Raw genomic sequence first — 56,439 nt, forward strand, 5'->3', positions numbered from 1 at the left:
TGCCGGCAGAAAAGACCGAGGCGATCTACCAGCTCATCGACAAGATCGCGCACAGTCAGAAGACCCGCGATGATCCGCGCAGCATGGATGAGATCCGCGCTGACGTGCTGGCCGACCGGGACCTCGCCGCTCGGCCACACGTACGTCACTCCTTGATCGCGCCGGAGAGCATGCCTTCGATGAATCGCCGTTGCAAAGCGATGTAGACGATCACTACCGGGAGCGCCACCAGGACCGCGGCGGCGGCGAGCAGCGCGAACTCCGAGGTGTGCTGGCCCTGGAAGAAAACCAGGCCGAGTGGCACGGTGCGGAGGCTGTCGGAGGTCACCATGACCAGCGCCAGCAGGAATTCGTTCCACGTCCACATGAAGGTGATGACCAGCATCGTGGTGATCGCCGGCCAGCCCGTCGGCACCAGCACGCGCCACAGCGTCGTCCAACTGTTCGCGCCGTCGATCCTGGCCGCCTCGACGAGAGAGCCGTGCGCGCCGCTACGGAAAAACGCGCGCATCCAAAACGTGCCGAAGGCGATCGACTGCGCGGTCTGCGGCAGGATCAGAGCCCAGTAGGTGTCGGTCAGGCCAAAGCCGCGCAGGTCATAGTAGAGCGGGATGACGAGCGCTTCTTCCGGCAGCGTCAGGCCGATGAGAAACAGATAGAAAAGCACCGACGAGCCGGGAAACCGCATAGTCCCGAAGGCGTACGCGGCGAGTGTTGACAGGAGCGCTGCTGCGACGACGACCGTGACCGTGACGATGACGGACGACTGCAGATAGGTGCCGAAATGGCCGCGTGTCCAGGCATCGGCGAAGTTGTTCCAATGCAGCCCGTCCGGCAGCGCGAAGCCGGTGCGCAGACTTTTCGGGTTGGAAAACGCGGTCGACAGCACCCCGAGCACCGGCACCAACGCGATGACACAGAAAACCACCAGGATCGCGTACGTCATCGCTCGCTCGAGCCGGCTGGTCACGACCGCCTCCCCTCGATCGCACGAGAAACCGCCACGGTGAGCACGAAAATCAGCACGGCGAGACTGACACCGACGGCGGCGGCGGAGCCGACCTGACCGGTTTCGAAGGCGCGGTGATAGACCTCATAGGCCGGCACAGCGGTCGCGTTGCCAGGTCCGCCGCCAGTCGTGATGTAGACGAGGTCGAAGTTGCGCAGGCCGGCGACGATCGTCAGCGTCGCCGCCACCGCGATCTCCGGCCGAAGCGCCGGCAACGTGACCGCGAGAAACTCGCGGAGCGGACCGGCGCCGTCCAGCCGCGCGGCTTCGTAGAGCTCACGCGGAATTTTCTGGCAGCCGGCCAGGAACAGCACCATGCACAGGCCAAACTCGACCCACGTGCCCACCAGGCCAACGGCGGGCAGCGCCAGGTTGAAGTCGCCGAGCCACGGTTTTGCCAATGATCCCAGGCCAACCGCCTGCAGCACCGAGTTGAGCAGCCCGTCGGGTGCGTAGATCCACCGCCACGACAAGGCGACCACGACCATCGCCAGCACCTGCGGCAGAAACAGTACGGTCCGAAAGAAGGTCATGCCGTGAATCCGCACGCGCGACATCGCGGCGGCCAGCAGCAGGCCGACCAGGATTGGCAGCAGCGCGTAGAAAATCAGCAACACCAGCGCATGCAGGAACGGACCGCGCAGGCTCGGATCGGTGAACAGCGCGACATAGTTCCCCAGACCCGTCCACGTCGCGACGCTCAGGCCGTCCCAGTCATAGAGCGAATACCAGATCCCCTGGACGAACGGCACGAGAATGAGCAAGCCGAACAACACCAACGCCGGTGCCACGTAAAGATATCCGATCGCGCGCGGCTCGCCAGGAGCTCGCCGCGCGTATCGCCCGCGCACAGCCGTCATCCGGACTGGTGGAACTTGCCGTAGTCGGCCTGCAAAGTCTGCGCGAACTGCTGCGGCGTCGTCTGACCGCCGATAAGGCTTTGCAGCGCAGCGGTCAATGTGTCATAGAAGGTCGGCGTCGAATAGTCGAGGTACGGCGCGAGGCCGTCGGCCGCGCTGATCTGCTTCCAACCGGCGACCATCTGACCTTCCGCGCTGGCCGGAGGCAGTGCGGCGGCGGCCGGCCCCAGCACCGCCGGCAGGTTTCCGGTCTGTGTCATGACATCCGCGGCGTGCTGGTTGGTGAGGAAGTTCAGGTAGGCGGCGGCAACGTCCGGATGCTTGGACTTGCTGGTGATCGACCAGGCCAGGCTCTCACCGCCGGTGGTGGCGATCGAGCCGCCAGTGGTCGCCGGCGGTGGCGGCACCAGGCCGAGTTTGGCCCCCATCGGACCCTTCAGGTCGGCTGCGACCCACGTGCCGGTCATCAGGTAGACACCTTTGCCGGCGGCGAACTGCTTGGTGGCGTCGTCATAGCCGAGACCGTTGGCGCCAGGACTGAGAAAACCGCTCTTGGCCCAGGTCTGCAGGGTCGTCGCGGCCTGCACCGCGCGCGGATCGATCCAGGATGCCTTGCCGGTGCCGAAAACCAGGTCACGGGTGAACTGTTTGCCGGCCAGCTGGTCGAGAATCACACCGTACGTGTGAATAGCCGGATATTTGTCCAGGTTGCCGAACTGGATCGGCAGCTGTCCCTTGGCCTTGATGGTGGCCAGCTGACTGGTGAACTCCGACCAGGTGCTCGGCGGCTTGAGCCCGAGTGCCGCCAGCGACGCCTTGTTGTAGTAAAGGCCGATGAACTCACCCATCTGCGAGATGCCATAGAGCTTGCCGGTGCCGAAATGCTTCGCGTCGGCGCTGACCCGGTTGAGGTCCAGCAGCGTCTTTGGATAGCGCTTGTCCCAGCCGTACACGCCGGCATAGCTGTCGATCGGCGTCAGCATGCCGGCCTTGACGAAGGTGACCATGTCCGGATAACCCTGGTTGGCCTCGACGACATCCGGCGGGTTGCTGCCGGACAACGCCAGCCGCAGCGTCGTTTTCAGGTCCTGGAAGGACTTCGACGTGCGGACGATCTTCACGTTGGGATACTTTGCCTGGAATTCCTTGTTGAGCTGGGTGACCTGCGCGTTCTGGCCGCCGCGCACCTCCTGGTCCCAGACGTTCAGGGTCACCTGGCCGGCCTTGGCCGGATCGGTCGAGATGCTGCCGGCCGGTCGTTCCGAGGATCCGCCACCGGCCCCTCCGGAGCCGGGCGGTGCGCAGGCGGCGACCAGCACCGCGGCAGCTGCGAACAGTGTTCCCAGGCGGAGGCTCCGGCTCGACATCAGGTTTTCTCCCGGAAGTTAGGGGACTTGGGCCACGTCCGCATAGCGAGCGATGGTGGCGGCCGCCCGGCGGACCGCGCCGACCGGCACCGTCGGCACCAGCTCGTCGAGGAATCCATAGCGCCGCACCAAAGAAGCGTGATAGGCGTCGCGGTTGGCCTGGTCGCGTACGCCGTGCCACCAGTCGGCGATATCACCCCAGCCAGGTGCCGCGAGCGATCCGCCGAACTGCTGGACGGCGAGCGAGGCGCACGCCGACGCGAATGCCAGCCGGTGCTGCAACGGCCAGCCGGCCAGCGTGCCGAGCACCATGCTGGCACAGAAAACGTCGCCGGCACCGGTCGGGTCGAGTGCGGTCACCCGCGGCGCCGGCACATGCGCTTCCTCGCCGGTGGTGGAGTCGATCGCCATCGCGCCTTCGGCGCCGTTGGTGACGACGGCGAGCGGCACCAGGTCGGCGATCGCGTAGAGCGCGTCCTGCGGTGTCTGCGTACGCGTATATGCCATCGCTTCGCCGGCATTCGGCAGAAAAGCGTCGCAATAGCGCAGTTGTTCCAGCATTTCGCCGGACCAGGTCTCGGTCGGATCCCAGCCCACGTCCGCGAAAACCAGCGCCCCGTCCTTACGGGCCAGGTTGGCCCAGGACGTTTCCTCGGCCTCGCCGAGTGCGTTGGGACCGGGCAGGTCCACGACGACTGCGCGCGTGCGCGGCGGCTTGCCGATCATGTCACTGGCCGGCAGCGGCGAGTCGTGGCCGTGCGTCAACATGCTCCGGTCGCCGGCGCACGCCATCGAGACGGTGACCGGCGAATGCCAATGTTCGAACCGCCGCGACCGCGACAGGTCGACACTTTCCTGCTCTGCCAGCGTACGCCAGCAAAAGTCGGCATAGTCGTCGTCGCCGAACGCGGCGGCGAGCGACGTGCGCAAACCGAGCCGGCTGGTCGCGATCGCCAGGTTGGCGATGCCACCGGGACACGACCCCATGCCTTCGGCCCACACTTCGGTGCCAGCGCTCGGCATTTTCGGCAGGCCGGTGAACACGATGTCCAGGAACACCGTGCCGGAAAGAAAAACGTCGATCTCTGGACCCACCGGATCCCGGAGGGTGCGCAGCGGATCGTATGCACCTTCGGACATCAGGTGGCAACTCCCCATTCAGCTAGATGCGCGCAACACTAACTGCAACCGCGCAGCCTCACAACCTATTGCTGAGCGTACGTGCGCGAACGCGGCTGGTTGTGCGCGTTTCTGACTGGTATCGTCCGCTGCATGCTGCAGCACGAACGGCACGCCGAGATCGTCCGGCGGCTGCGCACCGAAGGCGCCACCGGCGTGCGGGAGCTGGCCACATCGTTGCGGGTCAGCCCGTCGACGATTCGCCGTGACCTGGCCAGGCTCGGCCGCGACGGCACGCTCACGCGCGTACACGGTGGCGCGCACGTGCCGGAGGACCTCGATGAGCGAATGCCGTTCGCGGCGGTGGCTGCCGTCGACACCGCTGACAAACAGGCCGTGGCCCGCCGCGCCGTCGAGTTGGTGTCCGACGGTGACGTGGTGCTGTTGGATGTCGGGACGACCGCGATGTGCCTTGCGCAGCAACTGAAACTCCGCCGTGTCACGGTCATCACCGCCAACCTGGCCGCCTTCGACGTGCTGCGTGACGTGGAGAGCGTCGAGCTGATCCTGCTCGGCGGCCTGGTCCGCCGGCCCTACCATTCGCTGGTCGGTCTGCTGACCGAGGACGCGCTGCAACAGGTACGTGCCGACATCGCGTTTCTCAGCACCAGCGGAGTGCGGCCGGACGGCCAGATTTTGGACACTACCCTGGTCGAAGTGCCGATCAAGCGTGCGATCATCGCGGCCGCCAAGAAAACCGCGTTGCTGGCCGACCGCAACAAGTTTCCCGGCACCGGAGCGCTGCGTGTCTGCGGCGTCTCCGACATCGACGTCATCGTGACCAACGAAGGAGCCGACGATTCCACCCTGCGGACCTGTGTCACCGCCGGTGTCGAGGTGCTGACCGGATGAAGCTCGCGATTCTCGGCGGCGGCGGTTTTCGCGTGCCGCTGGTGTACGGCGCATTGCTGCGGGATCGCGGCGAACGCCGCGTCACGGACGTCTCGCTCTATGACGTAAGTGGCGACCGGCTTGCGGCGATCGGGCATGTGTTGCGGCAAATGGCCGCGGAGCAGGAAAACCCGCCAACGGTGCATACGACCACCGATCTCGACGAGTCGCTGCGCGATGCGACCTTCGTGTTTTCCGCGATTCGCGTTGGCGGGCTGGAAGGCCGCACCGCCGACGAGCGGGTCGCACTGGATCTGGGGATTCTCGGCCAGGAGACGACCGGTCCCGGCGGACTCGCGTACGGGCTGCGGACCGTGCCGGTGGCGCTGCACGTCGCGGAGCGGGTCGCAGCCGTGTGTCCGGACGCGTGGGTCATCAACTTCACCAATCCTGCCGGCATGATCACCGAGGCCATGCAACACATTCTCGGTGATCGGGTGGTCGGCATCTGCGACTCGCCGCTCGGTCTGAGCCGTCGCGCCGCGCGTGCGTTGGAGCTCGACCCGATGGCGACCACGGCCGACTATGTCGGCCTCAACCATCTCGGCTGGCTGCGCGGGCTTTCCTTCAACGGACGCGATGTGTTGCCGCGGTTGGTGACCGACCCGGCCGCGCTGGACTCGATCGAGGAAGGGCGCCTCTTTGGCGCGGACTGGATCGCCGCGCTCGGCTGCATCCCCAACGAATATCTCTTCTACTACTACTTCACCCGTGACGCGGTCGCCTCGATCAAGGGCTCGCCGGTGACTCGCGGGGAGTTTCTGTTGCGCCAACAACGAGACTTCTACGCCGCGGTGGCGAAGGATCCGCGCAGCGCGCTGTCCGAGTGGCGGCGCGTACGCCGAGAACGCGACGAGACCTACATGGCCGAGAGCCGCGCCGAGGTCGACGCGGCCGGCCGGGACAAAGAAGACGTGGAGGCCGGTGGATACGAAGGAGTGGCGCTCGCGTTGATGGCGGCGATCGCGCGTGGCGAGCGTACGGCGATGATTCTCAACGTACGCAACGGAAACGCGGTGCCTGGCCTGCCGGCGGAGGCGGTCGTCGAGGTGCCGTGCACTGTGGACGCCAACGGTCCGCATCCGCTGATCACCAGCGCGCTGGCTGGTCATCAGCTTGGCTTGATCCAGCAGGTGAAGTCGGCCGAGCAGCTCACCATCCAGGCCGCGCGCACCGGCTCGCCGTCGGCGGCATTGGCCGCTTTCGCCGTGCATCCGCTGGTGGATTCGGTCTCCACGGCCAAAACCCTGCTGGCCGGCTATCGTTCGCGGATCCCCGGGGTCGCCGCGGTCCTCAGCCGAGCATGAGACGCTGTCCCAGCCGCTGAGTGTGGCCGATTCACGGAGTACGCGTGCAACGGCAGTCCGATGCTAGTCAGGCTTTGTGTTCGTTGTATTGGTTGCGCCTCACCGGCATTGTCGGCCACAGTAATCACACCAGCACCAACCCGGCAGCCGCTGAATGTTCGCAAGGCCCCCATGCGTGCGTCAGACGTACGTAAGGAGGCCTTGCTACCAAACGGCAAACCGGCAAGCTAGACATTTAGCGCTACAGACGCTGTGATGGCGTCCAGCCCGCCGGGTTGCTTCCCATACGAGCAAGCCTGGAGAACCCAGCCCCGCCCGCAAACCGCCACCCGCACCTCCATGCACACCGATTGGCATCCACGCGCCCCTCCCTTGAGGTCGCCCTCCGCGCAGGAGCCCCGCCGCGCAGGCGAAAAACCACCACCCACCCAACGCAACAAACGTGGAGACCCAACCACCCCCGACGCAACAAACATGAAGACCCAACCCAACAAGCATGAAGAAGCAACTACTTCCCCATGCAACTACCCAAAACCCAACCGCCGGAACATCGGGCGCCAAATCACTCCGCCACGGCAGGACACCAGGGTCACCTCACCGGCTGAGCAACCGCAGATCCGTTGGTACGAGCGTGGTCGAGGTCACCAGCTCGACCAGCAGGTCGTGCACGGACGCACCGGTGACCGCACGATCGCGTACGTCTCCGACAATGCGCGAAATCCGGTCGACTCCCCATGATTCGGCTGGTCGCAGGCTGGCGAGCTGCGACGCGACCTGCGACCAGCTCAGCGGATGCGGTGTCGCCTCGTGCCGCAGATAGCGCTGGCCGAGGCAGCTCAGGACCAGCCGTTCGTCGGCCGACAGGGCCCGCGGAAGCGCGACTCTCGCTGGTTCCGGGCCGGCGACGAGCACTTCGACGAGGTGTTGTTGGTGCGGCGAGATGACGAACAGAGGCGTGTACGCCGTCGGCAGCAGCTCTCGCTGGCCGGTCGGCAGCATTCGCGAGCCAGGCAGCCGAATCGCCGACCGGCCGATGTTGCGCAGGCCCCAACGCGCGCCGGTGAAGCTGATCTCGCCGTGCCGGCGGCTCACGTGCGGGTCGTCGTCGCCGACGCAGACGTGCACTTCTGGCTCGTTACGGCCAAAAAGCAGGCTGAAACCGGCGGTGGGGGGCGCGCTGACCCCACCGTAGGGACCGAGCACGAACAGCGTGCCGGGAGCGGCCGCCGGCACGCCTCGTGCGAGGCCACCGTCGGCCGGCGGCAGGACCGCCAAGCCGTCGGCGGGCCTCGAAGTGGACAAACCCACGCCACCCTCCTGTTCGCACTCGCCGCCGTACGCTAACCAGGAATCCGGGGACCGGTCCCTCGCGTGACAGACTCGGCGGGAGGCACTCACCGACCAGAAAGGCCCACCGTGACGGCTGCCGCCGACTCCGAGTTCACGTTTCTCACCGCAAGCCAGGCCGAGCGTCTGCGCACCGAGGCGCGGGACGCGTTTTCCCGCCACGGCGTGACAACGGTAGTTTTCGCGCCATATCTACAATCCGACACGCACGGCACGTTTCCACTGTTGTCGCTGGCGCAGAAGTGCAAGGAGGCGCCGGAGGACAAGTGGTCGCAGTTGATCGAGGAACACGTCGCGGCGCTGGTCGCCAATCCACTCGGCTCGCTGACGATGGAGCGCGACGAGCTGTTGGCGAAGGCGTATCTGCGGTTGCTGCCGGACGACTTTTCGCCCGACCCTGACCATTTCCGTTACGCCAGGCCGGTGTCGGAAGGGCTCGTGTCCGCGATCGCGGTGGATTTGCCCGACACCGTACAGATTCTGGACGACGGCGAGGTCGAGCGTGTCGGTCTCGGCGCGCTGCGCTCGACGGCGCGTGCCAACCTGGTCAACCTGCCGATCGACGACTACCAGGTCGCGACTCGGCCGGACGGCACCGACATCCACCTGGTCAACGGGTCGTCGATGTTCGTTGCCAGCAAGGCTTTGGTGCTGCCGCAGCTGATGGAGCAGGTCGCTGGCCTCCGGCCGCCGGCAGACGGCGTGCTGGTGGCGGTGCCGTGGCGACACCACCTCGCGTTCCATCCGATCCTCGACAGGACGGTGCTCACCGCGCTCAACGAGATGACGCCGTACGCCTTCGCCGCATACCAGGACAATGCTGGCGCGCTGTCGCCGCGGCTCTACTGGTGGAAGGACGGCGTGCTGACCAATCTCACGAAGATCGACCACGAGGCGAAGTCGTTCGAGCCGGCGCCGCCGGTGGAGCTGGTCGACGCTATACGGCGGCTTGTCAACGGCTGAGCCCGCATGGTGGCCATGCGGGCGTTGACGCACGGCGTACGGGCCGGTTGGCTGAGCGGATGGGCACGTTGGCACAGATGCTCGCGTCGGCCGATCCCGACGCGGTCGCGCTGGTCGAGCCGGAGCGTGCCGGCTCGGCGGTCACGTACGGCCAGCTGCGGTCGGCGGTCGAGGCGCTGGCCGTCGACCTGGCGCGGCATGGCGTACGCCGCGGGTCGATCGTCGGTGTGTGGCTGCCGACCTGCGTCGACGCGGTCGTCTGGCAGTTCGCGGTGGCGTCGCTCGGAGCGGCCGTCCTCGGCATCAACACGCGTTATGGCGTACACGAGCTGAAACACCTGCTGAGCATCGCAAAACCGGCCTGTGTCGCCATGCCGGCGGACTTCCTCGGCCGTGATTTCGCCGGCATGCTTGGCGAATCCGGCTATCCGCCGCCGGCGGTGGCCACCGTCGACGTCGCCGGACCGCCGCGGTTGCCATACTGGTCCGGCGGCTCGGTGGTGGGACTTTCGGTGGGACAGCTGGAAGATCCGGTCAACTATTTCACCACCTCCGGCTCGACCGGACTGCCGAAACTGGCCGAGCACGACCAGCGGTCGGTCGTACGCCACGCCGCGAACGCCGCCGCGGCGTTCGACATCCGGCGCGGTGACTTCGTCTTGGCGGCGCTTCCGCTGGCCGGCGTTTTCGGTTTCAACACGGTGATGGCGGCGCTGTCGGCCGGCGCGGCCTGTGTCATGCAGCAGGTTTTCTCCACCGCGGACACGATCGAGCAGTTGCAGGCGTACGAGATCAGCCACGTGTTGGCCGGCGACGACCTGCTCGGCCGGCTGCTGGATGCCTGGCAGCAACATCCGGTCGGATTTCCCGCCTGGCGATGCGCCGGTGTCGCCGACTTCGCTGGCCGGAGCGCGGAAATCGCGGAGTGGGTGGAGACGTTGGGCGCGCGGTTCACCGGTTTGTACGGTGCTTCCGAGGTTTTCGCGCTGTTGGCGCGATGGCCGTCCGACCGGCCGCTGGAGATCCGGCGTAAGGCGGGTGGCGTGCCGATCTCGCCTGACATCCAGTTCCGGATCGCCGACGGCGAGTTGCAGTTTCGCGGATATCCGGTGTTGACCCGCTATCTCGGCAATCCGGTGGCGACCGCCGACGCCTTCACCGACGACGGCTGGTATCGCTCCGGCGATCTCGGCGAGCCGTTGGACGACGGGTTCGCCTATCTGTGCCGGATGGGGGATGCGTTGCGGCTGCGGGGTTTTCTGATCCAACCGGCCGAGATCGAGTCGTTTCTGGTCACCCATCCGGCGGTCGACCAGGCCAAAGTCGTCGGCGCAGGTGGCGAGGCGGTGGCATTCGTACGGCTCAACACTTCGGTCGCCGAGGATGCCTTGGTCGCCTTCTGCCGGCGAAACCTCGCCGCGTTCAAGGTGCCGCGCCGGATCGTCGCGTTGAGCGAGTTTCCGACCACGTCGGGTACGAACGGCACCAAAGTCCGTGCGGCCGAGCTTCGCCGGATCGCCGCCGAGCTGCTAGAGATGCAGACATGACCAACCCACTGCGCCAGCTGACCCTCGACCAGCTCCGCCGGCGTACGACGGAGAAATGGCGTGCCTATCCGGCCGACGTGCTGCCGCTTTTCGTCGCGGAGATGGACGTGCCGCTCGCCGAGCCGATCGTACGCGCGGTCTCGAACGCCTTGGAGCTCGGCGACTCCGGCTATCCGGCCGGCACCGGTTACGCCGACGCGCTGGCCGATTTCGCGCGCAAACGTTGGGGATGGGACGGCGTCGTCGCGGAGCGTACGCGCGTCGTGCCGGACGTGATGTTCGGCCTCGCCGAAGCGCTGCGGCTGGTCGGCCGCGATGGCGATCCGGTGGTGGTCAACAGTCCGGTCTATCCGCCTTTCTATGACCTGATCAGGCATCTCGGCCGCCAGGTGGTGGAGTCACCGCTCGGAGCCGACGGCCGTCTTGATCTCGAGGGTCTCGCGACGACTTTCGAGCAGCACGAGCACGCCGCGTATCTGTTGTGCAATCCGCAAAATCCGACCGGCACGGTGCACACGCGTGAGGAGTTGGAGGCGGTCGCGACGATCGCCGGCGAGCACGGCGTACGCGTCGTGGTCGATGAGATCCACGCGCCGCTCGTGCTGCCAGGCGCCGATTTCGTGCCGTATCTGAGCATCTCCGGCACCGCTGACGCGTTTTCCGCGATCTCCGCGTCGAAAGGCTGGAATCTCGCCGGCCTGAAGGCCGCGTTGTTGTCAGGTGGCAACGACACCGTGGCCGAGCTGGCGAGTTTGCCGCTGCTGGTCACCGATGGCGCGAGCCACATCGGCATTCACGCGCACGTCGCGGCTCTTCGCGACGGCGGCGACTGGCTGGACGCGCTGGTCGCCGGCCTCGACGACAACCGGCGACTGCTCGGGACACTGCTGGCCGAGTCGCTGCCGTCCGTACGTTATCGCCCGCCGGCGGCGACCTACCTGGCCTGGCTGGACTGCCGCGAGTTGGACCTCGGCGACGATCCGGCGGCGGTTTTCCTTGACCGCGGCCGGGTCGCGCTCAACTCCGGTCCGGATTTCGGCACCGGCGGCGCCGGGCACGTACGCCTCAACCTCGCGACCTCGCCGGAGATCGTCACCGAAGCCGTCCGGCGGATCGCGGTCAGCCTTGGCTGACCAACGCACCGACCCGCTCGCGGAGCTCGCGTTTGAGCACCTTGCCGACCGGATTTCGGGGCAGCGCCTGGACGAGCTGCAACCGCTCCGGCAGTTTGTAGGACGCCACGCGCTTTTCCCGGAGGAAGTCGACCAGCTCGGCGAGCGTCGGCGGTCCAGACTTGGCGACGACGACGGCGCACACGCGCTCGCCGAGCACGTCGTCCGGCACGCCGATGACCGACACCTCGGCGACCGCCGGATGAGCCGCCAGCAGGCCTTCGATCTCGGCCGGTGAGATGTTCACGCCGCCGCGGATGATCAGATCCCTGGCACGGTCGACGTAGCGCAGGAACCTCTCGCCCGCGATCTCGAACACGTCACCGGTGCGGAAATAGCCGTCGTCATCGAATGCCGACCGGTCCAGCGGTGCGTCCGGAGCGGTGAAATAGCCGCCGAAGACCGTCGGTCCGGCCAGTCGCAGCTCGCCGGCACGGCCGGCGGTGGTGATGACCGCGTCCGTGCGCGCATCCACCAGCCGTACGGAAACTCGTGACGCGATCGGACTGCGCCACTGTGTTTCCGAGCCGTAATGAGGAAAATAGCTGGCTCGATGATCCGGATCCGGCACGTCGGACGGATCTGACATCAACGCGATGCCTTCGTTGGAGCCGAAGAAGTTGACCACGTCGATGCCGTGCCGCTCCGACCACGTCCGCACCAGCCATGGCGTCAGTGGCGCCGATCCGGAACCGATCAGCCGCAACGAGCCAATGTCCACTGTGGACAGGATGTCCTCGCGGCGCAGGAGCATGGTGAGCAGGGCCGGCGGCGCGACCGTGTACGTGGCGCGTTCTTCGGTGACCTGGCGCAGAAAAGTCGGCAGGTCGAACGGATGGTGCGGCAGGAACAGGCCGCCGACCATCAGCCACGGCAGGAACATGCCGGCGATGCCACCCATGTTGGTCATCGGAAACGGCGACAACAGCACATCCCGCGGTCCCAACTGTGCCGACCAACGACAGCCTTCGGCCATGATGAGCCAGTCGCCGTGACAACGCGGCACGGCTTTCGGCGCGGCCTCCGTGCCGGAGGTCCAGCAAATGGTGACGCAGTCGTTGACATCCGCGACGCGTACGGGCACCGATTCGCTTGGCAGCTCGGCGAACACGTCGATGACAGTGGCAACCGAGGAGACCTCGTCGCGTACGCGTGTGGCCTGCTCGAGCAGCGATCGATCGCCGGAACGCTCGGCGGTCAGAAACGCGACGGCCCGCGTCTGCCGGCACATCGGCACGAGCTCATGCTCGCGAAAGGCGGTCGGAAACGGGGTGGCGATCGCGCCGATTCGTACGATCGCCAGCAACGACCGCACGAGCTGTGCGCAGTTTGGCAGCTGTACGGCCACGATGTCGCCGGCGCGTACGCCTGACGACAGCAGATGCGCGGCGAGCGAGTCGACCTGCGCGTCCAGGTCGTGCCAGCTCCAGCGCCGCGGCGAATGTCCGGTCAGCGCGGCCAGGTTCGGCGGATCGGCCACCGCCGGTTGGCCGCCGGACTCGGCGACCCTGGCGCGCAGCAGGCCGTCGATCGTGTCGCCGCTCCACCAGCCTCGCGCGACGAAATCCGCGGCTTCCTCGGCCGGATGGCACTTCATGCTGAGAAACTCCGCAGTTGGTCGGCGCGTATCCAGGTGGCGTGGAAGCCGAGCGGCACACGCTGCGGCAACAACACGCGGGCGACCGGTCCGGCGGTCACGTCGGCGGCATCGAAGATGTCCAGCTCCGAGCGGTTTTCCCGTTCGTCCTGGACAAACGTCACCAGATAGCCGTCGTCGTCGGAAGTGGAGCCGTCGCGCGGCGCGAACGGCGCCTCGCTTCCCCAGCGCCCCTGCCCAAACGACCACTGCGTCTTGGCGCCGGTGCTGATGTCGTATTTCACCAGGCCGTCGAAAAGCAGCGTCGACTCCGGCGAGATGTGCACGTTGTACGCGAAGCGGCCGCGCTGGCCGACCGTCCTCGCGTCCACACTCGGAAACTCGGTGTTGTCGTCGTCCAGCGCGGTCTCGGCGGTCGCGCCGGTCGCGAGATTGAAGCGATAGCGGTGAAGTTGCGCGTCCAGCCGCAGATACGAGAGCATTTTCGCCAGTGGAGTCACCGCGTCGGCGCGCGGCTGCGGCCGCTTCACCCGGCACACGTCCATCACCACCTCGTCGCCGTCCTCCCAGGCGTTGACGACGTGGTAGATGTAGCACGAGCTGGCCTCGAACCAGCGTACGTCGCTGCCATATCGCGGCAGCACCCCGAAACGCGCCGGTAGCGACCGGTCAAAGACGATCTTGTGCCGACCCTGCCGGGCCGCCGCAAGGTCCTGCACCAGTGGCAGATCCATGAGTACGGCGTAATGTTCGGTGATGGCCATGTCGTGCGGCAGCCGCGGACCGGGAAGGTCCACATTGGTCAGGTGCGTGACGCGGCCGTCCGCGCTGATGACGCCGTAACGCATGAAGGGCGGCGTCGGTCCGTAGTCAAACCAGAAAAGCTCCCCGGTGCGCTCGTCGACCTTCGGATGCGCCATCATGTCGCCGGCCAGCGTGCCGAGAAAGTCCTCCGCGCCAAGGGTTTCCAGTGACAGCGGGTCGATCGCGTACGGACTGCCGCACAGATACCAGGTGGCCAACACCTTGCCACGGTGGAAAATCACGTCGGTGTTGGCGTTGTCCTTCAGCGGCAGGCCGCGCGCGTTGCCAAACGGGTTGCCCTTCGGGTTTTCCATCACGCCGGTCCACAGCGCCTTGCCGGCGGCCGACTCGGCCTCGAAGGCTTTGGTGCGGATCCAACGATTCCGGTAACGTGCCTTTCCATTTTCCAGCTGTACGGCGTGCACCATGCCGTCGCCGTCGAACCAGTGATAGCGGCCGTCCGGCCGATAGCGCGGATTGGGTCCGTTGCGCAGGTAGACGCCGTTGAGATCGGCCGGAATCTGGCCGATGACCTGCAGATTGTCCGCGTCGATCTCGGTGTCGACCGGCGCGTACACGCCGAGCAGGTAGGGGTTGGGCTCGGCGCCGGCGACCTGTGCGACGGCAACAGGCTGGCTCGTCATCACCCCAGCCTGGCCCGGATAGCCGGACCCGTCAATAGGCTTCGCTTGTTGTAGCCAGTTAGAATGCGCGGGTGACCGCGCCATTGTTGCGTACCCTGGACCTTCTCGGCGACCAGTGGATTTTGCTGATCCTGCAGAGCATTTTCCTGCGCGTCCGGCGATATGACGACATCCAGCGCCGGCTCGGGATTTCGCCGACCGCGCTGTCCGGCCGGCTGTCCGACGCGGTCGAGGCCGGCGTACTGGTCAGGGTGCCCTACCAGAGCAGCAACCGGACGCGGCACGAATACCGGCTGACCAGCCGCGGTTTGGATCTGTGGCAGCTGTTGACGGCGATCTGGACCTGGGAACGCGACTGGATGAGTCCGCGCGGCCTGCCGGATCTGCTGCACCGGCCGTGCGGCGAGGTCACCTCCGCGCCGCTCGGCTGCGCGGACTGTGGTCAGCCGGTGCGGCTCACCGAAGTCGCTTTTCAACAGCGTCAGCCGCTGATGCTGACCGGCCAGGCACAACGGCGGTTTCGACGTACGGACAGCAGCCGCTTCGCCGCCGATCCACTGCTGTTTTTCCCCACCACGATGGAAATGCTTGGTGACCGGTGGTCGGTCGGCCTGCTGAGTGTCGCGTTTTTCGGCGGCCGGCATTTCTCCGAGTTCGAGCGCGCGCTGGGAATTGCTCCGAGCGTGTTGTCCGGTCGGCTGGCGCGGCTCGTGGAGCTCGGCATCATGCGTACGACCATCGGCACCACGCGCACTGACGCGCGGGCGTATCACCTGACGGCGAAAGGTCGCGCGTTTTTTCCCACGCTGGTGTTCATCGCCGACTGGACGCTCACGCAGCATCCGGCGATCGAGCCGACCGTGCTGATCACCCACACACCGTGCGGCAGCACTCTGGCGCCTTGCCTGCTGTGCTCGTCGTGCGGCCACGTGCTCACGAGGACGACGGTCCGGATCCAACCGCGAGATTGACCGAGGAGACGGTCCAGGACGGTCCGGAGCGTGACAACGCCGTGCGGCTGAGCGGTGAGACGTCGATCCGCCAGAAGGACCGCGGCGGCGCGGCGAGCGCGTGGACGAGCGCGGCGCGGACGACCGCGGCGTGCGTGACGGCGACCGTACGCCCCTCGACGGTCTCCAGCCACGCGCCGACCCGCGCGATCAGCGACTCGACGGACTCGCCGCCGTGCGGAGTCGCGGCCGGGTCGGTCAGCCATAATGCCAGGTCAGCCTGGTCGACCTCGGTGAGCGTACGGCCGCGCCACGCGGCCACGTCGAGGTCGGCCAGAGGCGGCTCGACGGTCGCCGCGAAGCCGAGGCCTTCGGCCGTACGCCGGCATCGACGCTCCGGGCCGGTCAGGAACGTGCCGGCGCGCAGGCCGATGGGCGGCACCGGCGCGAGCAGATCGTCGTCGTCGATCGCGAAGCTGGCCGCGCGTGTCGCGGCCGTCGGCGCGTGGCTGATGAGCGTAAGCCGCGACGTGAGCATGCTCTCCTCGATTGACACCACCTTGGCCGGCAGCCTAGCGTTCACTCGTTCGACGGCAATGAGGAAGCCGGTGAGAGTCCGGCACGGTCGCGCCGCTGTGAGCGAGCCTCAGCTCGCGAGTCAGACCCTCCGTCGTCGTCCGCACCGCCGCAAGGGTCGCGTCAACCCAGGAGGAGAAGCTGTGAGCGCCATCTCGACACCCCAGGCCAGGCCGGAGCCGATTCGCATTCCGGTCAGGGAAATCCTGCCGTGGGCCATTTTCGTCGCGGCACTGGCCGTCGTGCTGCTCTACTTCGTCGGTGCGGAGGAGGGCGCAACCTCGCTGATCTCCGGCCATTACGTGCACGAATACGTGCACGACGCGCGTCACCTGCTCGGCTTTCCCTGCCATTAAGCCACGATCATGAGGATGCTGCTGATCCGCGGCATGCTGGCCGGCCTTGCCGCCGGCGTGCTCGCGTTGGTTTTCGGGCGGATTTTCGGTGAGCCATCGGTGAACAGCGCGATCTCGTTCGAGTCGGCGATGGCCGCCGCGACCGGCGAGCACGAGGAACCTGAGCTGGTCAGCCGCGCGGTGCAGAGCACCCTCGGACTGGCGACGGGTGTGCTCGTCTACGCGCTGGTCTTCGGTGGACTTTTCGCGCTGGCGTTTGCCATCGCGTACGGCCGGATCGGTCGGATGAGTCCGCGGGTGACCTCGGTCGTCATCGCGCTGGTCGGATTTCTGGTCACCTTCGTGGTGCCCTTCCTGAAGTATCCCGGAAATCCGCCGGCGGTTGGCAATCCCGACACGATCGGCCAGCGTACGGTCACGTATTTCACCATGGTCGTGCTGTCGATCGCGTTGGCGGTGGCCGCCGCGTACGTCGGCCGCCGGTTGGTGCCACGTCTCGGAGCGTGGAACGCGACACTGGTCGGTGCGGCGGTTTTCGTTGTCGCCGCGACGATCGTGGCGATCCTGCTGCCGGCGGTCGACGAGGTGCCGCCGGGTTTTCCGGCCGCGGTGCTGTGGAACTTCCGGCTCGCCTCGATCGGCACGCAGCTGGTGATGTGGACGACCATCGGCCTGGTGTTCGGCGCGCTGGTCCAGCGGCCGCTGACCGAAGGAGCGGTCGCGACGGCGGAATAGCGGCGTACGCCCGGCGGTTGTTCATGTCGTGAACGAACCGATCAAAATCGACATCTGGTCCGATATCGCCTGTCCGTGGTGCTACATCGGCAAGCGACGGCTGGAGGCCGGCCTGGCCGAGACCGGTGTGCCGGTCGAGATCGAATACCACAGCTTCGAGCTGGTGCCGGACATGCCGGTCGACTACGACGGGTCGCACGCCGACTTCCTCTCCGGCCATCTCGGCGTCACGGCCGAGCAGGTCAAGGAGATGAACGCGCGAGTCGGCGGCATCGCGGAGTCGGTGGGGTTGCACTACGACTTCGAGCACATGCATCCGGCCAACACCGTGAAGGCGCACCAGGTGCTGCACCTGGCCAAGGCCAACGGTGTGCAGGAGGCGATGAAGGAGCGGCTGCTCGCGGCGTACTTCCTGGAAGGACGCAACCTCGCCGACCACGCCGCGCTCGCCAACCTGGCTGCCGAGGTCGGCCTGGACCGCGACGAAGTGCTGCGGGTGCTGGAAAACGACGAGCTGGTCGACGCCGTACGCGCGGACCAGCGGCTGGCCGCCCGTTATGGCATCCGCGGCGTGCCTTTCTATGTGTTCGCCGGAAAGTACGGCGTGTCAGGGGCGCAGGAGTCCGAGGTTTTCGCGCAGGTGTTGCGAAAGGTGGCTGAGGATGGCTGAGGACGACATCGAGCTGGTGCCGCTGGGCGATGACACCGCCGACGTTTGCGTCGACGGCTATTGTGAGATCCCTGACGAGGAGACTACATCGAAGGAATGACGTGCGGTTCGATTTCTGAGCCGATGTCCGGCGGCGCCGTGGCTGCCACGCTGGAGGCGTGAAAAGATTCGGCTGGCTGCTGGTCGCGGCGATCTTTGTGGTGTGCGTTGTCATTTTGCCGTCGACCGGCCACGGTGTGGTGAGCTCGTCGGCGGACAGCGGCGTCGGTGGTCGTCCACTGTGGATGCTGCTGGTGCCGGTGTTGGCCGGCACCGCGGTGGCTCTGGTGATTCCGTTGCGTACGCCTGCCGTCGCCGAACCGCGTTCGGTGGCGCGCACGTGGTTGCTCGTCGGGCTCGCCGTGCTTTTTCCTTTGTTGGTCGGGATCGGCTCGCTTGGCGACAGCATTCTCTATCTGGCGCTGAAAGTGCTGATGTTCGTCGTCGTACCGGTGGTGGCGTTCCGGTTCATCCGCGACGACGTCCGGCAGCCGCGGATCGTCCCGCGTACGCGCTGGCAGTGGCTCGCCCCGGTGCCGGCGATCGCGGTCTGGGCCAGCCTGGCGTACGCGACGCCGTTGGCGCCGGCGGTGCCGACGCTCAAGGACTACCCGGATCCGGCGTACGTCGCCGTCGCCGCGGTGTCGACCTTCCTCACCGCGAGCGTCGGCGAGGAGATCTTCTATCGCTATTTCCTGCAGACTCACCTGGAGGCGGTGGCCGGCCGGTCGACCGGGATCGCCGTCGCGGCGCTGCTTTTCGCGCTGATGCACGTGCCGACGCATGGCAGTGGTCCGGCCTGGGTCATCGTGGCGACGGCGGTCGCGCTGCAGGGGGTCACAGGTGTGTTTCTGGGCGTGTTGTGGTCGCGTTATCGCAACCTGTGGGCCAACATCGTCGTCCACGCGATGCTGAACGGGGTCGGCGTGGTGCTGTACTTCGTCTCGCTCGGCTGATGTGGGACGGATCATGGAATCGGCGTCACGCATCACCGCGAGCCTGATCGTGTGGCACGCTCACAGGCGATGCCGAGACGACTGGACAGCGCCCAGCGGCCGTACGCGAGCAGGGTCGCGCGGCGGCGCGCGCAACGCCGTAGGCGCCGCGCCATCGCGTTGTCGCTGCTGTCGGTCGCCGGCGTCCTGACGGCAATCGGGACATTCCGGCCGTCGCCGGATGCGTCGGAGCAGGTCACGGCCGCGAGTGCGGCGCCGTCGTCGAGCGTACGGCAGCGGCGGAACGCGTCTCGTGGTGGCGCCGCACCGCGTCCAACGGTCGCGTATCCGGTGCAGGGGCCGAGCACGTTCACCGTCGCGCCCGGCAACAGCGACGTACTCGGCACGGCCGGCACGCGGCTGCGGTTTCGGGTGGCGGTCGAAAACGGCATATCGGGCCTGGAACCGGCCGCTTTCGCCAACGACGTGACGACGGTGCTTGGCTCGGCCGGCAGCTGGATCGGCACGCGCAAGTGGCGTCTCCAGCGTGTCGGTCCGGGGGCGGCGTACGACTTCACCATCTATCTGGTGACGCCGGCGACGCGCGACAAACTGTGCCAGGACGGATATGACCGCTTCACCTCGTGCCGGATGGGGGACAAGGTGGTCATCAACGTCGCGCGCTGGGTCCACGGCGTGCCCAATTATGGCGCTCCGTTGCGGACGTACCGGTTTTACGCGGTCAACCACGAGGTCGGCCACCGGCTCGGCCACAACCACGAGCTCTGTCCCGGCGCTGGCCGGCCAGCGCCGGTCATGCAGCAGCAGTCGCTCGGCCTGCATGGCTGCGTCGCCAACCCGTGGCCGCTGGTCGATGGCGAGGCGTATCACGGGCCGCTGGGTGCGTACCAGGATCCGATCCCGTCCGGCTGAGTCTCACGGCTCGCGCGGCGGTGGGCCGGGCAGATCAGTGCGGCGTGGTGTTTCTTGCCTTCGGCGGTGGTGCCGGGGACGGTAACGGTCTGCGCATCGGTGTTGGGTTGTGCTGAGGGTAAGTGGCGGCGCAGGTTCCTGGCCGATCGATTGGAGGGCTTGGTCGATGAGCCGCGCCCGAGAGGTCCTCGCAGGATTACCGACGAGCAGATCGAGCAGGTCGTAGTCGCCACTTTGGAACGCGCGCCGGCCGACGCCACGCACTGGTCACGCGCCTGGATGGCTGCTGAGTCGGGGCTGTCGCGCTCGACGGTGGGCAGGATTTGGAAGACCTTCGGCACGGCATCACCACCTTGTTCGCCGCATGGGACGTGACCACCGGCGAGGTGATCGGCTCGATTCATCGTCGCCACCGCTCGGTGGAGTTCAAGAAATTCCTCACCAAGTTGGACAAAGAAATCCCGGGCGACCTCGACGTGCACCTGGTTTGTGACAACTACACCACCCACAAAAGCCCGACCATCGACAAAAGGCTGGCGGCACACCCCCGCTTCCAGATGCACTTCACCCCGACCTACTCCTCCTGGCTCAACCAAGTGGAGCGATGGTTCGGGCCGCTCACCGACAAACGCCCACGCCGCAGCGCACACAAATCCCTGCGCGCACTGGAAAACGACATCCGTGACTGGCTCGCCACCTGGAACAACAACCCCAAGCCTTTCATCTGGACCAAAACCGCAGACGAGATCTTCGAACGCCTCGCCTCATATCTTCAGCGAATTCCTGGCGCAGGACACTAGGCTTCCAGCGGCGGACGCCAGCGGGCGCGGGCCGTCGATGGCGTTGTCGGCCTGGTTGGACGAGCACGGGTGTTGTGTTGGTTGGTGGTCCACCTGTTCGGTTCAGTTGAACAGGTGGTAGGTATTTCGTAGCGGCTTTTGCTCGAAGTCCACGTACTGCGGTGGAATGAATTCCGGCACGCCGTCGACGATGCGGACTTGCCAGTCGCCGTGGTGGATCTGCCGGTGGTGAAATTCGCACAGCAGCACGCAATTGTCGATGGAGGTCTCACCTCCGTCGGCCCAGTGCCGCACGTGGTGAGCCCGCGTCCAGCGTACGGGCCGGGTGCAGCCGATCATCGCGCAGCCACGGTCACGCGCGATCAACGCTTTGCGCAACTCATCGGTCACCAGCCGTTCGGTGCGGCCGACGTCCAATGCTTCGCTTTGGGTGCCGAGCACCAGGGGAGTGATGTCGCAGTCGCACGCTAGCCGGCGGGCGGCTTCGGGGCTGAGGACGGTGTTTTCGTACGCGCGGACCTGCCCGAGCTTGTCTCTGAGCATGTCCCAGGACAAGGTGATCGTCAGGTGCGGGCGCTCGCGGCCCTGGATCGGCAGCTTCTCACTGTCCGCGATCAGGTTCAGCGCATCGGCCAACGCGTCGCCGTTGCGTTCGGCGGTTGAGCGGCGGTCTTTGGTTTTGCCTTTGTCGTCGGTGCGTGGCTTGGCCAGCGGGGACAGGATTTCCTGCATCAGGCTGCCGGTCTCGGCATCGAAGCTGCCGCGGAAGGCGAGCCGACCATCGGTCCCGGTGCGCAAATACAGCTCGCGGCGTGGCGTGGCGTTTTCTTCTTCCGAGGGCTGCGTTCCGTCGGGGTCGAGGTGGCCGTGGACGCGGTTGCCGAGCTGGTGCAACTCACGCGCACGCAACTGCGACGCCGCGTCGACCAACGTTTTCTCGGCGAACCGCCGCTCCTGGATACCGATCCGACGCGGCAACTTGCTGATAATCGTCCGGATCGCATCCAACTGCGAATCGGCAAGCTCGCCACGGCGCATCGCTTCGCCGGCGTATTCCAACTGCGGCGCCAGCTTCTCACCGGTGGCCAACGCGCGGCTGCCGCAGAATGTCCGTGCGCGCTGCACGCATCGGCTGGCCTCGGTGGGGGAGAACTTCAGGAAATCCTCCAGGAACGCGGCCGTGTCGGCGTGCCCGAACTTCGTCGCGATCGTCTGGTCATCGGCGGCTTTCACCACCGCCAGAAGCGCGGCTTTGGCCGTACGCACCGCCTGCTCCGCATACCGCAACGCGGCCGCGAACTCCTCCTTGCCGGACAGCAACGACGGATCACCCGCCAGCTGAAACGAAGGAGTGGTCATGCCACCAATAATACCAAACCGACCGACAAAACCAGACTGCCAGGGTCACGAGTTTTCTGCTGCTCGTCAACGCAAAATCGCAGCGCGCTGGTTGGCCTGCAATAGCGACCCACAAGCGTCCTAGGGTTGTCGATGAGATGGCTGCGGGCGGGCCGACTTGCCCCTTTGCTGGCCGCTGCTCAAGCAGATCGTGGAGGTCCACAAGGACCCGCGAGAGACGGGGAAGCACTGGCGAACGCGATCTTCGGATCGATGGAATGGCAATAGCCACTACGGCGCGCTCATGAGGGATCGGCGGAGGATCAGGGCCCAAAGGACTCCCCAGACCAGAAAGTACGGCGTCCACAGCGCGAAATCCCACCGCAACAACGACATCTCAAGCGGATCCGCGACCAAGCCGAAATGTGCGACGTCCGAAACCGCGCCAAGGATTCCGCGCAACAAAAGGATCGAGGTCGCGACGGAGGCGCAGCCGGCGAGCATCCAACGTGGCAGGTGATGGATCGCCGGATAGCTGACCGCCACGATCACGGCGATCCCGACGAGCGCGAGCAGGACGGTGGCCCAGAAACCGAAAAGCGCGAATCCAGGCTGATGTTCCAGCGCCATCTGACGCAGCTCACCGGTCAACGGCGCCTGCGCGAGCAGGAAGTCGCCACCAAGAGCCCACGACAGCTTCAGCCCGCCATAACCGACTGTCCACGCAATCGCGATCCAACCGACTAACGGCCATCGGACGCCGTCGTAAAACACCGCGGTAGCAGCAAAACTTGTGCCGAGGCCAACTACGACCACGATATCGAGGACACTGAGGATGGTGACCGGGCGACCGGCGAGCTGCATGCCGACCGCGACGATGCCGAGGCAGAACATGACGGCGGTAAGCCAGCAGGCCGGCGCGAGGAGCCATCGAGGAATGCGGCGGCCCCAGCCGCTGACGGTGGCGACCGCGAGTGTGGCGGCCAGCAGTCCGAGCGATGCGTTTCCCAGCTGTGGCAACGCGACCTGTCCATACATCGGCGGACCACCAGGTATGCCGAGCCTGCCGTCGATGGCAAACCACACTTTGTACGCCACGTAAACCAAAGCCAATGCGGCTGCCGCGTATGCGGCAAACCGCCGCAGTCCGGTGATCTCCATGCCTTGAGGCTGCCGGTCAGCTCAGTCGATCACCTCTGTCGTACGGCCACACTGCCTCCGTCTTTTGGCTGAGTCAGGCTGAGCTCGGATGGATCGCGTACGACCGAGGAGACCAGGCCGACACGCGGCAGCCGGACGGTTTCGTTGTCCTGCCACACCAGGTCGAGCGGGCCGGGGTTGCTTTCGCGATATTGCCAGGCAAGCGCGGCCGAGAAGCCGGAACCCGCAGGCGAAGGCGGCACAAATGCGGACGGATCGACAGCGGCGCGGCCGGCCGTCGCGGCATTGCGCATCCAGATCGGCAACTCACCGAACTGTCTGGCGAGCAACGGATGCGAGCATCGCAGACCCGGCCAGTATGCCGTGTTGTCGCGCAATTCGTCCGTCCAAGCGGCGACATAGTCGACGTACGTGCCGCGAATATCCAGATATATCACCGAAGTCGACGCGAGTCCGGCAGCGCGTGCGAGCCGCGCGGCGGCCAGTGCGTCGGCGGCGCCGTTGGAGGTCTCGCCACGATAGAGCGGTGCGAGACCCCAGCCGAGCTCGCGCAGGGCAGGCGCCGCCGCGAGCCATTCGCCGGCCAGCGGCAGTGCCACGAAGCTGACCGGCGTGCAGGTGCGCAGCGACCGCAGGATGGCGAGGCCGGGAAACCGCGGTCGATCCAGTCCGAGAAACATCCGCCAACTCCTTCCAGCTGGCCACAAGTCTGCGGCCGGCCGGCAGGTGGTTGACGGAACTGGACACAACTGTACGGCCTCGCGGACCTCCGCCACGGACGGTCCGCGAGTGCCGAATCCCTATTTTTCTGGTTTGGCGCGCAGGATCTCCAGCCGCCGGCGATATTCCTCATCGTCGATCTCGCCGCGTGCGTAACGGTCGGCGAGCACCGACTCGGCCGTACGGGTCGCGGTCGCCGCACCGAACGCCCGGCCGCGGCGACGCAGCACGAGCACGATCGTGGTGATGACGGCGGCCCACACCAGCAGCCAGGTCAGCGGAAAAATCGGCCAGAAACCGCCGAATGGCGGACCCCAGGGGTGGTCGGCGAACGGAGTGACGTGAGCCGCGACGGCGGTCAGGTTGGCAAGCATCGTGATCTTCCTTTCTGTCGTTCTGCCTGCCATGAATCCTGCGCGGTCACGCCGGCGACATCGTCCGTCCAGCGACGGCACTCGATCCGCACAGCGGACGTACGCACCAGCCGGTCCACCTCGCTGAACATACGACAGCGGACGTACGCGCCGGCCGCTCCGGAGCGTACGTCCGCTGGAGGTGGATCAGGCGATCTCGCCGCCGGCCGCCGTGGTGGTCCACGTGCCGCCGCCCTGCCAGCCGACCAGCATCTTGCCGTCAGACTGGCGCGCGGTGGTGGCCAGTCCACCGGAAATCGCGGTGGCGGCGGGATCTCCGGCCACCACGGCGGCGGACACGGCACCGAGCGTGTAGGTGCCGCTGCCGGTGGTCGTCTGTGTGCCGGTGGTCAGCGCGCCATCCGGCGTACGCACCAGGAATCCGACCTTGCCGTCGGCATTCCGAGCGGCCGCCGGATCACCGGCCGCCTGTGCGCCATCGACAGAGCCGAAAAGCCATGGCCCGAGGCCCGGTTGGCTCTGCCAGCCGGTGACCAGGCCGCCGGTTCCGGTGCGGGCCAGGAAAACCAGCCGGCCGCTGCCGTCCATGGCGACCGCCGGCCGCCCGGTGACCGTCGCGCCGGGGTCGAGCTGCGTGGCGTGCCACGGTCCGACGCCCGGAGTTTGTTGCCACGCATGGTAAATCGTGCCGGTGGACGTACGCGCGAAGACGGTCAGCTTGCCGCTGGGGTCCTGCGCGGTGGCCGGATCGCCGGCGATCGCGACGGTGCCGCCCTCGTCGAGAGTGCCGGCGATGATCGTGGACTGCCACGGCCCGAGGCCTGGAGTGCTTTGCCAGGCATGGAAAAGCCGGTTGTCCGTGGTACGCGCGAAAACGCAGAGCTTGCCGCTCACGTCCAGTGCGACCGCCGGGTCGCCGGCGAGCGTCACGGAGGTGGGGATGATGGTGGAGTGCCACACCGTGCTGCCAGGAGTTTCCTGCCAGGCGTGGAAAAGACCACCGGTGGTGGTGCGGGAGAAGGCGGTCAGCTTGCCGTCGATGTCCAACGCCGCCGCCGGACTGCCGGTCGGCACCACGGTGGTTGCGCCGTCGATGTCAGTGGTGAGTGGCAAATCCGCGGTGCTGAAGGCCGTGCCACCGACCGCGTCCTGCCGGCCGACGATCAGGTGGTTGGCGGTCGTACGCGCCACGAACGACAACGTGCCGGTTGGCTCGGCGGCTGTCCACGTGGTGGAAATCGGGGCCGGCGTGTCGAAAATCCGGTTGTAGCGCTTTGGCGTGAAGCCGCGCAGGCCATTGGTCCAGGTGCGCTGCTCGGCGATGTGCCCGTAGTCGTATTCCTCACGCACGATCGGCTGCGTGTGTCCGGCATCGGCCCAGGCGATGAAAAGCGCGATGTGCTGGACGCTGGAATCGTGCCGCCACAACGCGTCGCCGGGTCGCAGGTCGGCGGCCGCGATCGTGGTCATCACCGACGGCAGGGTCGCCGTCGTCATCGACGAGCTCAGGTGCCAGGCCATCGAGACATAGCCGGAGCAGTCCTGCCGATAGGAGCCGAACCGGTTGGCGTGCCACGCCGACTGGCTGTACGGGACCTTCTCGTCGATCCAGGTTTCCGACCTGGTCAGCGTTTCCTGGCGACCGATGTCGCCGTCCGGTGAGCTCGCCGCGGTCGCTGGTGCCGCCGCGGCCAGGCCGCAGGTGGCCAGCGCGAACGCCAGCACCGCGGCCAACCATCGTGCGCGTTTCCTGCCGTCTTCTGCCATGTCCGGTGAAATACCAACCCCGGCCACCGCTGTCCAGAGGAATGCGCCCAAAGCGCTAAACCGGCATCGGAATTCATGAACCAGTCGGTTTGACGATGCCGCGCTCGTACGCGTAGATCACCGCGTGCACGCGGTCGCGCAGGCCGAGCTTGTGGAACACGTTGCTGACATGCGTCTTCACCGTGTGCTCGCTGACCACCAGCCGCTCGGCGATCTGCGGGTTGGACAGGCCTTGCGCGAGCAGGGTCAGCGTGTCGAATTCGCGCGCGGTCAACACCTCCGGGGCCGCGGTCGCGTCCGGCCGGGACGCGCGACTGCCGACGAAATCGGTGAGCAGCCGCCGGGTGATCGACGGCGCCAGCAACGCCTCGCCGGCGGCCACGACGCGTACGGCCGCGACCAGGTCGTCGCGGCCGACGTCCTTCAGCAGGAAGCCGCTGGCACCGGCCAACAACGCGTCATAAACGTATTCGTCGAGATCGAACGTCGTCAGCACGAGTACGCGCGCATCCGCCTGTGCCGCGGTGATCGCTTTCGTGGCCGCGACGCCGTCCATTCGCGGCATCCTGATGTCCATCAGCACCACATCTGGTTGGTGGCGCTGCGAAAGCTCGACCGCCTCGACGCCGTCGCCGGCCTCGCCGACGATCTCGATGTCCGGCTGCGCCTCCAGGATCATCCGGAATCCGGTGCGCACCAGGGTCTGGTCGTCCACGACCAGCACACGGATCGTCATGGCCGGTCCAGCGGCACGTCGGCGCGTACGGCCCAGCCGCCGTCCGGTCGCGGACCGGCCTCCAGCCGTCCGCCGACCAGCGCGACGCGTTCTCTCATGGCCACCAGTCCGTGTCCTCCAGGTCGGGGAGCTTTCCGCGCACCGGCGCCATTGTCCGTGACGGCGACGGTCAGCGCACGGTTTTCGTAGGAAAGCGTCACGTTGACGCGGTCGGCGTTCGCGTGTCGTACGCAGTTGGTCAACGCCTCCTGGACCAACCGATAGACGGAAAGATCGACAGCCTGCGGCAAAGTCGCCGGCTCGCCGGCGGTGTCCAGGCGTACGTCCAAACCGGTCGACCGCACCCGCTCGACGAGCTCGCCGATGTCGGCGACGCCCGGCTGTGGCCGCAGCGGTGCTTTTTCGCCTTCTCTCAGCACACCGAGCAGCCGGCGCATCTCGGTCAGCGCCTGCTTTCCGGCCGCGCTGATGGCATCGAACGCCTCCGCGGCTCGGCCAGGGTCGGCCGCGACCACCACCGGACCGGCCTCGGCCTGCACGACCATCATGCTCAGATGGTGCGCGATCACGTCGTGCATGTCGCGCGCGATCCGGTTTCGCTCGGCGGCGACCGCGGCGGACGCCTCCGCCTCTCGCGTCCTCTCCAGATATTCGGTGCGTGCGGCCATCTCGGTGGCCAGCTCCTGGCGCCGCCGTACGCTGTCGCCGAGCAACCACGCGGTGGCGAACACCGGCAGCAGGAAGGTCGCGTCGCCGAAATCGGCCGCCGGATCCAGCAGAAGCGAGGTGATGATGGCGACCGCGGTGGTCACCGCCGCGATGATCGAGCCGAGCCGCCGGCTGTGCGCGGCAGCGGAATAAACCGCGACCAACACGGCATATGGCACCGGCGGATCCGGAAGCGGCGATATTCCGTAGATCATCGCGAGAACACCGCAGACGGTCAGCACGACAAGCGGGAATCGCCGGCGAAGCGCCAGCGGCAGGCTCTGCGCGACGACGAGCACGTATGACCACGTCGGCGCGATCGACGCCGGTTTTCCCCACAGTGGCTGCAAGGCGAGCACGAGGACGACCAGCACCAGCACCGGATCGGCGACCGGTGCCAGGCGCCGTAGCAGGCCGGACATGTCACGCACGGCAGCCGAATCTAGCAGTCCGTAGCCACTTCGGCCTCCCTCGAGCGACCCATTTTCGCACCGGCCGGATCCACCGCGCCGGGGATACGCTGACCCGACAGGCTCTTACGGCTGCGCGCTGATTTTCAGGACCTGGCTGGCAAACTCGGCACCGCCGCCGGTGCGCAGCTGTCCGGACGGGGTCGGCTCGACGCCGAGCAGCCGCAGATAGGCGAGCAGTGGCTGCGCGTGGCTGTGCAGGTTGGCCACCGGCCAGGCCTGCATCGCCACGCCGAGGTCCGCGAGCTGCCACGTGTGGCCCGGCCGCGTCGCCTCCGGCGAGAGATAGGCGTCCGGTCCGGACAGTGTGCCTTCCCAGATGTCCGGATACGCGGTGGTGTGCGCGTGCAGCGTCATCCGCCGCCACTCGTCCCAGGCCAGGTCGGGGTCGATCCGCGCGGCGGCCCAGATCAGCGTCATGTTGATCGACGGCCAGATGCTGCCGCGCTCGCCGGTCGGTGGCGGCCAGTTCAGCCGCGCGCCGAGCGGTGAGTCCGTCCGGCACAGCTCGTCGATGGTCGCCAGCACCGCGGTCGCCTGGGCTTGCGTTGCCGCGCCGGACAAGATGGCCCATGGCTGCACCTCCAGCCACAGCGTGTCGTCGCCGACCGGTTCGCCGTCCGGACCGTACGCGCGGCGAAACCAGCGACCGTTCCACTCCCCGGCGACCAGCTCGCGCAGCCGTTCGCCGGTTTTCCTTGCCTCCGCGGCGGTTTCGCCGTCACCGAGGCGCTCGGCGAGCCCGGCATACACCGGCAGGACCCAGGCCGCCATCGCGGAGTTGAGCACCGATTCGCCGCGCTCGATCATCGCCTCGCGGTCGGCGTCGACCTCGCGCAGCACGAGGTCGTTCCAGTCGGCGTTGCGGATGCGTACGTGGCCATGCCTGCCGGTGCCGATCACATCGACGAAATACCGGAACTGCCGGCGCAGGTTTTCCCGCAGGGTCACGTCTTGGAGCGGCTGCGCGAAGCTGGCCAGGTCGCCGGTCGCCGCCGCGTACTCGGCGGCCAGCCACAACGCCCACAGGTTTTGGTCCGATGGCTGGAAGACCTCGCGGCGCGGCTGCTTGTGGCCGTCGAGGCAGTACGGCAGGTCGCCGTCCGCATCGGCCCAGGCGCAGGTGTTTCTCAGCACTGACAGGGCGAGATCCGGCTCGAGGTGGACCAGCGGCAGCGCGTGCTGCAGCGGATCGCGTGCCGCGCCGTTGAACCCGTGCCGGAACGAATACGCCGAACCCTGGTCGAGGGTGTGGCCGCCGAGCACGCCGTCCACGCAGGCGCCGCCGGTCAACATCGCGGCGTGCCAGGGGATCTCGCGCTCGGCCTGTGGAGCCTGTCTGGCCCGTGCTGTCGGCAGCCGTCTGCGTACGCTTTCCAGGCTGTCCTGGTAAATCCGCTCCGGATCCGCGGTCATCGGCTCGTTCAGGCCGAAACGAAACCACCGCGTCTCGGTTTCGTCTGGTCGTACGGTGACCGTCGCGTCGCCGAGCGGATCGAGGACGACGTCCGGATGGATCGCCTCCTGGTCCGTACGCGGACCGAACTCCAGGTTGACACGGCGCGGCCGCACAACCCATTCCTCGGTGAGGGTCCAGGTCGCCGTGTCCGCGCCGGTGTTGGTGACGTCGACGCGGATCAGCAGCCACGGATGTTCGCCCTCCGGGCAGAGCACCGTACGGGTGATCGTGGCACCGGCGGTTTCGCCGCGTACGCGGGAAAACGTCGGACCGAAAAGCCGTTCGGTGATGGTGAGCTCCTGGCCGTCCAGACGCGTGACGCCGGTGCCGTCCGGATGCGGCTCGGTGAGCCAGTCGAGGCCGGCGTGTTCGTCCCAGAGGCCACTGCGACCGTCGCTGTCGGCGATCAGCGTGATCCGCCGGTTGCCGAGGTGGACCCAGTGCCGGTGTGTCGGTGGATCGAGAAGCCGGTCCCACTCGGTTTTGGCCGCTGTGTAACAGAATGCCGGCAGGCCCTCGGCCGTGGTCCAGTCACCGAACGCGCTCACCTGTCTCCTAACGTATGGATCTGATCCGTTGGTTGCACACCGCGCCGATCACCACGAAGACCGCGCCGGCGAGGAAAAACGCCGGATAGTTCGGCCCGCCACCGCCGATCGCCAGAAAGGCCGGCGCGACCACCGGCACGATCATCTGCGGCAGCACGCTGGCCAGGTGAAAGACGCTCAGGTCCTTGCCCGCGTCGGCCGCCGACGGCAACACCTCGGTCACCATCGCCACGTCGACCGCCACATAGCAGCCGGAGGCGATGCCGCTGACCAGCGCCGCCACGAAATAACTGGCGATGCTCGGCGAAAACGCGATGAACCCAAGTGCCAGACCCTGCACGGTCGCGGAGATGATGACGAAGATCTTACGCCGTCCGACGCGGTCGGAGATCGTACCGAAGACAATGCTGCCGACGACGACGGCGACGGCCGAGGTGGCCGCCAGGCCGAAAATCACCGGTGTCACGGTCTGCGCGGTGTAGCCAAACTGGCTCTGCAGGAAATACGTCTGATAGCCGACCAGCGTCGCTCCGCCGCAGTACATCAGAAACCGCGAGATCCAGGCCCAGGCGAAGTCCGGCGCGGTACGCGGATCGACCCAGTACGCCTGGAGAAACTCCTTGAACCGAAACGGTCTTCTGTCCGTCGGCGCGAGCCGCCGGTCTTTCAGCATGGCGACCAGGACGATCACGGTCGCGACACTCAACAGGCCGGGCATCACGATGGCGAGTGCCAGGTTGGGGAGGAAAAGTTGGATCAGCAGGATGCCGCCGACCACGCCAACTTGTTGCGTCAGGCCGATAACCGCCGACACGCGACCGCGGTGGGTGGTGGGGATCTGGTCGGGGACGATCGGGTTGAGCGCCGCCAGCACGACGTTGAAGGTGAACTGCACCAGAGCCCAGGCCAGCACCAGTGTCGGCACGTTTGGCGCCACCGCGAGGAAACCGAGGCTGGCCAGGCCCAGCACGGCGCCGGCCACCAGCCACGGCCGGCGCATGCCGAAGCGGCTGGTCGTACGGTCGGACAGCGCGCCGATGACGTTCTGGCCGACCAGCGCGACGGTCGCGCCGACGGCGAGGACGACCGAGAGCGCGGCAGCCTTTGCGCCCGGCGTGATCTGTTGTACGCGCAACGCCAGCGTCACCTGGATCGCCGGCAGCAGGACGACCCAACATCCGAGGAATGCCGCCGAAAGCGCGGCGACCATGCCGGTGTCGACGGACGTACGCGCCGGTGCCGTGGTCGTCGTCATGAGGCCGGACACTGACCGCTCAGGATCTGCATGACGGCGTTGGCGAAGACCGGTGATTTCGGCTCGTCTGCGTGCATGATGGTGGGATAGGCGGCGTGGCACCAGCCACCGTCGAAGAGGTCGATCTGCTCATCGCCGAACAGCTGCGCATACCGTATGTCTCCAGGAGTCTGGTCGCCGGCGTTGAGATTCGCGAGGAATGCGCTGGTCGGACACATCTGGCCGCCGAAGTCCAGCGGCAGCGCGCAGGCCAGGTCGGTGCCGTGCGGCCCGCTTCCGAGCGTGACGAAGTTGACCACCGTGTCCGTGCCGCCGAGGAACTTCACGTAGTAACGCGTGGAAAGTCCGCCCATGCTGTGGCTGACCAGCTCGACCTTGCTGTTGCCGTGCTGAGCCCGCGCCGTCTGGACCGCCTGCGCGATCGCGTTGGCGTTGGCGACGTTTTCCTGGCCTGGCAGGTTGATCGCGTACGTCGGATAGCCGGCGTTTCGCAGTGCGGTGACCATCGGCGCGAAATCGCTGGCGGAGCCCAGAAAACCGTGCACCAGGATCACCGGCCGCTTCTCCGCCGCATGCGCCGGAGTCGCTGGTGATGCGAAAGCCGCGGCAACGGCGAGCAGCCAAACCAGTCTTCGAGCAGGGGACATCGCGACACCTCCTGTTGGTGTCTTTGGCGAGGTTTGCGTAATTTCACCTACCGAGTGTTAGGTAAGTGAATGTGCTAGGTTTAGCACTGTGAACCAGCGCACACAACCCCCGCTCAGCCGAAAACAGCGCGCTGAGCAGCGAAAAGCCGAGATCGTGGCGGTTGCGACCGAGTTGTTCGCGCGCGGCGGCTATCGCGGCACGGCCCTCGCCGACGTCGCCGCGCGCGCCGGCATCACGCAACCCGGCCTGCTGCACCACTTCGGCAGCAAGGAGGGCCTGTTGCTGGCGGTGATCGAGCAGCGCGACGCGGACAGCGAGGCGTACGCGATGGAGGTGCTCGGTCAGGATGCCGGCCTGCGGCTGCCGAGCATCCCGGACTTTGCCCGCCGCAACCGCGGAAAACCGGGCCTCGCGAAGCTGTTCACCGTACTCGTCGCGGAAAGCCTGGAGCCGGACTCTCCCGGTCACGAGCATTTCGTCGAGCGTTATCGTGCACTGCGCGCGATCGTGGCGGCGATGATCGCGTCGGCGCAGAAGGACGGCCGCGTACGCGCCGGCATCGATCCGAAGCTGAAGGCCGCGGAGATCCTGGCGACGCTGGACGGCCTGCAGACACAGTGGCTGCTGGATCCGGACGAGGTCGACATCGCCAGGAGTGCCGAAGCGTACGCACAAATCCTGGAACGCGACCTGCGCGGCTGATCGTCACGGGGAAAACTTCGCCGTGGTAAATTATTTTCGCTGACGGACGGCCAAAAGCGATAACCTCGTACGATCGCCGGTCGGGATCGTCCCAGACATCCCAAAGCGCTCAATAATGCGGTGCATCCCCATTTCCCCCAGGTGAGGAGCCCGCACATGCGACGTCCGAAACTGTTCGGCCTCGTGACGACCGCGGTTCTGGCGTTGGTCCTCGGAGCGCTGCCGGCGCAGGCGCTGGCCAAGACCGCGCCGGGCGCCGGTTACAGTGGCACGTACGCTGGATCGGCGCAGGAAGCGGCCGCCAACAAGGCGTTCTTCGACGCGGTTTTGCGCTCGGTGAAGGCGAAACGCGCCAAGGCCGGCTCACAGCTCGCCACGGTCACGGTGGTCTACAACGCAAGCCAGGCTCCGTCGTTCTCCTCGGAGATCTCCAACAGCGCGTCGATCTGGAACAACGCCGTCCACAACGTACGCCTGGTGTCCGGCTCCAACGCCGACTTCAGCTACTACGAAGGCAACGACTCGCGCGGCTCGTACGCGAGCACCGACGGCCGCGGCCACGGCTATGTTTTCCTTGACTACCAGCAAAACGAGGAATACTACTCACTGCGCGTGGTCGCCCACGAGACCGGTCACGTGCTCGGCCTGCCGGACCACTACTCCGGTCCGTGCAGTGAGCTGATGTCCGGCGGCGGCCCCGGCCCGTCGTGCACCAACACGCAACCGAACGCGGCCGAGCGCAGCCGCGTCGACCAGATCTGGGCCAACCTGTTCGCGCCGGCGGCAGCGGCCTGACTGACCGGAAACCCTCTGGACATCCCTAACCCCGTGTCCAGAGGGTTTTCCTTCGCCGAGCCGACGGCTATTGCAGCACCAGGCCGTGCTGCAGCCACTCGCCATATTCCGGATTGCGACCGGCGCCGCCGACATATTCGGCCACCAGCGCGTCGAAAGCGTCCGACACCAGCGATGCCCACGCACTTTCCCGGTGCCAGGCGAAAAACAGGTGTACGCCGAACGGGTCGCCGATCATCCGGCGTACGGCCAGGCCGTCCTTGGGCATCGAGGTCGGCTGGCAGACCGCGATGCAGTCGCCGCGTACGATCAGCGCGCGGCTGGTCGGGATGTCGGAGATGTTGACCAGTCGCGGCGCGAAACCGGCGCTCGCGCACACCCGGCGGATGTGCGCCGCCTCGTCGTCGCCGGAGGAGTTGACCACCCAGGAGGCGTCGGCGAGGTCGGTCAGCTCCACTTTTTCCGCGCCGGCCAACGGACTGTCCGCGGAGACCGCGACGAACTGCGGCTCGCGCGCCATCACCGTACGCTGCTCGACTCCCGGCAGGACCGGAAAGGACGAGCCTTCGTTGGCGTAGAGGTAGGCGAAGTCGAGCTGGCGCTGGCCGAGCAGGCCCATCAACGTACGCGCCGAGTTGTCCACGTGCAGCACCACCTCGGCCTCGGGCGCGAGCGACCGCAGCCGCTCCAGCCAACCGGTGGTGACGTGGCTGGGCGTACAACCGACGCGCAGCTGCTGCCGCTCGCCGTCGGCGGCCAGGCCGACCGCGCTCTCCAGCAGCGACTCGAGGTCGTCCAGCAGCGGCCGCGCGCGAGCGACCAGAAACTGGCCGAGCGGCGTCGGCCGGCAGCCGTCGGCGCCGCGCAGGAACGCCGGACCGCCGAGCGCCGCCTCGATCCGCTGCAGCTGCGCGGTGAGCGCCGGCTGTGTCATCTCCAGCTGCACCGCCGCCTTGCGCAAGCTGCCGGCATCCGCGATCACGCACAGCACCCGCAGATGACGCGCTTCCAAACGCACCATGGTGAAACCCTCGCTCGAGGTTGACGAGCCGACAGGCCCCATACGACACCAAAATCGTGCTTATCGGGTGAGTCTAGTGAAAGTCAGGAGATCTTCCGTGCTGAATCGGTTTACCAGTCAAAGCCGATGCGCCATTCGCTGCGCAGGATCGCCGCGTACGTCTCGCCGGCCGCCGGTTCGCCGCCGATCGCCGCCACGATCGCGGCGCGACGCGCCTTCCTGGCGGGCAGACCGGGCCGGCGCTCCACCTCGGCGACGAACTCGAACTGGTCGTGACCGGTCTGGCGGAGTACGACAAACGACGCTGGCATCACCACTCCTCTCGGTAGACTGAAAAGGATATATCGGCGCCGGCCCGCCGGTTCTGCGGCGAATCCGACCGTCGCGGTGGTCGCGGCCGTGTATACAGATGCCGGAGAGCAACCGCCGACAAGAGATCGAGCATGGAATTCGCGGTCCTTGGAGCAGTCGAGGCACGAGCCGCCGGCCGCCGGATAGATGTCGGCCACGCGCGCCAGCAGTGCGTGCTGGCCGCGCTGTTGGTCGATGCCAACAACGCGATCCCGCCGGACACGCTGATCGAGCGCGCCTGGGACGTGGACGTACGACGTCGTGCGCACGGCACGCTCTACAGCTACATCTCGCGGCTGCGCCGTGCGCTTGGCGACACCGTCATCCGGCACACCTCGGCGGGGTACGTGTTCGCCGCCGATCCGGAAAGGATTGATTTACACCGTTTTCGGCAGCTGCTGCGCCGCGCACACACGGTCGACGACGACGATGCCGCGATCGAGCTGTTCGACCAGGCGCTCGGCCTCTGGCGTGGCGAGGCCTTCGCGAGCCTGGACACCGGCTGGCTGCAGAGCGTCCGCGACCAGCTCAACCATGAGCGGCTGGCCGCCGAGCTGGCGTACAACGACCTGCGGCTGCAAACCGGACAGCACGCCACCATGCTGGCCGAGCTGAGCAGCAAGGTGCTCAGCCATCCGCTCGACGAGCGGCTGGTCGGACAGCTGATGCTGGCGCTCTATCGGAGCGGCCGGCAGGCCGACGCGCTGGTGCATTACGAGCGGTTACGCCGCGAGCTGGCCGAAGCGCTCGGCAGCGACCCCGGCGCGCCGCTGCGACAGCTGCACCACCAGATCCTGACCGCCGACGCGGCGCTGGTCACGCCGTCGCCACGGCACGGCGCGGTCACCGTGGCGCCGCCGATTCCGCGGCAGCTGCCGACCGACGTCGCCGCCTTTACCGGCCGGCAGGCGGAGATCGACGCGCTCGACGCGCTCCTGCCGGATTTCGACGCCGGCGGTCCGATCCTGATCGCCGCGCTCGGCGGCATGGGTGGGGTCGGCAAGACGAGCCTGGCGGTGCACTGGGCTCACCGGGTCGCCGACCGGTTTCCGGACGGCCAGCTCTACGTCAACCTGCGCGGATACGGTCCGGCCGAGCCGCTGGAGCCGTCGGCGGTGCTCGCGTCGTTCCTGCGTGCGCTCGCGGTGCCGGCCAGCCGCATCCCGCACGACGTCGACGCGCGCGCGGCGCTGCTGCGTACGACCCTGACCGGCAAGCGCGTACTCATGGTGCTGGACAACGCGCGCGACTCCGACCAGGTGCGTCCGCTGCTGCCCGGCTCCGGCCCGCTGGTGCTGGTCACCAGTCGCAGCCAGCTGCGCGGCCTGGTCGCCAGAGACGGCGCGCGGCGGATCACGCTCGACCAGCTCAGCGAGGCGGATTCGTTGGCACTGCTGCGAAAGATCGCGCCACTGGCGGCCGCCTCGGCCGGCGCCGGCGAGTTGGTGCGGCTGTGCGGCTATCTGCCGCTGGCGCTGGCCATCACGGCCGAGCGCGCGACGCGTACGCCCGGCGACGACCTCACCGACCTGGTCGCCGGCCTGCGTGACGAGCGCCGGCGGCTCGACGAGCTGCACAACGACGAGGATTTCGCCAGCGACCTGCGCGTGGTGCTGTCCTGGTCGTACGGTGCGCTCGATCCAGACGCGGCGCGCGTCTTCCGGCTGCTCGCCGCGCTGCCCGGCACCGACGGCACCGCCGCGGCCGTCGCCGCGATGGCCGCGAAAACCGTGCCGGAGACCCGAAAACTGCTCGACGGCCTGGTGTCGGCGAGCCAGCTGCAGGAACGGCGGCCGGGCCACTACGAGCAGCACGACCTGATCCGGCGCTATGCGGCCGAGCTGCCGGACGCCGACCGGGCCGAGGCGAGGCCGCGGATCATCGACTGGTATGTCCGCACCGCGCTCAACGCCAGAGAACACCTGCCAGGTCAGCTGCGCGCCATTCCGGTCGCGTCCGGACATCGCATCCAACCGCTCACCTTCACCGACCGCGCGAGCGCGCTTTCCTGGCTGGACGCGGAAAGAAACAACCTGATCGCAACCGTCGGCTATGCCGCCGACGCCGGCGAACATCCGGCCGCGTGGCGGCTCGCCGCCGTGCTTCAGTGCTATTTCAACGACAATCGGCCGTGGCACGACTCCGCGCTGATGCTGCGGCGCGCGCTGGAATCCGCGCGGCGGTCCGGCGATCCGGATGCCGAAGCGGTCGTCCAGGCGAGCCTCGGGGACGCGTACCAGAATCACGGCGCGTTCCTGGAGTCCATTGCCGCCACCCGTGAAGCGCTTGAGCAATACCGAAAACTCGGCGATCGCGCGGCCGAGGCGGGGATGCTCACCAACCTCGGCATGACCCTGCAGGACGCCGGTCACCCGGAGGAGGCCATCGATCATCACCGGCAGGCGCTGGAGGTCAACGCCGCGCTCGGCCGGCCAGCGCTGGACGCGATGATCCTCGGCAACCTGGCCGCCGCGTACGTGGCGGTGGAGCGCTATCGCGAGGGCATCGAGCTGGGCCGGCAGGCGCTGGAGGTCAGCCGCACCGCCAACCGGCGGATGACCGAGGCGGACATTCTCGACGAGCTCGGCGCCGCGCACGCCGGCCTGGGGGAGTATGCGACCGCCGCCGACTACTACCAGCAGGCCATCGACATCTATCAGGAGCTGAAAAGCGCTATCCAGGTGAACTCGTTGATCCACCTCGGATACGCGCAGGCCGCGGCCGGTGACGCCGAGCGGGCCAGGTCCACCTGGCAACGTGGCCTGGCCATGACCCCGGATCCGCGGGACCTGCGCGCGGTCGAGCTGCGCGAGGCTCTGGCGACGATCAGTTGACCACGTCGTAGGTCAGGATGACGACGCCGGAGTCGAGCGTACGCGTGCCGGCCAGCGACAGCTTGGCGCCGGTGCCTTCGTGGAAAAGCAGCTCGTTTGGCGAGCCGCCGCCGAACAAAACCGGATGGATCCACAGCTCCAGCACGTCGAGCAGCCCGTGCTCGACCAACGTACGCGCCACCGGACCGTAGCCGTTCATCAGGATGTCCTGACCTGGCTGTGCCTTGATCGCGGTGATCTCCTCGACCAGGTCGCCGGAAAGAATCGTGGTGTTGTCCCAGCTGCCGGTTGTCAACGTGCTGGACGCGACGTACTTGTTGATGTTGTTGGCGCGCTCGGCCCATTTGTCGTCGCGCGTCGGCCAGACCGCGGCGTAGATCTCGTACGTCTTCCGGCCGAGCAGCAGCGCGTCGCAGCCCTGGATCCGCTCGATGGCGTAGTCGAAAGCCTGCTCGCCGTGGTCGTCGAAATGCCATTTTTCCAGCTGCTCGGTGACGCCGTCGACGGTGATGAAGGTGGAGTTGATGATGCGGCGCATGGCGGTTTCTCCCTACCGGCTCGGCGCGATGTTGTGGTTGAGGTGGAAGACGTTCTCGGGATCGTACGCGTCTTTCAGCGCGGTCAGCCTGGCGAGTTTCGGCGCGGGAAAAGCGCGTTTGATGCTTTCGTCTTCCATCGTGTTGACATGTTTCCGCTCGCGTACGGCTCCAGCGTGATGATTGTTGCGTTGGTAGGAGGGGTGCGCGGGGTCTGTTTGTGGTTGGGTTGGGTGCCGCGTGTGCGGTTGGGTGGGTGGTGTGGACCAGGAGTGTGGCTAGGTCGCCGGGAATGCCATGGCGTCCCGATGAGTGGCGTGAAGGTCCACTATGTGGGATGCGAAGGCGTGCGGAGCGCTAAATGTCTGGATTGCGAGGGTCGCGGATGGTGTGAATGTCGAGTTACTAGCGCTGGACGCAAGAAACAAGGCCTTCACGCCACAGCGATCCGCGGGGACTGTGGCGGATGTGACTACTGAGACTGGTAATGCTGTTGCGACTGCTGTTGGCGATAAATGTCCGGTTTTGATGTCAAGTACTACGCGGTCAGGTCGCCTCACCTGCATTGTCAGCCACAGCAGTCACGCCAGCATCGCCCTAGCCGCCGCTGATGTTCGCGAGCCGCCTGGGACCGTATCGACGCGCGCTTCGAGAAAGGTGCCGCGCGCACGGCGGAGACGACCGGGCCTTGGTTCACTCTCCGGACAGCGGCCGTTCACGGTCGTTTCGTCGGCGGCCCCTACGTTCACCTCGACACGTTGACGTGAGGAGCCACGAATGTCCGTCACCCGCAGAGGCGCGCTCGGCCTTCTCGGCGCGGCCGGAGCCGCCGCTCCGCTGCTCGGCCAGACTCCGGCTTTTGCCCCGAAGGTGGGAAAAGGCGCCACACCGGTGCAGGGCCTGCACCTGACCTTCGGCCGGAACCCGGCGCGCCAGATGGTCGCCTCGTGGATCACCGCCGGCGCCGTACGCCGGCCGCGCGTCCTCTACGGCACGCTTGACGGCGGTTTCGGGTCATGTGTCGACGCCGTCACGAAAACGTACGTCGACGGCACTTCTGGCCGTACGGTCTGGATCCATCACGCCGAGCTCGACCGGTTGCGGCCAGGCACCGACTATGTTTACGCCGTGCAGCACGACGGCGCGACGCCGGATGCCGGCACCTTCCGCACCGCTCCGTCCGGCCGTGCTCCGTTCACCTTCACCAGTTTCGGCGACCAGTCGGCGCCGCAGGTGACCTGGGCCGCCAACGGCACGGTCGGCCTGGACGCCAACTCCACGCCGGCCACCATGGACATCGTCACCGGCATCGAGACGGTCGCGCCGCTTTTCCATCTGCTCAACGGAGATCTGTGCTATGCCAACCTCGACGTCGATCGCGTGCGTACGTGGAACAACTTCTTCGCGAACAACACTCGCTCGGCGCGCTTTCGGCCGTGGATGCCGGCGGCCGGCAACCACGAGATCGAAAAGGCCAACGGCCCGATCGGTCTCGGCGCGTACCAGGCATACTTTTCCCTGCCGTCCACCGAAACCGACGCGGAGCTGGCCAACCTCTGGTATTCGTTCACGGCCGGCTCGGTGCATGTCGTGGTGCTGCAAAACGACGACAACTGCCTGCAGGACGGCGGCGACGTGTACGTCAATGGCTATTCCGGCGGCCGGCAACTCGCCTGGCTGGAGAAGGACCTGGCCGCGGCACGGGAAAACCGCGGCATCGACTGGATCGTGGTCGCGATGCACCAGGTGATGGTCAGCACCTCGGACGCGAACGGCGCCGATCTCGGCCTGCGCGAGAAATACGGTCCGCTTTTCGACCGCTATGGCGTGGATCTGGTGCTGTGCGGCCATGAACACGACTACGAGCGCTCGCTGGCGGTGCGCGGTGTCGTGTCGGGCAGCGAAACCTTGACCCCGCAACCCGTGTCGACGGCGACCGACGCCATCGACTCCGAGCACGGAACCGTCCACATGGTGCTCGGTGGCGGCGGTGTTTCCGGCACCACCAACGGAAAGTTCTTCACCGACGGCACCGGCAAGGTGATCACCGGCGTGACCGCGCCGAATCCGTCGACCGGCAAGCGTACGGCCATCTACACCAAGGAAAAGGCGGTGTGGAGCGCCGTACGCGACCTGGAGCATCCGTACGGCTTCGCCGCCTTCACCGTCGATCCAGGCCGCCGACCGGGCGACATCACCTCGATCGAGGTCACCTACTACAACGTGAACAAACCGCACGGAGAGCTTTCCGTCTTCGAGAGGTTCTCCCTTCGCCGCCGCCGCTCAGACCGCTAGCGCGGCCGGTGGTTCAGCGGGTTTCGGCTTCCTCGGTGTAGACGCGTGCCGCGTACTTTTCCAGCGCCTCTTCGCAAGTGCGCAGCGCCGCCTCGGTGGCTTTCCGGCCGGAGGCGCCGAAAACGTCGCGGTCGGTGACCTTGCCAAACCAGTTACGCAGCTTGGTCAGGTCCTCCTCGTTCTCCTCCAGTTCGGCGAAGGTGAAGTGGTTGGCGACGTACTCTTTCTCCAGCTGCCCGTGGAAATCCTGGCACTTGTCGACGATTTCCTGGTATTCGTCGTCACGGGCGGCCAGGAACGCCGCGCGTACGTCCTGCTCGCCGACCAGCACGTCGCACGACATGAGCACGGCGGTGCCGGACATGCCGACGATCTCGTGCTGCAGCTTGCGCAGCGCGCGCTCGGCGGCCGGGCTCGCCGGCAGTGCGGCGGCCGCGCTTTGCAGGTAGATGGCCCCCAAACCCTTCAGCCGGCGCCACACGGTGGCGCGCAACCGCGTCGGCTCCGACGGGATGCGATAGACGAGCAGCAGCCAGCCCTGGTCGGTCATGACTGGTTGTCTCGGCGACGCGCGCGCCACAGGCTCCACGGCACGACAGCGACGACGGCCACCGGCAGGACCCACCACGCCGGCAGGTGGTTGAGGCTCAGCAGCCAGGTCGCGACGATCGCCACGAGAATCGCGACCGCGACACGCCAGTCGTCGCCGACGACGAAGTCATAACAGAAGGCGCCAAAAGCGCGGATCCACCGGATCATGCCTGCCTCACTCGGACTCGGCGAAGGACGGCGACCAAGGCCAGCGCGAACGCCGCGACCGCCGGAACGATCGCGAACAGCGCCACGTCTTTGCCTGGCCACACGGCGCCGGCGCCTTCCGCGGCCCAGAAGACGCCGAATGCGGTGAGCATGATGCCGACCACGAACTTCAGCGCGTTTTCCGGCACTCGTGCGAGTGGCGCGCGTACGAGCGCGCCGGCACCGGCCACGATCACGACCGCGGCGCCGGCGGCGAGCGCGGCCAGCGGGACGTTGTGTTGGTTGCTGCCAAAAGTCAGCGCGATGAACGCGACTTCCAAGCCTTCCAACAACACGCCTTTGAAGGACAGCGTGAAGGCGTACCAGTCGGTGCCGACCTTCTTCGCGTCGGCCAGCTGCGCGCGGAAAATCTCGTCCTCGTCATGCAGGGCCTTGTGACCGCTCGCGCGCAGGATCGCTTTTCGCAGCCATTGCAGGCCGAAGACCAACAACAAAGCGCCGACCACGAGCCGCAGCAACTCGATCGGCAACAACGTGAGCGCCGGTCCGAGCGCCGCGACGATCGCGGCGAGCGTGACCAGTGCGGTCAGCGTGCCGAGGAGCGCCGAACGCCAGTTTCTGGCCGTACCGGCGGCGAGCACGATCGTCACCGCTTCCACGGCCTCGACCGCGCAGGCCAGGAAAACCGCGATGAACAACGCACCGCTGGTCATGCGCCACCTCCGACTGTTTCATGGAGAGCATAACAGTCGTTACGTCAGCGAGGTGACCGCCGAGGGACCTCCAGCTGGTGTGTGGAGACGGGGACAGCTGAAACGGTCTCGCGCACCGACCAGGCGCAGTAGTCTGCTTTCCGTCAGAACGGCGGAAAGGTCATGACGTACGCGCCTGTGCCACCAACCTGGCGGCCGGAGACTCAGTGCCGGAGCGGCGATCGGCATCGCATCCGGCGCGCTCGTGCTCGTCCTTCTCATGTGCGCCGGCGTGGCCGGCGGTGCGCTGCTCGTCGCTGGCCAGCACGCCGACGGTAAGTCGAACAGCACGTCGCAGAGTTCTCCGGAGCCCTCAGCGAGCGGAACGGCGCACGTGGTCACGTACAAGGGATCGAGTTCCGACGGCCTCATGCGATACGCGAGCTACTACACCGCGGGCGGCGGCACCTCATGGGACGGGCAGCAGCCTTCGCCGTGGACGCACACCCTGGCCGCATGGCCACCATGCTTGCACCCAACGCAAGCATGGTGGCCATGCGGACTTACGGGCGGGGGAGGGTGCAGCCGGCCTTGGTCAGGTCGATTTCGTTGCCGGCCTTCAGACAGCCGGGGATGATGTAGGTCTCCTGGCCATAGCCGATGCCGCGCCGTACGGTCACGTTGCCGGCGGCGTCCACCTCACACGGGTTGTTCAGCGTGCAGCGCTCGCCGTCCTCGTTGGTCGTGTTGTTGACGCCGACGACGTTTCCGGTCGAGGATTCCACGATCGGCGAGCCGGAGGTGCCGCCGATGACGTGGCAGGCCGACGTGTAGCGGATCGAGTCCTTGAAAATCCAGTCGGCCTCGTGCAGTTCGTACGCGAAACCGTCGATGCCGCAGGAATAGATCGTCCGCCAATAGCCGGAGACCACGTCGATGCGCGCGCCGGCGGTCGGATGCGTCGATGGCAGGTTCAGCGCGGAAATGCCGTACGTCTGTTGGATCTGCTGGTAGGTGGTGGTGAGCTGGTAGAGCGTCACGTCGGTGTTGGTCATCGTCGAGTAGATGACCTTGCGCGCTCGCAGCGTGCCGAGCCGCGACTGGCCGTCCTTGGACAGCAAGGAAAACGTACGGCTGGAGGACTGGTTGGTGATCACCTGGCCGGGCCGCGGCATGCCGGTTTCCAGGCAGTGTCCGTTGGTGAGCACCAGCGCGGGGTCGGTCGCGGCGGCGGTCGGTGGCTTCACGACCGAGCCGGAGCAGTTGGAGAGTGCGACGATGCCGTGGAAATCGGTCGCGAGTACGGCGGAGGCGGCGGTCGGAGCGGTCATCACCGTCGCGGCCGTGAGGCCACAGATCATCGCGGCGATGCCCAGGATTCTTCTCATGAATGACCTCCGGACAGGGCGTGAGCACCACGAACGGGGTGACGTGGCGCATGCTGGGGACAGCGGTGTCCCAATTCCGACAGGCCGTGGCGTTCGGAACAATAGGCATCCGTACCTATTAAATGCCGCCACCACTAAGTATTGATCGCAAACCGTCCGGTTTTCACCTCGATGACGGAGTCACCAGCCGCCCGTGGTGTCCGAATGCGGACGGCCTGGGCGAATTACCGGTGAAGCGCCGGATTCCTCTTGACGCCTGGTACGGTCGGCGAATACTGGTCCACACCTGTTGGTCGCCTCGCGTTCGGAGGTTCGATGACCCGTGTGTGCACCGTTCTCGCCGCGATCGCTGTTTTGTTGACCACGATGATATCTCCCGCTTCCGGCCAACCGACCCCGCCGCGTACGCAGCGGCCGGACGAGGTCGCGCGGATCAACGACGCGCTCAACAGCGGCACCGACCAGTGGGGTGAGCAGCTGATGAAGGCGCCGAACGGTCCGAGCCTCGCGGCCGTACGCGACCTGCTGCCGCCGGCCGCGACCGCCGGTCCGGCGCACACCAACTCCGGTTATTACTATCTGCCGTTCACCTATCCGAAACCGACCGCGTCGACCTATCTGGCGACCCGCGCGTTCGCGCTGCATGTCGCCGACGGCAGCGAGATTCTCTCCAACTGGGCCAAAAACCACGGTCCCAACCAGTCGGTGACGTTTGGCGTCGGTGCCGAGGGCAGCGAGTCCTACGGCAGTGTGCAGTCGCGGCTGGCCGATCCGACGCTGGCCGGTGGATATCTGCCGATCCTGGTCAACAGTTACACCGACGCCACCGGTACGCGCTATGACCGCGAGTCGTTCAGTACGCGCGTCGGCTCGACGACCGGGCCATTGGTCAGCTACCTGAAATACACCATCCACCCCGGCTCCGGCTCGTCACGTTTGCGCGTGACGGTCAGCAACTCCGATGTCGGCAACATCACCGCGAGCAACAACACGTTGTCCTACAACGGCCGGTCGTACGTCAAATACTCCGGCTCGGCCAGCTGGAGCTCGCCAAACCTCACGTTCTCGCCCGGCGCCACCGAAATCTACGTCGTCGTCGCGAACAACCCGGCCGACCTCAGCTCGGTCGGTGTCGATGCCGCCGGTTACGCGGCGGCTCGGCAGCAGATTGTCTCCTACTGGCAAGGAGTCCTGGCCGGTGGTGCGACCATCGACATCCCGGAGACGTACGCGGCCGACGCGATGCGCAACCTGATGCTGCAAAACCTGGTGATGGGCTATCAGCAGAGCATCGGCACCTATTACGAGTCGACAGACGACACATTCGCGTTCATTCCGGAAGTCGACAGCACGATCAGCATGATCGGTGCTTTCGGTTACAACACCGACTATCGCCAACAGCTGCAGGAGCTGCTCGGCCGCGGTCAGGGCGCGACCGTGTTTCCGAACTGGGAGAAGGGGCTCAAGCTGCAGGAGGCCGCGGAATACTACTTCCGCACCAACGATGCCTCTTTCATCAACCAAAACCTCGCGACCTACACCGACTGGCTCGACAACGGCTCGATCGGCTTCGCCGCCCAGCGCGCTCGCGACGCCAACGGCCTGCTGGAAAAGGAGCAGTACGGCTCGGACATCGTCGTCCCCGTCTACGGTGTGCACCACCAGGCCGAGGCATGGCGCGGCATGCGCGATTTCGCCGTCGCCCTGCGGAAGATCGGCAACACCTCGCTCGCGGACCAGTTCGCGGCGCAGGCCAGCGGTCTGCGTTCGGCGATACTCGCGGCGGTCAGCCGGTCGTCGGTCAAGCTGGCCGACGGGTCGTTGTTCGTGCCGATCTCGCTGCTCGACCCGGCCGCGTCCAAGCCGTACGACCCGATCACCGGCACACGGGACGGCAGCTACTGGAACCTGACGATCGGATACGTGCTCGGCACCGGCATCTTCCCACCAGGCAGCCCGGAGGCCAACGGCATCAAGAAATACGTGGAGAGGCACGGCGGACTTTTCCTCGGACTGACCAGGTTCAACCTGTACGGCATCGATCCCGGTGGCTGCGAGTCGGACGCTCCGCTCAACTTCCCCGACGCGTCCACGCCGGGCTACAAGTCCAGCGGCGTCGACCAGCAGTATGGCTACGCATGGGGAAAGTTCCTGTCCGACCAGGGTGAGGCCGACCGGCTGAACGTCCAGTTCTACGGAAAACTCGGCCAGGACCTGACGCCGAACACGTTCATCGGCGGCGAGGGCACCACGATCGCGCCGTGCCCGTCGCTCGGTGAGTACTATCGCAGCCAGTATTTTCCGCCGCTGTCGGCAAACAACGCGACGTACCTGCAAAACCTGCGTGCCTTGCTGGTGAGCGAAAACCTGCTCGGCGACGGCACGCCGGACTCGCTGGAGATCGCGCCGGCGACGCCGCGCGGCTGGCTGACGTCCGGCAAGTCCATCGCGGCCACCAACCTGCCGACCGCCTTCGGACCGGTCTCCTACCAGATAGATTCGCAGCTGTCACAGGGATCCATCACCGCCACGGTGAGCGCACCGCCGGCAGCGGCCGGCAGGTTCGCGCCATCGCACACCATCCTGCACCTGCGCGCTCCGGCCGGTTATCGACTGTCCTCGGTGACGGTCGGCGGCACGTCACATGATTTCGACGCTGCCGGCGAGACCGTCGACCTCGGCGCTTTCACCGGCGTGGCAACGATCATGGCGCATTACGACACGGTCGCGGTCACTCAGTCCGACCAGGCTCGCCCGACCGTACTGTCCGCCGGACGCGGTGTCGTGCAGCGCGGCCAGGACCTGACGGTCACCGGCACGGTCGAGGCAATCGGTGCCGGCACTGTAGGCGGCAGCGTCAAGATCGCCGCGCCGACCGGTTGGACCGTCCCGGCGGCCAGCGGATTCTCGGTGGCGAGCAACGGAAAGTTTGGCTGGCAGCCGGTCAGTTTCACGGTACGGCCGCCAACCTCGGCTGCCATCGGAAATTACACCTTGACCGTAACGACGACACCCTCCAACGGCTCGCCGGTCTCGCGCAAGCTGACCGTACAGGTGGCGACGGTCTCGGCGCTCGCGTACGCGGATCTGATCGCACAGGACCGCGCGACGGCATACTGGCGCCTTGGCGACTCCGGTACGGCCGTCGACTCGTCGCCGTACCACGCCAACGGCACTTACCAGGCCGGCTCGGTGACCGGCCAGGCCGGCGCGATCGCCGGTGACTCGGATGGCTCGGTTTGTCTGAACGGCAACGGATTCGTCGAGGTGCCCAATGCGCTGTCGGTGTCACCATCCGGACCCTTCTCAGCGGAAGCGTGGATCAACGTCGACACCTCGCAACAGCAAGCCATCGTGGAAAAATATGACGCACCGGCGTACCGCGGATTTGGCTTGCGGTTGACCACTGGCAACAAGCTGCAGGCCTTCCTGCTCAACGACGGCGCGGCGCCGCCGTTGGTCACCGGCCACACGTCCGTCCAATATGGACAGTGGCACCACGCCGCGCTGACCTACGACGGCGTGACGCTGGTCGTCTATCTGGACGGCAAAGCGGAGGCCGAGCTGGCTTTGCCGAAGCCGACGCTGGGCAGCTCCACGCTCAAGATCGGTGCGCGCGGTGACGACGCCAACACGCGTTTCCACGGCTGCGTCGACGAGGTCGCGCTGTACGACCACGCGCTCACCGGACCGCAGGTGCAGGCGCACTACCTGCGCGGACTCATGGTCTCCACCGGCGGATCGCAAAAGGCCGGACAGCGGCGATGAGTTTCGCCGGCGGCAGGTGTCCGTCTTTCGGAGAAGTGTTGTCCGACCCGGACGGAGTGCCCTATGACCCTGCCCGCCGGTGGTGTCACGCGAGGAATGGCTGGCAGCGCGTACGAAGCTGCACCGCGGCTCGACCCGGCCGCTGGCTTCGCCGACTACAACGACCGGACGTTGCCGGCGGACGCGTACGCCGGCGACTATCCGGCCGCGAATGTCTTCGTCCGCGATGGTGACGACGTTTTCCACGCATACTCGGCATATGCGCGCGGCCTCGACCACCTGGCGTTGTCGTATGCGCTCCTCGGTCAGTTGGGGTTCTGCGCGTGCGTCAACGTCCCCCAGGCGACGAACAGGTTGTTCGTGCCGGCCGGTCGGTTGCGCTCGGTCAGCGTCCGCGTGTTGGTCATGGTGTTGCCGAGCCGGAAACTCATCGCGTTGAAGCCGACCTCGGTCACCGGTCCGAGACCGCGCTTTACGGATCCCTTGCACAGCCACGAAGGCGGTGCGGCGCCGAGCTCGTACTGTGCCTGGAAGCCGAGCGCGTAACGTAAACGCGTGCCAACCTCGCCGCTGTAGAGGTCGTTTCCCTGGATCCGCGAGGTTTCCGCGACGTCGGAGATCGACGCGATGCCATAGCCGGTGTGCACGAAGTCGCGGCAGGTCTCCTGCGTCAGCCCGTCGACGAAGGTGCTCTGGCCCTGCCAGTACGCGATGATCTTGTCGCGCGTGTTGAGGCCACTTCCCGGTGTCACCTTCGGCAGCGCGCCATCGCTGGTCAGATAGACGTACGCCGGCACACGCGCCAGATACTTGGCCATCGCGGTGTCGTAGCTGGATTTGTCGTCCAGGAACACCGAAATGCCGACCGCGGCCTCCATCATGGTGAGTTCCCAGTTGCCGTTGGAATTGCTGCCTTTGATGACCACCGGCAGATAGACGTTGCGCAGCATGGTGCTGAAACGGCTCAGCTGCGGCCAGCCGCCGGTGTAGGTGTAGCGGATGATTTCCGCCGCGCGAGCCCACGACGAGCCGGCCCAGCCGGTCTGCAGCGGCGCGTTGCTGTTGGTGTGGCTGGTGATCGTGGCCGACCAGCCGTCCATCAGCCGGATCGCCGCCGCCGCATAGGCGGCATTGCGCGTGACATACCACGCCAGCGCGTCGGTGTATGCGGCGATCGCGTCCTCGCGCTCGTCCGTACATCCGTTGTTGGGGTTGGAATACGGCCCGCACTCGACCACCGAGCGCGCTTTGGGCTTGCGCGAGGTCGAGGCGTACGAGCTGGCGATCAGCTGGTCGAAGGCGGCTTTCCACGGTTGTGCGTTGGCCTGCACCCTGCCGCGGACGAAGTCCAGCTGCGCTCGGCTCACCAGCACGCCGGGATGAGTGAACGGCGCCGGCGCCGCACCTGCCACCGTTGAGGCCAGGATGACGGCGGCGAGCAGCAAAACACGTGACACAGCCATCGGTTCTCCTCGAAAAGGCGGGGTTATGGCCTCGAGTGACCCGGATCACCAGTAGTGTCAACGCAGAACCACCGATCGTCAAGAGTTCGGCGGCTGTTTTCCTGACCTGGAACAAAGGCTGATCACATCCGTGAATTCACGTTCAGCCGGCTGAAAATCCAGATCATTCGGCGGTCGGTGGCGATGCTGCCAGAATCGCGGTGAGCAGACCGGGAAAACGGCGTTCCAGGTCGGCGCGCCGGAGCCGGCTCGGCCGGGTGTTGCCGACGACTCTGCTGCTGACCAGGCCGCATTCGCGCAGCACCTGCAGATGATGCGACACCGTCGAGACCTTCACCGGCACGTCCAGCGCGGTGCAGGTGGACTCGCCGGCGAGATCGAGCGCGCGGATGATCTGCAGGCGCACCGGATCGGCCAGGGCCTGCAGGATGGTGCCGACCTCGACGGTGGCGAGGTCCGGCTGCGGCAGCCAGGTGTCCGGCATCACACTCTCTTCCGACGGCGATCGGAACGTACGATGCTCATCGTAATACACGGAGGAGGTCGCGATGAGCCGATATGCCAACGTCGCCTACACGACGTGCGTGCGCAAGGTCCAGGAGGAGCAGGGCAGCGCACGCGCCGCGACGCATGCCCTGCTCGATGACGGCCCCGATCCGCTGACCGCCGCGGAGGCCGGATTCATCTCCGAACGCGACGGTTGCTATGTCGCGTCCGTCGGCGAGACCGGCTGGCCGTACGTGCAGTTTCGCGGCGGTCCACCGGGATTCGTGCACGTGCTCGACGAACATACGCTCGCTTTCGCCGACGTGCGGGGAAATCGGCAGTACATCACCACCGGCAACCTGCGCGGTGACAACCGCGTAGCGCTGTTTTTCATGGACTACGCGAGACAACGCCGGCTGAAGGTCTTCGGCCGGGCGCGCACGGTCGAGCTCGCCGACGACCCCGAGCTGGCCGAGCGGGTGCAGTCCGTACGCACCGACGGGCGGCCGGAGCGGATCGTCGTCATCCAGGTCGAGGGACTGAACTGGAACTGCGCACAGCACATCACTCCGCGCTATTCCGAGGTGGAGCTGTCCGCCGCGCTGCAGCCGGTTCGCGATCGGATTTCCCGTCTGGAGCGGGAAAACCAGCAGCTGCGCGAGGCGCTGGCGAGGCGCTGACAGTGGCGCGGTGGCGGTGCAGGCCGAGTGCGGCCAAGGCGCCGGCCAGTGCGATCGCGGCCGCGGCGAGCATTGCCGCGACGAAGCCCTTGGTGAAACCGGCTGGGTTTGCCAACGTGCCGGTGGCCGCGAAGACAGCGCCGGCGACGGCGACTCCAAACGCGCCGCCGAGCTGCCGCATCGTGCTGAAGGTGCCGGAGGCCTTGGCGATGTCGGCCGGTGCGACCAGGCTGACGACCGCTTTGGTCACGGCCGGCATGGCCAACGCGAAACCGACGCCGCTGAGCGTCAGCGCACCGGCGAGCGGGGGATAGCCGACCGACGGCGTGGCGATCGCGGCCAGCCACCCGATTCCGATCACCTCGACGAAAAGTCCGGCGACGACGAGCCTTCGCTCACCGAACCGGTCGGCCAGCGCACCAGCGAACGGCGCGATGGCCACCGGCGCGACTCCCCATGGCAGCAGCTGAAGACCGGCCTCCAACGGATTGTTTCCCTGCACCGCCTGGAGAAACTGCGCGGTCAGGAAGATGGCACCGGTCGCCGTGGCGTTCAGAAAGAAGACCGCCGTGCTGCCGGCGGAGAAGGCGCGCGAGGCGAACAGCCGCATCGGCAACATCGGCGCGATCGTACGCCTTTCCCATGCCACGAAAGCGATGCCGAGCACGACGCCGCCACCGAGACCGGTCACCACCTCGGCGCTTCCCCAGCCGGCGGCGGTCGCGCGTACCAGGGCCCAGATCACCCCGAGCACGGCCAGTCCGCCGAGCGCCAGGCCGACCGGATCCGGCCGGGCCGGCGCGGTGCTCTCCTTGACATGCCGGAAAACCAGCGGGATCGCGAGCAGCGCGATCGGCACGTTCAGCCAGAAGATCCATGGCCACGCGATGCCCTGGGTGATCGCACCGCCGAGCGCAGGCCCAAGCAGCACCCCGATTGCCGTGACACTGCCGTAAATGCCGGTGGCCCAGCCGCGCCGCTCCGGCGGAAACGCGGCGTTGAGCAAGGTCAGCGCCATCGGCATGACGGCCGCGGCGCCGACGCCCTGGACGGCACGAAGACCGATCAGCCAGCCGACATCCGGCGCCACCGCGCAACCGGCGGACGCCAGCGCGAACAGCGCCAGGCCAGCGATGAACACGCGACGGCGGCCGATCCGGTCACCGATCGCCGAGGTTGTCAGCAGAAGTACGGCAAAACTCACCGTATAGGCATTGACCGTCCATTCCAGGCTTTCCAGTGAGGCGTGCAAGTCGCGCTGGATCGCGGTCAGCGCGGTCGCGACCACCAGCAGGTCCAACACCACCATGAAGGAACCGACGGCGGCCAGTGCCAGCGTCCACCGCTGCGTCGCCGTCGTTGTCGTTCTCTCGCTCATTTATCAGCTCCCGAGACGCATATTTGCCGGACAGCTGATATCGACACCGGCCCGTTCCCGGATTGGTCGGCCGCCGACCGACTACTTTCCGGCTTCGGCGGTGTCTGTACAGAGGTGACCAACGACCTGCTTCTACGCGCGCGGCGCGGCGACGGTGATGCGTTCGGCCAGCTGGTCGAGCCATACCGGCGCGAGTTGCACGCGCACTGCTATCGCATCCTCGGCTCGGTCCAGGACGCGGAGGACGTGCTTCAGGAGACGCTGACCGCCGCCTGGCGAGGCCTTGACCGGTTCGAGGGGCGCGCGTCCGTACGCACGTGGCTCTATCGGATCGCGACCAACCGCTGCCTGAACTTCCTTCGCGACAGCCGCCGCCGGCCGGCGACGGTGGACGAGCGGCCGCCGTTCCAGATCCCGGAGCCGAGCCGGCTGACCGAGCCGAACTGGGTCGAGCCGTATCCTTCCGACCTGCCGGACAGCAGCGCCGGCCCGGAGGCGTCCTACGAGAGCAGTGAGACGATTTCGCTGGCTTTCGTGACCGCGCTGCAAAACCTGCCACCACGGCAGCGAGCCGCGCTGGTTTTGTGCGACGTGATGGGATTTCGCGCGGCCGAGGCGGCGGACATGTTGGAGGTCACCGAAACCGCCGTCAGCAGCGCGCTCAAACGTGCCAGGTCGGCGATCCCGGAGCGGCGGGACGGCACGCCGTTGCCGGATGCGGCCGAACGCGCGATCGCCGACCGGTTCGCGGCCGCGTACGAACGCGGCGACATCGCCGAGATCGTCGAGCTGCTGACGACGGACGTACGCTTCACGATGCCGCCGTCGCCGCTGGAATATCTCGGCATGGCCGCGGTCGCCGCGTTTCTCGCCGCGGGTTTCGAGGCACGGCAGGGCCTGTCGTATCGGCTGGTGCCGACCAGGGCCAACGGACAGCCGGCTTTTGGCTGCTACGCGCAGGATCGGCACACGTCGATCGCGCGAGCGCATGGCCTGGTGGTGCTCTCGGTCGACGACCGCGGCATCGCCGAGATCACGCGTTTCGCTGACAACGCGACGATTGGCCGCTTTGGCCTGCCGCGTACGCTATGAGGCCTTGCGCATCTGGTCGATGTCCATGCCGCCGTCGGCCGACGACCACATCCGTGCCGTCACCGAGGTCGTCAGCACACAAAGCACACCGCAAATGCCGACGACGATGGCCATCCGCAGACCAAGCGAGGCGAGTGCGCCGGCGAGCAGGAATCCCAGGCCCTGTCCGGCGGTCAGGCCGGCGATGGCCACCGCCATCGCGCGGCCGCGGAAGTCGTCCCGTACGCGCTGGATGAAGATCGCGTTGAGCGGCACCATGAACGAGCCGCCGATGCCACCGACGAAATACAGCAGGATGACGACCGGATACGGCGGCTGCGCGAAGATCAGCACCAGCACCGAAGCCTGCAGCAGCGCACCGGGAATCAGCAGCCGATCGCGTGTCTCCACCCGGAAAACCCGGGTCATCAGCACCGCGCCGAGCACCATCCCCAGTGCCGGCGCGGCAAGCAGCACGCCGGCCAGCACCGGCCCGTGGCCGAGCTCTTTCGCGTACGGATAGGCGATCGCCTCCGGCGCGTTGCTGAACGCGCTGGTGACCCACACCAGCAGCAGGCAGCCGCGCAGCCACGGATCCGTGAAGACGTAACGAAAACCGTCCCACCAGTCCTGCCGGTAGGACCGGGCCAGCTGGCGTCGCGGTGCGGCACGGCTGCGTACGCCGGCCAGCACCAGCACCGCCGACAGCAGGAATGTCGCCGCATTGACCAGGATCGCGCCGGTCGGCTGGATGGCGATGACCACCGCGCCGCCGACCGCGAAGCCGGCGATCTGGCTGACCTGGTTGGTGATGTTGATCAGGCCGTTGCCGGTGACATATGCCTCGTCGTCAAGAATGTCCGGCAGGATCGCCGCGCGAGCCGCGACGAACGGCGGAGTGGCCAGGTGCGCCGCGTAAAGCAGCAGGATGATCAGCCAGACCGGCATGCCGGGCAACAGGATGACGCCGACCAGCGCGGCGCGCGCCACGTCGCAGACGACCAGCACCATCCGGCGTGGCAACCGGTCGACGAGCGGGCCGAGCAGCGGACCGCCGACCAGCGCCGGGATCCAGGCCGAGGCGTACGCGATCGCGGTCAGCAGCGGCGATCCGCTGCGGCCGAACACCAGCACCGAGATGGCCACCGCGGCGAACTGATCGCCGAGGTAGGACAGCGTGTAAGCGGCGTAAAGGAAGCGAAACTCGCGTACCTTGAACAGACCTCGGTAACCGCTCACCTAACCCCAGCCTCTGCCGCACCTGTCCACGCGACGATAGCGCACATTACTGAAATATTTCTAAAACTGGCCTCAACTGGAAGCAACCCGGTCAGACCGGCGCGAGATTCAGCGCCAGGCAGCCAAACTCCCGGTTGCCCGGCGGTCGTGGCGGATGCGGGTCGGCGCCGCCGTGCGGGTCGACCAGGACCCAACCGGGAGCCCAGCTGCTCGCGGCATCCTGGCGACTGCCGGGAAAGACGCGCGAGGCGACGATCCGCCCGTGGCCGGCCAAACCGGCCGAAACCCGCGCGGTGTAGTCGGTCGGATCGGTGGACAGCCGCGCTCCGTGCACATACCAGACGCGGTTGGCGCCGGCGAACAGCCTGTCGACGGTCTTGGGCTGGCAGGTGCCGGCCCGTTTCAGTTTCGCCAGGCCGACAACGGGGATCGCGTACTGGCGGCCATACCAGGATGCCAGCGGGGCACTGAAGTTGTAGACGAGCACGCGGTCGCCGGGCCGGAGTTTGCCGGCGATGTCCCGCAAAACGTCCCGACCGGGGTCGCGATAGCGGGGGATTTGCGTTTCCTCGTACGCACCGACCGCCGCCGGCTGCACGACCGCGGCGCCTCCGACCGACGCCAGCAGGAATGCCGCCAGCAGTCCGACACCGAGGCCGCTGGTCATCGGACGGCCGCGTTTCCACCAGATGTCCGGATCGATTGGCTGGTCGAGAGCGGCGAAGACGCGTACGGCTCCGCGTGCCGCGCCATCGACGCAAGCAGCCACCGCGATCGCTGCTGGCGCCACCAGATACAACGCGACGCGATCCTGCAGCGGCAGGCCATTGAGCGCGGCGGCGCACACAGCAGCTCCGAAAATGGCGCTGAGCAGCGCGGCCCACAACAGCTTCCCGCGCCACGCCAACGCTACTATTCCGCCGACCACCAGCAACAGTGCGAAAAACGGAAACGCCCAGGACAGCGGAGCGTCCACGAAACCATTCCACATCCGTGGCAGCCAGCCGATCAGCTCCAGCGGACCGGCGCCGGCCGGCGGCAGACCGGTGGGGAAGAAGTCGTCCTGGTTTTCCAGCCGTGGCTGCGATGCGCGCAGCAACACCACCGCCGCCGACAGGATGCCGACTGGAATCGTTGCCCCCACGAAGAAAACCAGGTCGACGAACCTCCGCCGATACGACAGGAAGCAGACGACCGCGGCAACCACGCCGACCAACACGATCAATGCGCTGTAGCTGAACATCGCGGCAACGACGCCGGCGACCATCCAGGCGCCGGCGCGCCGGGACCGGTGTACGTCCTGCCGATCGTCGGCCGCGAAACGGTCGCCGACGACGAGCAACATCAACGCGACCGCCGCCTCCGTGGTGTATTGCTTCAGCTCCCCGGCGTACGTGACCAGCATCGGCGACAGGACGACCAACGCCGCGGCCACCACCGATCCCCACCGGCCGACCGCGCGCCGAGCCGCCGTGGCGGTCAGCAACAACGCCGTCGCCGCCGCGATCATCGAAAACGTGCGCAGTCCGACCTCGCTCGGTCCGGTCAGCTGCAACAGGCCTTTCTCCACGAAAAGCCATGCCGGCGGCGCGATTTGCTTGCATTTCAACGGACCGGTGAGCTGGCCGAAGTCCAGATCGCGCAGGTTGATGGCGATGCACAGCTCGTCGTTCCAGAAACCCCGGTCGCTGAGCCAAACGCGGACGTACGACCCGACGCCGGCCAGCAGCACGACGGCCAGCACGTACGGACGCCATTTGTCGCCGACGCGGCGTACCCAGCGGCTGAGCCGTCTCATCTCCTGCGGCCACTGCGAGACCGGAGCGGTGTCCGCCTCGGCCAACGAAGGTGCGGTCATGTCTGCGAATCCTCCCATGCATCCGCAAACCTGGCAGATCACACCGTTGTGGCACGTCGCCGCATGAGTTGGTCGATCCCGCTCGGCGACAGCAGGTGCCGGGTCGCCAACAGGCGGGCACCTTCGATGCCGGCGCGCTCACCGAGCGTCGAGGTCTCGATGGACAGCGCGCGAGTGGCCAGCGGCAGCGCACGCGCGTACACGACGCCGCGGATGTCGGCGAGCAGATCTTCGTGGAGTTGTGCGATGCTTCCGCCGACCACGATGGTGGTGGGGTTGTAGAAACTGACAAGTGACGCGAGCACCTCGCCGATTCGTTGACCGGCGAGGCGAACCTGGCGGCGCGCGGTGGCGTTGCCTTCGGACACCAGCCGCACGACGTCCTGGCCGCCGGTCGCCTCCAGGCCGGATTTTCGCAGCAGCGCGGCGATCGCCGAGCCGGACGCGACCGCCTCCACACAACCTGTGTTGCCACACTGGCAAAGCACGTCGTCATGACCCGGCAACCGGATGTGACCGATGTCGCCCGCCGCGCCGGCGGTGCCGCGATGCACGACACCGCCCGAGACGATGCCGCAGCCGATTCCGGTGCCAACCTTGACAAAAAGCAGGTGGTCGACGTCGCGCCGCTGGCCGTACTCGCCGACCGCCATCATGTTGACGTCGTTGTCGACCAGCACCGGCGCGCGGAAGTGACCGGCGAAGAAGTCCGGCACGCGATAGCTGTCCCAGCCGGGCATGATCGGCGGCCGTACGACCGTGCCGGTGGCCGCCTCGACCGGGCCGGGCACGCCGATGCTGATCGCCAGCACCTGCTCGGCCTGCCTGCCGGCCTTTTCCAGCAGCTCGTGGATCAGCTCCAGCACGTCGGCGAGCACCACCTGCGGACCGTTGCCGATGTCGATGGCCACCGAGGTCTCCGCGAGCACGTCGCCGCCGAGGCCGGATATGGCCAGCTGGCAGTGCGTCGCGCCGAGGTCGACCGCGCACACCAGACCGGTTTCGGTGGCCAGGCCAAGGGCCCGTGGCGGCCGGCCGCGGGGCACCGGATCCGGTGCCGACTCGACCAGCAGCCCGTGCGAAATCAGCAGGTCAACCCGCTGCGCGACGGCGGCCCGGGACAGCCCCGTCTCGGCCGCGAGGTCCGCGCGGCGGACCGCCGTGCCGCTGGCCACCAGGTGTGCGAGCTCGCTGAGCGCGGCGAGCTGGCGCTGCGTCGACGTCGGCATCCTCGAGCTCCTTCATTTAGAACAGAAAA

The 56,439-nt window shown here is 67.0% G+C and carries 52 protein-coding genes, 2 pseudogenes and 1 riboswitch; of the genes and pseudogenes, 21 read left to right on the forward strand and 33 right to left on the reverse strand.

The features are described from left to right. Positions 1 to 145: 145 nt before the first annotated feature. From GNX95_RS25475 to GNX95_RS25490, 4 genes are read right to left on the reverse strand one after another with little or no spacing between them, the layout of a single operon-like run. Positions 146 to 970 carry a carbohydrate ABC transporter permease gene (locus GNX95_RS25475; protein WP_163509888.1) on the reverse strand — a complete coding sequence of 275 codons (825 nt, stop codon included), beginning with the start codon at positions 968 to 970 and terminating at the stop codon, positions 146 to 148. Continuing rightward, positions 967 to 1,869: a carbohydrate ABC transporter permease gene (locus GNX95_RS25480; RefSeq protein ID WP_163509889.1), complete on the reverse strand. Its 903-nt coding sequence runs from the start codon at positions 1,867 to 1,869 to the stop codon at positions 967 to 969. Before GNX95_RS25480 ends, GNX95_RS25475 begins: the two co-directional genes overlap by 4 nt. Beyond that, entirely contained in the window at positions 1,866 to 3,236 is a 1,371-nt protein-coding gene (locus GNX95_RS25485; protein WP_163509890.1) for an extracellular solute-binding protein, read from the reverse strand. Before GNX95_RS25485 ends, GNX95_RS25480 begins: the two co-directional genes overlap by 4 nt. Before the next feature lie 18 nt (positions 3,237 to 3,254). Further along, the gene (locus tag GNX95_RS25490) at positions 3,255 to 4,376 is read right to left on the reverse strand and encodes a carbohydrate kinase family protein (RefSeq protein WP_163509891.1); all 1,122 of its coding nucleotides are present in this window, start codon (positions 4,374 to 4,376) and stop codon (positions 3,255 to 3,257) included. A 132-nt stretch (positions 4,377 to 4,508) separates the two neighbouring features. On the opposite strand from GNX95_RS25490, the gene GNX95_RS25495 reads away from it, so the two are divergent. Both GNX95_RS25495 and GNX95_RS25500 read left to right on the forward strand, forming a co-directional pair. Then, entirely contained in the window at positions 4,509 to 5,267 is a 759-nt protein-coding gene (locus GNX95_RS25495) for a DeoR/GlpR family DNA-binding transcription regulator (RefSeq protein WP_163509892.1), read from the forward strand. After that, complete coding sequence (locus GNX95_RS25500; protein ID WP_163509893.1) at positions 5,264 to 6,613, forward strand: 6-phospho-beta-glucosidase; 1,350 nt, start codon at positions 5,264 to 5,266, stop codon at positions 6,611 to 6,613. Before GNX95_RS25495 ends, GNX95_RS25500 begins: the two co-directional genes overlap by 4 nt. 594 nt (positions 6,614 to 7,207) lie before the next feature. On the opposite strand, the gene GNX95_RS25505 is transcribed toward GNX95_RS25500, so the two are convergent. Then, the gene (locus GNX95_RS25505) at positions 7,208 to 7,921 is read right to left on the reverse strand and encodes an FHA domain-containing protein (protein ID WP_222853877.1); all 714 of its coding nucleotides are present in this window, start codon (positions 7,919 to 7,921) and stop codon (positions 7,208 to 7,210) included. 108 nt (positions 7,922 to 8,029) lie between these two features. Between GNX95_RS25505 and GNX95_RS25510 the strand changes: the two genes are divergently transcribed. Genes GNX95_RS25510 through GNX95_RS25520 form a run of 3 tightly spaced genes read left to right on the forward strand, consistent with a single transcriptional unit; the run spans position 8,030 to position 11,603 of the window. Continuing rightward, positions 8,030 to 8,923, forward strand: a complete 894-nt coding sequence (locus GNX95_RS25510; RefSeq protein WP_163509894.1) for a hypothetical protein — start codon at positions 8,030 to 8,032, stop codon at positions 8,921 to 8,923. A gap of 59 nt (positions 8,924 to 8,982) precedes the next feature. After that, a complete protein-coding gene (locus tag GNX95_RS25515) occupies positions 8,983 to 10,470 on the forward strand; it encodes an AMP-binding protein (RefSeq protein ID WP_163509895.1) in 1,488 nt (495 codons plus the stop codon). Then, a complete protein-coding gene (locus GNX95_RS25520; protein WP_163509896.1) occupies positions 10,467 to 11,603 on the forward strand; it encodes a MalY/PatB family protein in 1,137 nt (378 codons plus the stop codon). Before GNX95_RS25515 ends, GNX95_RS25520 begins: the two co-directional genes overlap by 4 nt. Here the strand turns inward: GNX95_RS25520 and GNX95_RS25525 are convergent. Both GNX95_RS25525 and GNX95_RS25530 read right to left on the reverse strand, forming a co-directional pair. Next, entirely contained in the window at positions 11,590 to 13,239 is a 1,650-nt protein-coding gene (locus GNX95_RS25525) for a class I adenylate-forming enzyme family protein (RefSeq protein WP_163509897.1), read from the reverse strand. The genes GNX95_RS25520 and GNX95_RS25525 overlap by 14 nt on opposite strands. Further along, entirely contained in the window at positions 13,236 to 14,687 is a 1,452-nt protein-coding gene (locus tag GNX95_RS25530) for a carotenoid oxygenase family protein (protein WP_163509898.1), read from the reverse strand. Before GNX95_RS25530 ends, GNX95_RS25525 begins: the two co-directional genes overlap by 4 nt. A gap of 71 nt (positions 14,688 to 14,758) precedes the next feature. Between GNX95_RS25530 and GNX95_RS25535 the strand changes: the two genes are divergently transcribed. Next, complete coding sequence (locus GNX95_RS25535) at positions 14,759 to 15,658, forward strand: winged helix-turn-helix transcriptional regulator (protein ID WP_163509899.1); 900 nt, start codon at positions 14,759 to 14,761, stop codon at positions 15,656 to 15,658. On the opposite strand, the gene GNX95_RS25540 is transcribed toward GNX95_RS25535, so the two are convergent. After that, a complete protein-coding gene (locus GNX95_RS25540; protein WP_163510222.1) occupies positions 15,621 to 16,175 on the reverse strand; it encodes a histidine phosphatase family protein in 555 nt (184 codons plus the stop codon). The two genes, GNX95_RS25535 and GNX95_RS25540, sit on opposite strands and share 38 nt — an antisense overlap. Positions 16,176 to 16,214: 39 nt before the next feature. Further along, positions 16,215 to 16,354: riboswitch (adenosylcobalamin (AdoCbl) riboswitch) on the forward strand. A gap of 2 nt (positions 16,355 to 16,356) precedes the next feature. Between GNX95_RS25540 and GNX95_RS25545 the strand changes: the two genes are divergently transcribed. The 7 genes and pseudogenes from GNX95_RS25545 to GNX95_RS25570 form a co-directional block, all read left to right on the forward strand. Beyond that, complete coding sequence (locus GNX95_RS25545) at positions 16,357 to 16,569, forward strand: CbtB domain-containing protein (protein WP_163509900.1); 213 nt, start codon at positions 16,357 to 16,359, stop codon at positions 16,567 to 16,569. A 9-nt stretch (positions 16,570 to 16,578) separates the two neighbouring features. Next, complete coding sequence (locus GNX95_RS25550; protein WP_343034970.1) at positions 16,579 to 17,304, forward strand: CbtA family protein; 726 nt, start codon at positions 16,579 to 16,581, stop codon at positions 17,302 to 17,304. Positions 17,305 to 17,332: 28 nt separating this feature from the next. Further along, positions 17,333 to 17,974, forward strand: a complete 642-nt coding sequence (locus tag GNX95_RS25555) for a DsbA family oxidoreductase (protein WP_163509901.1) — start codon at positions 17,333 to 17,335, stop codon at positions 17,972 to 17,974. A 158-nt stretch (positions 17,975 to 18,132) separates the two neighbouring features. Continuing rightward, on the forward strand, positions 18,133 to 18,969 hold the full coding sequence (locus GNX95_RS25560) for a CPBP family intramembrane glutamic endopeptidase (RefSeq protein ID WP_163509902.1): 837 nt from the start codon (positions 18,133 to 18,135) through the stop codon (positions 18,967 to 18,969). Between the two features lie 69 nt (positions 18,970 to 19,038). Then, a complete protein-coding gene (locus GNX95_RS25565; protein WP_163509903.1) occupies positions 19,039 to 19,881 on the forward strand; it encodes a DUF3152 domain-containing protein in 843 nt (280 codons plus the stop codon). Between the two features lie 99 nt (positions 19,882 to 19,980). Then, positions 19,981 to 20,256 carry a helix-turn-helix domain-containing protein gene (locus GNX95_RS42630; RefSeq protein ID WP_246281765.1) on the forward strand — a complete coding sequence of 92 codons (276 nt, stop codon included), beginning with the start codon at positions 19,981 to 19,983 and terminating at the stop codon, positions 20,254 to 20,256. Further along, positions 20,217 to 20,681: pseudogene (locus tag GNX95_RS25570) on the forward strand (IS630 family transposase); the annotation flags it as partial. The gene GNX95_RS42630 and the pseudogene GNX95_RS25570, both read left to right, overlap by 40 nt. A 102-nt stretch (positions 20,682 to 20,783) precedes the next feature. On the opposite strand, the gene GNX95_RS25575 reads toward GNX95_RS25570, so the two are convergent. From GNX95_RS25575 to GNX95_RS25620, 10 genes are all read right to left on the reverse strand, one after another. Continuing rightward, positions 20,784 to 22,040 carry an HNH endonuclease signature motif containing protein gene (locus tag GNX95_RS25575; protein ID WP_163509904.1) on the reverse strand — a complete coding sequence of 419 codons (1,257 nt, stop codon included), beginning with the start codon at positions 22,038 to 22,040 and terminating at the stop codon, positions 20,784 to 20,786. Positions 22,041 to 22,310: 270 nt separating this feature from the next. Then, positions 22,311 to 23,180, reverse strand: a complete 870-nt coding sequence (locus tag GNX95_RS25580; protein ID WP_163509905.1) for a DUF3995 domain-containing protein — start codon at positions 23,178 to 23,180, stop codon at positions 22,311 to 22,313. A gap of 29 nt (positions 23,181 to 23,209) precedes the next feature. After that, positions 23,210 to 23,860 (reverse strand): glycoside hydrolase domain-containing protein, encoded by a 651-nt coding sequence (locus tag GNX95_RS25585; RefSeq protein WP_163509906.1) that lies wholly within the window; start codon positions 23,858 to 23,860, stop codon positions 23,210 to 23,212. Between the two features lie 120 nt (positions 23,861 to 23,980). Next, on the reverse strand, positions 23,981 to 24,274 hold the full coding sequence (locus tag GNX95_RS25590; RefSeq protein WP_163509907.1) for an SHOCT domain-containing protein: 294 nt from the start codon (positions 24,272 to 24,274) through the stop codon (positions 23,981 to 23,983). Positions 24,275 to 24,460: 186 nt separating this feature from the next. Beyond that, on the reverse strand, positions 24,461 to 26,041 hold the full coding sequence (locus GNX95_RS25595; protein ID WP_163509908.1) for a DUF8189 domain-containing protein: 1,581 nt from the start codon (positions 26,039 to 26,041) through the stop codon (positions 24,461 to 24,463). Between the two features lie 73 nt (positions 26,042 to 26,114). Beyond that, positions 26,115 to 26,777, reverse strand: a complete 663-nt coding sequence (locus tag GNX95_RS25600; protein WP_163509909.1) for a response regulator — start codon at positions 26,775 to 26,777, stop codon at positions 26,115 to 26,117. Then, on the reverse strand, positions 26,774 to 27,907 hold the full coding sequence (locus tag GNX95_RS25605; protein ID WP_163509910.1) for a sensor histidine kinase: 1,134 nt from the start codon (positions 27,905 to 27,907) through the stop codon (positions 26,774 to 26,776). Before GNX95_RS25605 ends, GNX95_RS25600 begins: the two co-directional genes overlap by 4 nt. A gap of 114 nt (positions 27,908 to 28,021) precedes the next feature. Continuing rightward, positions 28,022 to 29,962, reverse strand: a complete 1,941-nt coding sequence (locus tag GNX95_RS25610; protein WP_163509911.1) for a GH36-type glycosyl hydrolase domain-containing protein — start codon at positions 29,960 to 29,962, stop codon at positions 28,022 to 28,024. Positions 29,963 to 29,969: 7 nt separating this feature from the next. Further along, the gene (locus tag GNX95_RS25615; protein WP_163509912.1) at positions 29,970 to 31,217 is read right to left on the reverse strand and encodes an MFS transporter; all 1,248 of its coding nucleotides are present in this window, start codon (positions 31,215 to 31,217) and stop codon (positions 29,970 to 29,972) included. Continuing rightward, the gene (locus tag GNX95_RS25620; protein WP_163509913.1) at positions 31,214 to 31,864 is read right to left on the reverse strand and encodes an esterase/lipase family protein; all 651 of its coding nucleotides are present in this window, start codon (positions 31,862 to 31,864) and stop codon (positions 31,214 to 31,216) included. The genes GNX95_RS25615 and GNX95_RS25620 overlap by 4 nt, the downstream gene beginning before the upstream one ends. An 88-nt stretch (positions 31,865 to 31,952) precedes the next feature. Here GNX95_RS25620 and GNX95_RS25625 point away from each other — a divergent pair, with 88 nt between their 5' ends. Continuing rightward, entirely contained in the window at positions 31,953 to 32,567 is a 615-nt protein-coding gene (locus tag GNX95_RS25625) for a TetR/AcrR family transcriptional regulator (protein WP_163509914.1), read from the forward strand. Between the two features lie 156 nt (positions 32,568 to 32,723). Then, positions 32,724 to 33,362, forward strand: coding sequence for a snapalysin (gene snpA, locus GNX95_RS25630; protein ID WP_163509915.1), 639 nt, complete (start codon positions 32,724 to 32,726; stop codon positions 33,360 to 33,362). Between the two features lie 67 nt (positions 33,363 to 33,429). Here the strand turns inward: snpA and GNX95_RS25635 are convergent, their stop codons facing one another. Next, positions 33,430 to 34,383: a LysR family transcriptional regulator gene (locus GNX95_RS25635; RefSeq protein WP_163509916.1), complete on the reverse strand. Its 954-nt coding sequence runs from the start codon at positions 34,381 to 34,383 to the stop codon at positions 33,430 to 33,432. 110 nt (positions 34,384 to 34,493) lie between these two features. Continuing rightward, a complete protein-coding gene (locus GNX95_RS25640) occupies positions 34,494 to 34,694 on the reverse strand; it encodes a hypothetical protein (protein WP_163509917.1) in 201 nt (66 codons plus the stop codon). A 132-nt stretch (positions 34,695 to 34,826) separates the two neighbouring features. Between GNX95_RS25640 and GNX95_RS25645 the strand changes: the two genes are divergently transcribed. Continuing rightward, a complete protein-coding gene (locus GNX95_RS25645; protein WP_163509918.1) occupies positions 34,827 to 37,568 on the forward strand; it encodes an AfsR/SARP family transcriptional regulator in 2,742 nt (913 codons plus the stop codon). Here the strand turns inward: GNX95_RS25645 and GNX95_RS25650 are convergent. Together GNX95_RS25650 and GNX95_RS25655 are read right to left on the reverse strand one after the other, a co-directional pair. Continuing rightward, positions 37,561 to 38,106, reverse strand: a complete 546-nt coding sequence (locus GNX95_RS25650) for a dihydrofolate reductase family protein (protein ID WP_163509919.1) — start codon at positions 38,104 to 38,106, stop codon at positions 37,561 to 37,563. The genes GNX95_RS25645 and GNX95_RS25650 overlap by 8 nt on opposite strands. Before the next feature lie 12 nt (positions 38,107 to 38,118). Next, complete coding sequence (locus GNX95_RS25655; protein ID WP_163509920.1) at positions 38,119 to 38,244, reverse strand: BBE domain-containing protein; 126 nt, start codon at positions 38,242 to 38,244, stop codon at positions 38,119 to 38,121. Positions 38,245 to 38,881: 637 nt separating this feature from the next. Between GNX95_RS25655 and GNX95_RS25660 the strand changes: the two genes are divergently transcribed. Further along, on the forward strand, positions 38,882 to 40,399 hold the full coding sequence (locus GNX95_RS25660; protein ID WP_163509921.1) for a purple acid phosphatase family protein: 1,518 nt from the start codon (positions 38,882 to 38,884) through the stop codon (positions 40,397 to 40,399). 13 nt (positions 40,400 to 40,412) lie between these two features. On the opposite strand, the gene GNX95_RS25665 is transcribed toward GNX95_RS25660, so the two are convergent. The 5 genes from GNX95_RS25665 to GNX95_RS25685 form a co-directional block, all read right to left on the reverse strand. After that, positions 40,413 to 40,949: a Chromate resistance protein ChrB gene (locus GNX95_RS25665; protein WP_163509922.1), complete on the reverse strand. Its 537-nt coding sequence runs from the start codon at positions 40,947 to 40,949 to the stop codon at positions 40,413 to 40,415. Further along, positions 40,946 to 41,158: a hypothetical protein gene (locus GNX95_RS25670; protein WP_163509923.1), complete on the reverse strand. Its 213-nt coding sequence runs from the start codon at positions 41,156 to 41,158 to the stop codon at positions 40,946 to 40,948. The genes GNX95_RS25665 and GNX95_RS25670 overlap by 4 nt, the downstream gene beginning before the upstream one ends. Then, positions 41,155 to 41,871, reverse strand: coding sequence for a COG4280 domain-containing protein (locus tag GNX95_RS25675; RefSeq protein WP_163509924.1), 717 nt, complete (start codon positions 41,869 to 41,871; stop codon positions 41,155 to 41,157). Before GNX95_RS25675 ends, GNX95_RS25670 begins: the two co-directional genes overlap by 4 nt. A 160-nt stretch (positions 41,872 to 42,031) precedes the next feature. Next, a complete protein-coding gene (locus tag GNX95_RS25680; protein WP_163509925.1) occupies positions 42,032 to 42,178 on the reverse strand; it encodes a hypothetical protein in 147 nt (48 codons plus the stop codon). A gap of 235 nt (positions 42,179 to 42,413) precedes the next feature. Beyond that, entirely contained in the window at positions 42,414 to 43,238 is an 825-nt protein-coding gene (locus tag GNX95_RS25685; RefSeq protein WP_163509926.1) for a trypsin-like peptidase domain-containing protein, read from the reverse strand. A 315-nt stretch (positions 43,239 to 43,553) separates the two neighbouring features. Between GNX95_RS25685 and GNX95_RS25690 the strand changes: the two genes are divergently transcribed. Beyond that, on the forward strand, positions 43,554 to 47,006 hold the full coding sequence (locus GNX95_RS25690; protein WP_163509927.1) for a LamG-like jellyroll fold domain-containing protein: 3,453 nt from the start codon (positions 43,554 to 43,556) through the stop codon (positions 47,004 to 47,006). Between the two features lie 96 nt (positions 47,007 to 47,102). Further along, a pseudogene (locus GNX95_RS43390) lies at positions 47,103 to 47,249 on the forward strand (hypothetical protein); the annotation flags it as partial. A 62-nt stretch (positions 47,250 to 47,311) separates the two neighbouring features. Here GNX95_RS43390 and GNX95_RS43395 read toward each other — a convergent pair. Both GNX95_RS43395 and GNX95_RS25705 read right to left on the reverse strand, forming a co-directional pair. Next, positions 47,312 to 48,469, reverse strand: coding sequence for an alginate lyase family protein (locus tag GNX95_RS43395; protein ID WP_163509928.1), 1,158 nt, complete (start codon positions 48,467 to 48,469; stop codon positions 47,312 to 47,314). Between the two features lie 163 nt (positions 48,470 to 48,632). Next, positions 48,633 to 48,953: an ArsR/SmtB family transcription factor gene (locus GNX95_RS25705; protein ID WP_163509929.1), complete on the reverse strand. Its 321-nt coding sequence runs from the start codon at positions 48,951 to 48,953 to the stop codon at positions 48,633 to 48,635. 64 nt (positions 48,954 to 49,017) lie between these two features. On the opposite strand from GNX95_RS25705, the gene GNX95_RS25710 reads away from it, so the two are divergent. Next, positions 49,018 to 49,635: a pyridoxamine 5'-phosphate oxidase family protein gene (locus tag GNX95_RS25710; RefSeq protein WP_163509930.1), complete on the forward strand. Its 618-nt coding sequence runs from the start codon at positions 49,018 to 49,020 to the stop codon at positions 49,633 to 49,635. Here GNX95_RS25710 and GNX95_RS25715 read toward each other — a convergent pair. Further along, complete coding sequence (locus tag GNX95_RS25715; protein ID WP_163509931.1) at positions 49,520 to 51,013, reverse strand: DHA2 family efflux MFS transporter permease subunit; 1,494 nt, start codon at positions 51,011 to 51,013, stop codon at positions 49,520 to 49,522. The genes GNX95_RS25710 and GNX95_RS25715 overlap by 116 nt on opposite strands. A gap of 114 nt (positions 51,014 to 51,127) precedes the next feature. Here GNX95_RS25715 and GNX95_RS25720 point away from each other — a divergent pair, with 114 nt between their 5' ends. Next, the gene (locus tag GNX95_RS25720; RefSeq protein ID WP_222853881.1) at positions 51,128 to 52,105 is read left to right on the forward strand and encodes an RNA polymerase subunit sigma-70; all 978 of its coding nucleotides are present in this window, start codon (positions 51,128 to 51,130) and stop codon (positions 52,103 to 52,105) included. On the opposite strand, the gene GNX95_RS25725 is transcribed toward GNX95_RS25720, so the two are convergent. The 3 genes from GNX95_RS25725 to GNX95_RS25735 all read right to left on the reverse strand — a co-directional run bounded on the left by GNX95_RS25725 (position 52,100) and on the right by GNX95_RS25735 (position 56,410). Then, positions 52,100 to 53,323, reverse strand: coding sequence for an MFS transporter (locus GNX95_RS25725; RefSeq protein ID WP_163509932.1), 1,224 nt, complete (start codon positions 53,321 to 53,323; stop codon positions 52,100 to 52,102). The two genes, GNX95_RS25720 and GNX95_RS25725, sit on opposite strands and share 6 nt — an antisense overlap. Before the next feature lie 91 nt (positions 53,324 to 53,414). After that, positions 53,415 to 55,181, reverse strand: coding sequence for a glycosyltransferase family 39 protein (locus GNX95_RS25730; protein WP_163509933.1), 1,767 nt, complete (start codon positions 55,179 to 55,181; stop codon positions 53,415 to 53,417). 38 nt (positions 55,182 to 55,219) lie between these two features. Next, positions 55,220 to 56,410: an ROK family transcriptional regulator gene (locus tag GNX95_RS25735; RefSeq protein ID WP_163509934.1), complete on the reverse strand. Its 1,191-nt coding sequence runs from the start codon at positions 56,408 to 56,410 to the stop codon at positions 55,220 to 55,222. Positions 56,411 to 56,439: the final 29 nt, after the last annotated feature.

Origin of the sequence: Fodinicola acaciae (assembly GCF_010993745.1) — a bacterium.
GTDB classification, from domain to species: Bacteria; Actinomycetota; Actinomycetes; order Mycobacteriales; family HKI-0501; genus Fodinicola; species Fodinicola acaciae.

What these genes read in the sequence shown, in the direction of transcription:
- GNX95_RS25480 (WP_163509889.1), bottom strand. Translation starts at nt 1,869, where the DNA reads ATGACGGCTGTGCGCGGGCGATACGCGCGGCGAGCTCCTGGCGAGCCG.
- GNX95_RS25485 (WP_163509890.1), bottom strand. Translation starts at nt 3,236, where the DNA reads ATGTCGAGCCGGAGCCTCCGCCTGGGAACACTGTTCGCAGCTGCCGCG.
- GNX95_RS25490 (WP_163509891.1), bottom strand. Translation starts at nt 4,376, where the DNA reads ATGTCCGAAGGTGCATACGATCCGCTGCGCACCCTCCGGGATCCGGTG.
- GNX95_RS25495 (WP_163509892.1), top strand. Translation starts at nt 4,509, where the DNA reads ATGCTGCAGCACGAACGGCACGCCGAGATCGTCCGGCGGCTGCGCACC.
- GNX95_RS25500 (WP_163509893.1), top strand. Translation starts at nt 5,264, where the DNA reads ATGAAGCTCGCGATTCTCGGCGGCGGCGGTTTTCGCGTGCCGCTGGTG.
- GNX95_RS25515 (WP_163509895.1), top strand. Translation starts at nt 8,983, where the DNA reads ATGGGCACGTTGGCACAGATGCTCGCGTCGGCCGATCCCGACGCGGTC.
- GNX95_RS25520 (WP_163509896.1), top strand. Translation starts at nt 10,467, where the DNA reads ATGACCAACCCACTGCGCCAGCTGACCCTCGACCAGCTCCGCCGGCGT.
- GNX95_RS25525 (WP_163509897.1), bottom strand. Translation starts at nt 13,239, where the DNA reads ATGAAGTGCCATCCGGCCGAGGAAGCCGCGGATTTCGTCGCGCGAGGC.
- GNX95_RS25530 (WP_163509898.1), bottom strand. Translation starts at nt 14,687, where the DNA reads ATGACGAGCCAGCCTGTTGCCGTCGCACAGGTCGCCGGCGCCGAGCCC.
- GNX95_RS25540 (WP_163510222.1), bottom strand. Translation starts at nt 16,175, where the DNA reads ATGCTCACGTCGCGGCTTACGCTCATCAGCCACGCGCCGACGGCCGCG.
- GNX95_RS25550 (WP_343034970.1), top strand. Translation starts at nt 16,579, where the DNA reads ATGAGGATGCTGCTGATCCGCGGCATGCTGGCCGGCCTTGCCGCCGGC.
- GNX95_RS25565 (WP_163509903.1), top strand. Translation starts at nt 19,039, where the DNA reads ATGCCGAGACGACTGGACAGCGCCCAGCGGCCGTACGCGAGCAGGGTC.
- GNX95_RS25575 (WP_163509904.1), bottom strand. Translation starts at nt 22,040, where the DNA reads ATGACCACTCCTTCGTTTCAGCTGGCGGGTGATCCGTCGTTGCTGTCC.
- GNX95_RS25580 (WP_163509905.1), bottom strand. Translation starts at nt 23,180, where the DNA reads ATGGAGATCACCGGACTGCGGCGGTTTGCCGCATACGCGGCAGCCGCA.
- GNX95_RS25585 (WP_163509906.1), bottom strand. Translation starts at nt 23,860, where the DNA reads ATGTTTCTCGGACTGGATCGACCGCGGTTTCCCGGCCTCGCCATCCTG.
- GNX95_RS25590 (WP_163509907.1), bottom strand. Translation starts at nt 24,274, where the DNA reads ATGCTTGCCAACCTGACCGCCGTCGCGGCTCACGTCACTCCGTTCGCC.
- GNX95_RS25595 (WP_163509908.1), bottom strand. Translation starts at nt 26,041, where the DNA reads ATGGCAGAAGACGGCAGGAAACGCGCACGATGGTTGGCCGCGGTGCTG.
- GNX95_RS25600 (WP_163509909.1), bottom strand. Translation starts at nt 26,777, where the DNA reads ATGACGATCCGTGTGCTGGTCGTGGACGACCAGACCCTGGTGCGCACC.
- GNX95_RS25605 (WP_163509910.1), bottom strand. Translation starts at nt 27,907, where the DNA reads ATGTCCGGCCTGCTACGGCGCCTGGCACCGGTCGCCGATCCGGTGCTG.
- GNX95_RS25615 (WP_163509912.1), bottom strand. Translation starts at nt 31,217, where the DNA reads ATGACGACGACCACGGCACCGGCGCGTACGTCCGTCGACACCGGCATG.
- GNX95_RS25620 (WP_163509913.1), bottom strand. Translation starts at nt 31,864, where the DNA reads ATGTCCCCTGCTCGAAGACTGGTTTGGCTGCTCGCCGTTGCCGCGGCT.
- snpA (WP_163509915.1), top strand. Translation starts at nt 32,724, where the DNA reads ATGCGACGTCCGAAACTGTTCGGCCTCGTGACGACCGCGGTTCTGGCG.
- GNX95_RS25635 (WP_163509916.1), bottom strand. Translation starts at nt 34,383, where the DNA reads ATGGTGCGTTTGGAAGCGCGTCATCTGCGGGTGCTGTGCGTGATCGCG.
- GNX95_RS25640 (WP_163509917.1), bottom strand. Translation starts at nt 34,694, where the DNA reads ATGCCAGCGTCGTTTGTCGTACTCCGCCAGACCGGTCACGACCAGTTC.
- GNX95_RS25645 (WP_163509918.1), top strand. Translation starts at nt 34,827, where the DNA reads ATGGAATTCGCGGTCCTTGGAGCAGTCGAGGCACGAGCCGCCGGCCGC.
- GNX95_RS25650 (WP_163509919.1), bottom strand. Translation starts at nt 38,106, where the DNA reads ATGCGCCGCATCATCAACTCCACCTTCATCACCGTCGACGGCGTCACC.
- GNX95_RS25655 (WP_163509920.1), bottom strand. Translation starts at nt 38,244, where the DNA reads ATGGAAGACGAAAGCATCAAACGCGCTTTTCCCGCGCCGAAACTCGCC.
- GNX95_RS25660 (WP_163509921.1), top strand. Translation starts at nt 38,882, where the DNA reads ATGTCCGTCACCCGCAGAGGCGCGCTCGGCCTTCTCGGCGCGGCCGGA.
- GNX95_RS25665 (WP_163509922.1), bottom strand. Translation starts at nt 40,949, where the DNA reads ATGACCGACCAGGGCTGGCTGCTGCTCGTCTATCGCATCCCGTCGGAG.
- GNX95_RS25670 (WP_163509923.1), bottom strand. Translation starts at nt 41,158, where the DNA reads ATGATCCGGTGGATCCGCGCTTTTGGCGCCTTCTGTTATGACTTCGTC.
- GNX95_RS25675 (WP_163509924.1), bottom strand. Translation starts at nt 41,871, where the DNA reads ATGACCAGCGGTGCGTTGTTCATCGCGGTTTTCCTGGCCTGCGCGGTC.
- GNX95_RS25685 (WP_163509926.1), bottom strand. Translation starts at nt 43,238, where the DNA reads ATGAGAAGAATCCTGGGCATCGCCGCGATGATCTGTGGCCTCACGGCC.
- GNX95_RS25690 (WP_163509927.1), top strand. Translation starts at nt 43,554, where the DNA reads ATGACCCGTGTGTGCACCGTTCTCGCCGCGATCGCTGTTTTGTTGACC.
- GNX95_RS43395 (WP_163509928.1), bottom strand. Translation starts at nt 48,469, where the DNA reads ATGGCTGTGTCACGTGTTTTGCTGCTCGCCGCCGTCATCCTGGCCTCA.
- GNX95_RS25705 (WP_163509929.1), bottom strand. Translation starts at nt 48,953, where the DNA reads ATGCCGGACACCTGGCTGCCGCAGCCGGACCTCGCCACCGTCGAGGTC.
- GNX95_RS25710 (WP_163509930.1), top strand. Translation starts at nt 49,018, where the DNA reads ATGAGCCGATATGCCAACGTCGCCTACACGACGTGCGTGCGCAAGGTC.
- GNX95_RS25715 (WP_163509931.1), bottom strand. Translation starts at nt 51,013, where the DNA reads ATGAGCGAGAGAACGACAACGACGGCGACGCAGCGGTGGACGCTGGCA.
- GNX95_RS25730 (WP_163509933.1), bottom strand. Translation starts at nt 55,181, where the DNA reads ATGACCGCACCTTCGTTGGCCGAGGCGGACACCGCTCCGGTCTCGCAG.
- GNX95_RS25735 (WP_163509934.1), bottom strand. Translation starts at nt 56,410, where the DNA reads ATGCCGACGTCGACGCAGCGCCAGCTCGCCGCGCTCAGCGAGCTCGCA.